The organism is Pararhizobium qamdonense (assembly GCF_029277445.1).
GTDB classification, from domain to species: Bacteria; Pseudomonadota; Alphaproteobacteria; order Rhizobiales; family Rhizobiaceae; genus Pararhizobium; species Pararhizobium qamdonense.
In genome coordinates this window covers 3,356,767-3,413,461 of the sequence record NZ_CP119566.1, presented here as the reverse complement: position 1 = coordinate 3,413,461, position 56,695 = coordinate 3,356,767, and the positions used below count along the sequence as shown (strand labels likewise).

General features: G+C 60.4%; 51 protein-coding genes and 1 tRNA gene (2 of these 52 running past the window's edge). 29 read left to right on the top strand and 23 right to left on the bottom strand.

Going from position 1 to position 56,695, the window contains the following annotated elements:
* From PYR65_RS16655 to PYR65_RS16605, 11 genes are all read left to right on the top strand, one after another.
* A protein-coding gene (locus tag PYR65_RS16655) for a response regulator transcription factor (RefSeq protein WP_113246111.1) crosses the window boundary here: on the top strand, window positions 1–597 show its 3' portion. Its footprint begins 90 nt before the window's first position; only the last 597 of its 687 coding nucleotides appear in the window; its start codon lies off the left edge, out of view; it ends in the stop codon at window positions 595–597.
* Window positions 598–697: 100 nt separating this feature from the next.
* Window positions 698–2,086: an ATP-binding protein gene (locus tag PYR65_RS16650; protein WP_060640033.1), complete on the top strand. Its 1,389-nt coding sequence runs from the start codon at window positions 698–700 to the stop codon at window positions 2,084–2,086.
* A 192-nt stretch (window positions 2,087–2,278) separates the two neighbouring features.
* Window positions 2,279–2,728, top strand: a complete 450-nt coding sequence (locus PYR65_RS16645; RefSeq protein WP_276121084.1) for a hypothetical protein — start codon at window positions 2,279–2,281, stop codon at window positions 2,726–2,728.
* Between the two features lie 96 nt (window positions 2,729–2,824).
* Window positions 2,825–3,979, top strand: a complete 1,155-nt coding sequence (gene ccmI, locus PYR65_RS16640) for a c-type cytochrome biogenesis protein CcmI (RefSeq protein WP_276118767.1) — start codon at window positions 2,825–2,827, stop codon at window positions 3,977–3,979.
* On the top strand, window positions 3,976–4,428 hold the full coding sequence (ccmE, locus tag PYR65_RS16635) for a cytochrome c maturation protein CcmE (protein ID WP_276118766.1): 453 nt from the start codon (window positions 3,976–3,978) through the stop codon (window positions 4,426–4,428). The genes ccmI and ccmE overlap by 4 nt, the downstream gene beginning before the upstream one ends.
* Complete coding sequence (locus tag PYR65_RS16630) at window positions 4,425–6,413, top strand: heme lyase CcmF/NrfE family subunit (protein ID WP_276118765.1); 1,989 nt, start codon at window positions 4,425–4,427, stop codon at window positions 6,411–6,413. Before ccmE ends, PYR65_RS16630 begins: the two co-directional genes overlap by 4 nt.
* The gene (locus tag PYR65_RS16625) at window positions 6,410–6,865 is read left to right on the top strand and encodes a cytochrome c-type biogenesis protein (protein WP_060640011.1); all 456 of its coding nucleotides are present in this window, start codon (window positions 6,410–6,412) and stop codon (window positions 6,863–6,865) included. Before PYR65_RS16630 ends, PYR65_RS16625 begins: the two co-directional genes overlap by 4 nt.
* 209 nt (window positions 6,866–7,074) lie before the next feature.
* Window positions 7,075–8,634 carry a Do family serine endopeptidase gene (locus PYR65_RS16620; protein ID WP_060640010.1) on the top strand — a complete coding sequence of 520 codons (1,560 nt, stop codon included), beginning with the start codon at window positions 7,075–7,077 and terminating at the stop codon, window positions 8,632–8,634.
* 154 nt (window positions 8,635–8,788) lie between these two features.
* Window positions 8,789–9,490 (top strand): response regulator transcription factor, encoded by a 702-nt coding sequence (locus PYR65_RS16615; RefSeq protein ID WP_060640009.1) that lies wholly within the window; start codon window positions 8,789–8,791, stop codon window positions 9,488–9,490.
* Complete coding sequence (locus tag PYR65_RS16610; RefSeq protein WP_276118764.1) at window positions 9,487–10,896, top strand: sensor histidine kinase; 1,410 nt, start codon at window positions 9,487–9,489, stop codon at window positions 10,894–10,896. Before PYR65_RS16615 ends, PYR65_RS16610 begins: the two co-directional genes overlap by 4 nt.
* Before the next feature lie 45 nt (window positions 10,897–10,941).
* Entirely contained in the window at window positions 10,942–13,896 is a 2,955-nt protein-coding gene (locus tag PYR65_RS16605; protein ID WP_276118763.1) for a bifunctional [glutamine synthetase] adenylyltransferase/[glutamine synthetase]-adenylyl-L-tyrosine phosphorylase, read from the top strand.
* A 37-nt stretch (window positions 13,897–13,933) separates the two neighbouring features.
* Here the strand turns inward: PYR65_RS16605 and PYR65_RS16600 are convergent, their stop codons facing one another.
* The gene (locus PYR65_RS16600) at window positions 13,934–16,273 is read right to left on the bottom strand and encodes a PAS domain-containing sensor histidine kinase (protein ID WP_276118762.1); all 2,340 of its coding nucleotides are present in this window, start codon (window positions 16,271–16,273) and stop codon (window positions 13,934–13,936) included.
* Window positions 16,274–16,480: 207 nt separating this feature from the next.
* Window positions 16,481–19,129 carry an aminopeptidase N gene (pepN, locus tag PYR65_RS16595; RefSeq protein WP_276118761.1) on the bottom strand — a complete coding sequence of 883 codons (2,649 nt, stop codon included), beginning with the start codon at window positions 19,127–19,129 and terminating at the stop codon, window positions 16,481–16,483.
* 516 nt (window positions 19,130–19,645) lie between these two features.
* Between pepN and PYR65_RS16590 the strand changes: the two genes are divergently transcribed.
* Window positions 19,646–20,584: a DMT family transporter gene (locus PYR65_RS16590; RefSeq protein ID WP_276118760.1), complete on the top strand. Its 939-nt coding sequence runs from the start codon at window positions 19,646–19,648 to the stop codon at window positions 20,582–20,584.
* An 11-nt stretch (window positions 20,585–20,595) separates the two neighbouring features.
* Here PYR65_RS16590 and PYR65_RS16585 read toward each other — a convergent pair whose 3' ends face one another.
* Window positions 20,596–21,876 (bottom strand): MFS transporter, encoded by a 1,281-nt coding sequence (locus tag PYR65_RS16585; protein WP_276118759.1) that lies wholly within the window; start codon window positions 21,874–21,876, stop codon window positions 20,596–20,598.
* Here PYR65_RS16585 and PYR65_RS16580 point away from each other — a divergent pair.
* Window positions 21,875–22,141, top strand: a complete 267-nt coding sequence (locus tag PYR65_RS16580) for a hypothetical protein (RefSeq protein ID WP_276118758.1) — start codon at window positions 21,875–21,877, stop codon at window positions 22,139–22,141. The genes PYR65_RS16585 and PYR65_RS16580 overlap by 2 nt on opposite strands.
* On the opposite strand, the gene PYR65_RS16575 is transcribed toward PYR65_RS16580, so the two are convergent.
* The 4 genes from PYR65_RS16575 to PYR65_RS16560 all read right to left on the bottom strand — a co-directional run bounded on the left by PYR65_RS16575 (window position 22,119) and on the right by PYR65_RS16560 (window position 25,070).
* Window positions 22,119–22,265: a hypothetical protein gene (locus tag PYR65_RS16575; protein WP_276118757.1), complete on the bottom strand. Its 147-nt coding sequence runs from the start codon at window positions 22,263–22,265 to the stop codon at window positions 22,119–22,121. The two genes, PYR65_RS16580 and PYR65_RS16575, sit on opposite strands and share 23 nt — an antisense overlap.
* Window positions 22,266–22,330: 65 nt before the next feature.
* Window positions 22,331–22,507: a hypothetical protein gene (locus PYR65_RS16570; RefSeq protein WP_156383280.1), complete on the bottom strand. Its 177-nt coding sequence runs from the start codon at window positions 22,505–22,507 to the stop codon at window positions 22,331–22,333.
* 151 nt (window positions 22,508–22,658) lie between these two features.
* Complete coding sequence (locus PYR65_RS16565; RefSeq protein ID WP_276118756.1) at window positions 22,659–23,546, bottom strand: uracil-DNA glycosylase; 888 nt, start codon at window positions 23,544–23,546, stop codon at window positions 22,659–22,661.
* Between the two features lie 225 nt (window positions 23,547–23,771).
* Window positions 23,772–25,070, bottom strand: coding sequence for an Hsp70 family protein (locus PYR65_RS16560; protein ID WP_276118755.1), 1,299 nt, complete (start codon window positions 25,068–25,070; stop codon window positions 23,772–23,774).
* A gap of 374 nt (window positions 25,071–25,444) precedes the next feature.
* On the opposite strand from PYR65_RS16560, the gene PYR65_RS16555 reads away from it, so the two are divergent.
* Window positions 25,445–27,109: an electron transfer flavoprotein-ubiquinone oxidoreductase gene (locus PYR65_RS16555; protein ID WP_276118754.1), complete on the top strand. Its 1,665-nt coding sequence runs from the start codon at window positions 25,445–25,447 to the stop codon at window positions 27,107–27,109.
* A gap of 138 nt (window positions 27,110–27,247) precedes the next feature.
* A complete protein-coding gene (locus PYR65_RS16550) occupies window positions 27,248–27,865 on the top strand; it encodes a L,D-transpeptidase (protein ID WP_276118753.1) in 618 nt (205 codons plus the stop codon).
* Between the two features lie 90 nt (window positions 27,866–27,955).
* On the opposite strand, the gene PYR65_RS16545 is transcribed toward PYR65_RS16550, so the two are convergent.
* The gene (locus tag PYR65_RS16545; RefSeq protein ID WP_276118752.1) at window positions 27,956–28,399 is read right to left on the bottom strand and encodes a DoxX family protein; all 444 of its coding nucleotides are present in this window, start codon (window positions 28,397–28,399) and stop codon (window positions 27,956–27,958) included.
* Window positions 28,400–28,586: 187 nt separating this feature from the next.
* Window positions 28,587–29,600: a zinc-binding alcohol dehydrogenase family protein gene (locus PYR65_RS16540; protein WP_276118751.1), complete on the bottom strand. Its 1,014-nt coding sequence runs from the start codon at window positions 29,598–29,600 to the stop codon at window positions 28,587–28,589.
* Between the two features lie 102 nt (window positions 29,601–29,702).
* Between PYR65_RS16540 and PYR65_RS16535 the strand changes: the two genes are divergently transcribed.
* Together PYR65_RS16535 and PYR65_RS16530 are read left to right on the top strand one after the other, a co-directional pair.
* Complete coding sequence (locus tag PYR65_RS16535; RefSeq protein ID WP_276118750.1) at window positions 29,703–30,050, top strand: winged helix-turn-helix transcriptional regulator; 348 nt, start codon at window positions 29,703–29,705, stop codon at window positions 30,048–30,050.
* 120 nt (window positions 30,051–30,170) lie between these two features.
* Window positions 30,171–31,076 carry a diacylglycerol/lipid kinase family protein gene (locus tag PYR65_RS16530; RefSeq protein WP_276118749.1) on the top strand — a complete coding sequence of 302 codons (906 nt, stop codon included), beginning with the start codon at window positions 30,171–30,173 and terminating at the stop codon, window positions 31,074–31,076.
* A 58-nt stretch (window positions 31,077–31,134) separates the two neighbouring features.
* Here PYR65_RS16530 and PYR65_RS16525 read toward each other — a convergent pair whose 3' ends face one another.
* A complete protein-coding gene (locus PYR65_RS16525) occupies window positions 31,135–32,145 on the bottom strand; it encodes a glycosyltransferase family 2 protein (protein ID WP_276118748.1) in 1,011 nt (336 codons plus the stop codon).
* A gap of 105 nt (window positions 32,146–32,250) precedes the next feature.
* Here PYR65_RS16525 and PYR65_RS16520 point away from each other — a divergent pair, with 105 nt between their 5' ends.
* Window positions 32,251–33,207, top strand: a complete 957-nt coding sequence (locus tag PYR65_RS16520) for a lysylphosphatidylglycerol synthase domain-containing protein (protein ID WP_276118747.1) — start codon at window positions 32,251–32,253, stop codon at window positions 33,205–33,207.
* Between the two features lie 2 nt (window positions 33,208–33,209).
* On the opposite strand, the gene PYR65_RS16515 is transcribed toward PYR65_RS16520, so the two are convergent.
* The 5 genes from PYR65_RS16515 to PYR65_RS16495 form a co-directional block, all read right to left on the bottom strand.
* The gene (locus PYR65_RS16515) at window positions 33,210–34,712 is read right to left on the bottom strand and encodes an AMP nucleosidase (RefSeq protein WP_060641417.1); all 1,503 of its coding nucleotides are present in this window, start codon (window positions 34,710–34,712) and stop codon (window positions 33,210–33,212) included.
* Between the two features lie 76 nt (window positions 34,713–34,788).
* The gene (locus PYR65_RS16510) at window positions 34,789–35,109 is read right to left on the bottom strand and encodes a YnfA family protein (RefSeq protein ID WP_276121083.1); all 321 of its coding nucleotides are present in this window, start codon (window positions 35,107–35,109) and stop codon (window positions 34,789–34,791) included.
* Between the two features lie 86 nt (window positions 35,110–35,195).
* Entirely contained in the window at window positions 35,196–35,369 is a 174-nt protein-coding gene (locus PYR65_RS16505) for a hypothetical protein (RefSeq protein WP_276118746.1), read from the bottom strand.
* A 12-nt stretch (window positions 35,370–35,381) separates the two neighbouring features.
* Window positions 35,382–35,555 (bottom strand): hypothetical protein, encoded by a 174-nt coding sequence (locus tag PYR65_RS16500; protein ID WP_037107006.1) that lies wholly within the window; start codon window positions 35,553–35,555, stop codon window positions 35,382–35,384.
* A gap of 355 nt (window positions 35,556–35,910) precedes the next feature.
* Window positions 35,911–36,252, bottom strand: coding sequence for a DUF2147 domain-containing protein (locus PYR65_RS16495; protein WP_276118745.1), 342 nt, complete (start codon window positions 36,250–36,252; stop codon window positions 35,911–35,913).
* Window positions 36,253–36,788: 536 nt separating this feature from the next.
* On the opposite strand from PYR65_RS16495, the gene PYR65_RS16490 reads away from it, so the two are divergent.
* Window positions 36,789–37,055: an SEL1-like repeat protein gene (locus PYR65_RS16490; protein WP_060641414.1), complete on the top strand. Its 267-nt coding sequence runs from the start codon at window positions 36,789–36,791 to the stop codon at window positions 37,053–37,055.
* 59 nt (window positions 37,056–37,114) lie between these two features.
* Here PYR65_RS16490 and PYR65_RS16485 read toward each other — a convergent pair whose 3' ends face one another.
* The 4 genes from PYR65_RS16485 to PYR65_RS16470 form a co-directional block, all read right to left on the bottom strand.
* Window positions 37,115–38,236: a pyridoxal phosphate-dependent aminotransferase gene (locus PYR65_RS16485; protein ID WP_276118744.1), complete on the bottom strand. Its 1,122-nt coding sequence runs from the start codon at window positions 38,234–38,236 to the stop codon at window positions 37,115–37,117.
* 128 nt (window positions 38,237–38,364) lie between these two features.
* Window positions 38,365–38,799 (bottom strand): PilZ domain-containing protein, encoded by a 435-nt coding sequence (locus PYR65_RS16480; RefSeq protein ID WP_244490302.1) that lies wholly within the window; start codon window positions 38,797–38,799, stop codon window positions 38,365–38,367.
* A gap of 148 nt (window positions 38,800–38,947) precedes the next feature.
* Complete coding sequence (locus PYR65_RS16475; protein WP_060641412.1) at window positions 38,948–39,361, bottom strand: DUF2177 family protein; 414 nt, start codon at window positions 39,359–39,361, stop codon at window positions 38,948–38,950.
* A gap of 100 nt (window positions 39,362–39,461) precedes the next feature.
* The gene (locus PYR65_RS16470) at window positions 39,462–39,818 is read right to left on the bottom strand and encodes a PilZ domain-containing protein (protein ID WP_276118743.1); all 357 of its coding nucleotides are present in this window, start codon (window positions 39,816–39,818) and stop codon (window positions 39,462–39,464) included.
* Between the two features lie 331 nt (window positions 39,819–40,149).
* Here PYR65_RS16470 and PYR65_RS16465 point away from each other — a divergent pair, with 331 nt between their 5' ends.
* Window positions 40,150–42,372, top strand: coding sequence for a caspase family protein (locus PYR65_RS16465; protein WP_276118742.1), 2,223 nt, complete (start codon window positions 40,150–40,152; stop codon window positions 42,370–42,372).
* An 85-nt stretch (window positions 42,373–42,457) separates the two neighbouring features.
* Here the strand turns inward: PYR65_RS16465 and PYR65_RS16460 are convergent, their stop codons facing one another.
* Window positions 42,458–42,637: a hypothetical protein gene (locus PYR65_RS16460; RefSeq protein WP_276118741.1), complete on the bottom strand. Its 180-nt coding sequence runs from the start codon at window positions 42,635–42,637 to the stop codon at window positions 42,458–42,460.
* A 338-nt stretch (window positions 42,638–42,975) separates the two neighbouring features.
* Here PYR65_RS16460 and PYR65_RS16455 point away from each other — a divergent pair.
* The 4 genes from PYR65_RS16455 (at window position 42,976) to PYR65_RS16440 (ending at window position 47,187) form a co-directional block, all read left to right on the top strand.
* Window positions 42,976–43,065 (top strand) — tRNA-Ser (locus PYR65_RS16455).
* 875 nt (window positions 43,066–43,940) lie between these two features.
* On the top strand, window positions 43,941–44,960 hold the full coding sequence (locus PYR65_RS16450; RefSeq protein ID WP_276118740.1) for a porin: 1,020 nt from the start codon (window positions 43,941–43,943) through the stop codon (window positions 44,958–44,960).
* A gap of 229 nt (window positions 44,961–45,189) precedes the next feature.
* Window positions 45,190–46,065 carry a tyrosine-type recombinase/integrase gene (locus PYR65_RS16445; RefSeq protein ID WP_276121082.1) on the top strand — a complete coding sequence of 292 codons (876 nt, stop codon included), beginning with the start codon at window positions 45,190–45,192 and terminating at the stop codon, window positions 46,063–46,065.
* A gap of 102 nt (window positions 46,066–46,167) precedes the next feature.
* Window positions 46,168–47,187: a porin gene (locus PYR65_RS16440; protein ID WP_276118739.1), complete on the top strand. Its 1,020-nt coding sequence runs from the start codon at window positions 46,168–46,170 to the stop codon at window positions 47,185–47,187.
* A gap of 104 nt (window positions 47,188–47,291) precedes the next feature.
* Here PYR65_RS16440 and PYR65_RS16435 read toward each other — a convergent pair whose 3' ends face one another.
* Window positions 47,292–48,215, bottom strand: coding sequence for an alpha/beta fold hydrolase (locus PYR65_RS16435; RefSeq protein ID WP_276118738.1), 924 nt, complete (start codon window positions 48,213–48,215; stop codon window positions 47,292–47,294).
* 342 nt (window positions 48,216–48,557) lie between these two features.
* Window positions 48,558–50,660 carry a lytic transglycosylase domain-containing protein gene (locus tag PYR65_RS16430; protein ID WP_276118737.1) on the bottom strand — a complete coding sequence of 701 codons (2,103 nt, stop codon included), beginning with the start codon at window positions 50,658–50,660 and terminating at the stop codon, window positions 48,558–48,560.
* 299 nt (window positions 50,661–50,959) lie between these two features.
* Between PYR65_RS16430 and dapA the strand changes: the two genes are divergently transcribed.
* Both dapA and smpB read left to right on the top strand, forming a co-directional pair.
* On the top strand, window positions 50,960–51,844 hold the full coding sequence (dapA, locus tag PYR65_RS16425; protein WP_276118736.1) for a 4-hydroxy-tetrahydrodipicolinate synthase: 885 nt from the start codon (window positions 50,960–50,962) through the stop codon (window positions 51,842–51,844).
* On the top strand, window positions 51,844–52,320 hold the full coding sequence (gene smpB, locus PYR65_RS16420) for an SsrA-binding protein SmpB (RefSeq protein WP_060641404.1): 477 nt from the start codon (window positions 51,844–51,846) through the stop codon (window positions 52,318–52,320). Before dapA ends, smpB begins: the two co-directional genes overlap by 1 nt.
* Before the next feature lie 66 nt (window positions 52,321–52,386).
* On the opposite strand, the gene PYR65_RS16415 is transcribed toward smpB, so the two are convergent.
* On the bottom strand, window positions 52,387–52,965 hold the full coding sequence (locus PYR65_RS16415) for a LabA-like NYN domain-containing protein (protein WP_060641403.1): 579 nt from the start codon (window positions 52,963–52,965) through the stop codon (window positions 52,387–52,389).
* 585 nt (window positions 52,966–53,550) lie between these two features.
* Here PYR65_RS16415 and rpoZ point away from each other — a divergent pair.
* From rpoZ to PYR65_RS16400, 3 genes are all read left to right on the top strand, one after another.
* On the top strand, window positions 53,551–53,958 hold the full coding sequence (rpoZ, locus tag PYR65_RS16410) for a DNA-directed RNA polymerase subunit omega (protein ID WP_060641402.1): 408 nt from the start codon (window positions 53,551–53,553) through the stop codon (window positions 53,956–53,958).
* 176 nt (window positions 53,959–54,134) lie between these two features.
* The gene (locus PYR65_RS16405; protein WP_060641460.1) at window positions 54,135–56,357 is read left to right on the top strand and encodes a RelA/SpoT family protein; all 2,223 of its coding nucleotides are present in this window, start codon (window positions 54,135–54,137) and stop codon (window positions 56,355–56,357) included.
* Between the two features lie 239 nt (window positions 56,358–56,596).
* Window positions 56,597–56,695, top strand: partial view of a DUF3563 domain-containing protein gene (locus PYR65_RS16400; protein ID WP_082546971.1) — the 5' portion only. 54 nt of this gene lie beyond the right edge of the window; the window shows 99 of its 153 coding nt (coding positions 1–99); the start codon lies at window positions 56,597–56,599; its stop codon lies beyond the right edge, outside the window.

Sequence of the window (56,695 nt, the reverse complement as noted above, 5' to 3'; positions counted from 1 at the left end):
TTCGACGGCGAAGAGGGCCATTATCTCGGCGAGGGGGAACCCTATGACGCTGTTATCCTCGACATCGGCCTTCCCGAAATGGACGGCATCACCGTGCTGGAAAAATGGCGCGGTGCCGGAAAGGTCATGCCGGTCCTGATTTTGACCGCCCGCGACCGCTGGAGCGACAAGGTCGCAGGAATCGATGCCGGTGCCGACGACTACGTCACCAAGCCATTCCATGTGGAAGAAGTTCTGGCCCGCATCCGGGCGCTGATCCGGCGTGCGGCCGGGCACGCAAGCTCCGAAATCGTCTGCGGGCCGGTGCGGCTGGATACCAAGGGCTCGAAGGCGCTGGTCAACGGCGTGGCGCTGAAGCTGACCTCGCACGAGTTCCGGCTTCTGTCCTATCTGATGCACCATATGGGGCAGGTGGTGTCGCGCACCGAACTGGTCGAGCACATGTACGACCAGGATTTTGATCGCGATTCCAACACGATCGAGGTTTTCGTCGGCCGGCTTCGCAAGAAGATCGGCAACGACCTGATCGAAACCGTGCGCGGCCTTGGCTACCGCATGCAGGCGCCGGGCATGGCCAGCAAGGAAGTGAAATCCTGAGCGGGATCACTCTCATCAACCGTGACAACGGGCCGTCCATGCGCCATCAACGCGGGCTTGTGGTATTGTCCTTTCACGCCATCCGGCGGCATCCGTGATGCTGCGCCCGCAATCGCTGACCGCACGCGTTCTTCTGGTGTCCACCATCTGGGCTGTGGCGGCGCTGGTGGTAATCGGCGTGGTGATCTCGACGCTCTACCGGCAGGGGTCCGAGCGCGGCTTTCAGGATCTGCTGCGCGCCCAGCTTTACAATGTCATCAACTCGATCGTCGTCAACGACAAGTCGGTCCTGGCGGGCAGTCCGCAGCTTGGCGACCTGCGCTTTTCGCAGCCGCAGACGGGCTGGTACTGGATCGTCGAGCCGATCGGCGAATTCAACACGCCGCCTTTGATTTCCACATCGCTTGGGTCCGGCAAGCTGCCGATCGCAAGCGTAGACGAGGTTCCCTTCGACATCCGCTACGAGCGCTTCTACACCACCGTCGATTCCTTCAACAACGAAGTTGAAGTGGCGGAAACGGAAGTCGTTCTGGACATTCAGGGGCATACGGCCCGGTTTCGGGTTGCGGGCAATCGCGACGTGCTGGAAGCCGATATCGACGATTTCAACCGCAATCTCTATCTGGCGCTATCGATCTTCGGTTTCGGTGGCCTCGGCATGAACGCGCTGGCCATTCTCTTCGGGCTCAGACCGCTCGACCAGGCGCGCCGGTCGCTGGAAAAGATTCGTGGCGGCGAAAGCGAGCGGCTGGACGGCGAATTTCCGCGCGAAATCCAGCCTTTGGCAAGCGAAGTCAACGCGTTGATCGACAGCAACCGGCGCATTATCGAGCGCGCCCGCATGCAGGTCGGCAATCTCGCCCATTCGCTGAAGACGCCGCTGGCCGTCCTGATCAACGAAGCTAGAGTGCTTGAGGCGCCGCATGGCGATCTCGTCAAGGCGCAGGCGGATGCGATGCAGATGCAGGTGCAATCCTATCTGAACCGCGCCCGCATCGCTGCCCAGCGGGAATCGGTTCTGGCGCGCACCGAGGTGGAGCCCGTGCTTGAGCGGCTTGTACGTGTCATGCGCCGGCTGCACCCGGAAAAGACCTTTTTGCTGACGGTGTCGCCGCCCGGCCTCATTCTCGCGATGGAGCAGCAGGATGTCGAGGAAACGGTCGGCAACCTGCTCGACAATGCTGCGCGCTATGCGACCGAACAGGTTCACATCCTCGCCCAGATCGCGCCCGAGGGCGTGCAGGGCAAAGATCCGGGGCGGCGCAACTGGATTGCCATCGAGGTGGATGACGACGGTCCGGGCCTGGAGCCGGAGCAGATCGGCATTGCCATCAAGCGCGGCAAAAGGCTGGATGAAAGCAAGCCGGGGACCGGCCTCGGATTGTCGATCGTCAGCGAGATTGCCGGGGAGTATCAAGGCACTCTGGGACTATCGCGCGGCGAGCGCGGCGGGCTGAAGGCGCAGATCGTGCTACCCGCTGTGTCATAAGGGGATGTACTATCCGCTGTGACGTGACTTTTTTGACAGGATTGCGGGTAAAATTCCGCAATGAGACGCCTTTGACCGCTGCGATGTTGCCTGCGTATGCGGGGAATGTAAAAAGATAATGAGCCATGAATCGGCGCGACGCCGAGCCATGGTCTGCCGATGCACCGGAAACCGCGAGAGCTATCCGATACGATGAAGAACCAGGCCCGTTTCCCGACCATCCTTTCCGCGACACCGGCTGCGTGCCTGATTGCCTCGGCGCTGCTGATTGCTGGCTGCGGCACGGCGTCGCGTGACGCCGGTCAATTGGCGGGCGGGATCACGTCGAACACGTCGGCATCCTATATCGCAGCCCTTGGCGGCGGCGTGATCGGGCGGCAAGCGGGGCTTTCCATCAGCAAGGCCGACCGCCAGCGGGCGCTGGAGGCGGAATACCGGGCTTTGGAAGGATCGCGCGGTGGGCAGCCTGTTGTCTGGCAGGGATCCGGCATCAGCGGCTCCGTCATTGCCGCCGCACCCTATCAGGTCGGCTCGCAGAACTGCCGCCAGTACAGCCACACGGTGACGGTCAAGGGGCAGGATAGCGTCGCCCGCGGGGTCGCTTGCCGCAATGCCGACGGGACGTGGACGCCGCTGGGCTGATCACCGCATTTGCCAGTTGCGGCGAAACGCCTCAAATTTCCGTCATTTCCGGTTTTCCGATTGGAATGGCAGGCTTCGCATAGTAATTGAGCGCACATGCTGTTCTGGATTCTCGTTGCCACCCTGACGGCGGCCGTTGCCGCTGTTCTGCTGCTTCCGTTGCTGCGCGCCGCCGCAGGTGCGGACGCTCCCCAATCCCATGATGCCGAGGTCTATCGCGATCAGCTGGAAGAGCTGAAGCGTGACGAGAAGAACGGTCTGATTTCCGGCGACGAGGCGAGTTTTGCCCGTGCCGAGGTCGCCCGCCGCCTGCTAACTGCGACCGACGCGATGAAGGCTGCGGCGCCCGCGTTGCCGGCCAAGCGCAGCAACCGGCTGGCGCAGCTCGCCGTCATCCTCATCCTGCCTGCCGTCGGCCTCTGTCTTTACTTGCGCACCGGCAATCCGGATGTTCCGGATGCGCCGCTGGCCGCGCGTCTGGCCAATCCCGGCGAAGACATGAACATCCTGATCGCACGCGCCGAACAGCAGCTGGTTGTCAATCCGGAGGATGGCGCCGGATGGGATGTGCTGGCACCGATCTATTATCGAACCGGACGGATCGAGGAAGCCGCAGTGGCATTTCGCAACGCGCTGCGGATACGCGGGGCAACGCCCGTGCGTCTCGGCGGCTATGCCGAAAGCCTGATTGCGCTGTCCGGGGGGCTGGTGACCAACGAGGCGCGTGATGCGTTGCAGAAGCTCCTCGCTATAGAGCCCGGTGATCCGCGCGCGCAATTCTATCTGGCGCTGGCCCTGAAGCAGGAAGGCAAGATGCCGGAGGCGCTGGAAGCTTTCGAGCAGATCGTCAAAACATCGCCGGCCGGCGCACCCTGGCTGCCGCTGGTCAACGAGCATATTGCCGGGCTCAAGGGCAGCGATGCGGCAGGCGCGGCGCAGCAGGCCGGCACGCCGCCGGGCAACCCCACAAGCGAGGATATCGCGGCGGCCAGAGACATGAGCATCGGCGATCGATCGGCCATGATCGAGGGCATGGTCGAGAGCCTTGCGGAGAAGCTGAAGACGGAGCCGAAGAATTTTGAAGGATGGATGCGGATCATCCGGTCCTATTCCGTGCTCGGAGACAAGGACAAGGCAGCCGATGCCCTGAAACAGGGGCTCGCGGTCTTCCCGGCGGAGGGCAGCGAAGGCAAGCAATTGCTGGCCTTGGCAGGCGAGCTTGGGCTGAACGCCGATGGAGGCGTGGAATGACCCGCAAACAGAAGCGCCTCGTGATCATCGGCAGCGGCGTGACGTTCATTGCTGGGGCCGTGCTTCTGGTCATGGTCGCGTTCAGCCAGGCCATCGCCTATTTCTATGTGCCCGGCGATCTCATGAAGGCGGATGTCGCCCCCGGCACGCGCATCCGGCTGGGCGGCCTGGTGGAGACGGGCTCGCTCAAGCGCGGTGAGGGCATGACTATCACCTTCAGCGTCACCGATACGCTGGACAAGGTGCCGGTGACCTATACGGGCATTCTGCCGGACCTGTTCCGCGAGGGGCAGGGTGTCGTGGCCGAGGGGAGTTTCAAGGAGGGAAGCCCGGTTTTCGTTGCCGATACCGTGCTTGCCAAGCATGATGAAACCTACATGCCCAAGGACGTGGCGGACCGGTTGAAGGCGCAGGGCGTCAATCTCGGCGGCAAGGAAAATATCCAATGATCATCGAGCTTGGCCACTATGCTCTGGTTCTGGCACTTGCCACGTCGCTGTTGCAGGCCGTGCTGCCGGTCATCGGGGCGCTGCGCAACGACCGGGCGCTGATGGAGATCGGCACGGTGGCGGCCAAGGCCACGTTCCTCTTGATGGCGCTGTCGTTCGGCATTTTGACCTATGCCCATGTGACCTCGGATTTCTCCGTTCAGAACGTCTGGGAGAATTCGCATTCGCAAATTCCGCTGATCTACAAGTTTTCCGGCGTCTGGGGCAATCACGAAGGCTCGATGCTGCTCTGGGTGCTGATCCTCACGTTTTTCTCGGCGCTGGTCGCGGTGTTCGGCAACAATCTGCCCGAGACGCTGAAAGCCAATGTCCTAGCCGTCCAGGCCTGGATCGCCGTATCGTTCTCGCTGTTCATCCTGTTGACTTCCAATCCCTTCAACCGGCTGCTGGATGCGCCGGGCGAGGGGCGTGATCTCAACCCGGTGCTGCAGGATATCGGGCTCGCCATCCATCCGCCGTTGCTTTACCTCGGTTATGTCGGCTTTTCCGTCTGCTTCTCCTTTGCCATTGCAGCACTGATCGAAGGCCGTATCGATGCGGCCTGGGCGCGCTGGGTGCGGCCGTGGACGCTGGCGGCTTGGACCTGTCTGACGGCTGGTATCTCGATGGGGTCCTACTGGGCCTATTATGAACTCGGCTGGGGCGGCTGGTGGTTCTGGGATCCGGTTGAGAATGCGTCCTTCATCCCCTGGCTTGCCGGCACGGCGCTGCTGCATTCGGCGCTGGTGATGGAAAAGCGCGAGGCCTTGAAGATCTGGACCGTGCTTCTGGCGATCATGACATTTTCGATGTCGCTGCTCGGCACTTTCCTCGTCCGCTCCGGCGTTTTGACTTCGGTCCACGCCTTTGCCACCGACCCGACGCGGGGCGTCTTCATCCTGATGATCCTCATCCTCTTCATTGGCGGGGCTCTATCGCTGTTTGCCTTCCGCGCCGCGCATCTGAAGGCGGGCGGATTGTTTGCGCCGATTTCGCGCGAAGGGGCGCTGGTTCTCAACAATCTCATCCTGACGACGGCGGCCGCGACGGTTCTGATCGGCACGCTCTATCCGCTGGCGCTGGAAGCGGTGACGGGGGCTAAAATCTCCGTCGGGCCGCCGTTCTTCAACATGACCTTCGGCCTGCTGATGCTGCCGCTGATGCTGGCGGTGCCGTTCGGGCCGCTTCTGGCCTGGAAGCGCGGCGATCTGCTGGGCGCCGGTCAGCGCCTGTTTGCAGCTGTGGCATTCGGCCTGGTTGCCGGAAGCGTCATCTACTACGCGCAAAATGGCGGACCGGTGATGGCGCTGTTCGGGATCGCGCTCGGGGCCTATATGATCGCCGGGTCGCTGACGGAGCTTTTCTTGCGCTCCGGGCTTGGCAAGGTGACAGCTGCCGTGGCGTGGCGCCGGGTATCCGGCCTGCCACGATCGGTTTTCGGCACGGCTCTGGCGCATGCCGGCCTTGGGGTGACGCTGATCGGGATTGTTGCGGTCACGGCGTTTGAGACCGAGCATATCGTCGAGATGAAGCCGGGCATGACGACGGAGGCTGGCGGTTACACGCTGCGTTTCGACGGTTTGCGCAACGGCAACGGCCCGAACTATAGCGAGGAATCCGGGCACTTCACCATCAGCCAGGGCGGTGTCGAGATCGCCGATGTCTGGTCGTCGAAGCGGTTTTATACGGCGCGGCAGATGCCGACCACGGAGGCCGGTATCCGCACGCTCGGTTTGAGCCAGCTCTATGTTTCGCTCGGAGATGACATCAAGGACGGCGGTATTGTCATCCGGGTCTGGTGGAAGCCGATGATCCTCTGCATCTGGCTCGGGACGGTGTTCATGATGGCCGGGGGCGCGGTCTCGCTGAGCGACCGGCGCCTGAGGGTCGGCGCACCCTCGCGCGCAAAGAAGCCGAGGAAACAGGTGCTGGAGCCGGCGCCATGATCCGCCGGCTGCTCGTCCTGGTCTTCCTGCTTTTGTCGATATCGCCGGTCTTTGCCGTCAACCCCGACGAGGTTCTGGCCGACCCGGCGTTGGAAACGCGGGCGCGGGAACTGTCGGCGCAATTGCGCTGCATGGTCTGCCAGAACCAGTCCATCGACGATTCCAATGCCGAACTGGCCAAGGACCTGCGGCTTCTGGTGCGCGAGCGGATCACCAATGGCGACAGCGACGACGATGTTATCGCCTATGTGGTTTCGCGTTACGGCGAATTCGTGCTGCTCAATCCCCGCTTCGAGATGAAGACGCTGCTTTTATGGGGTGCGCCGGTGCTGCTGCTTCTGGCTGGTGCTGCGGCCATGCTGGCGGCTGCAAGGCGCCGGACCGGCAAAGTGACGGGAACGGCACTGTCTGCGGATGAGCAGGCGCGGCTGGATGCGATCTTGAAGGATTGATTTCCTTTCCTTTGTTGGAGGGGCAAGAGAGGTTTCTGGCTGCAGCGGCTTTCTCTGGCATCCGGTGGCAGTGAGGCCATTGGTTTATTCCCAACATTACCAAAAGTTCATTCTACGGACACAAGTCAGTAAGGTGCGCTCGACTATTCCTTGTTCATCGGCTGTTCCTCCAGTCAGCCAAATGTCAAAGAAGAGAAAAGGCACTCCGGATGTTTCAAACAAACGCACTGCGTCCCTCCCTCAAAACTGTCTTGAAGACCTCGACCGTTGCTGGTCTGGCGGCCGTCATGCTGTCGAGCGGCATCCCCGCTGCCATCACCCCGTCCTTTGCCGCCGCCGTCAAGATCGAGGCGCCGCAGGTTCCCAGTTTTGCCAATGTGGTCGATGCGGTGTCTCCGGCGGTGGTGTCCGTGCGCGTCCAGTCGCGCGCCAATCCTGTTTCCGATGACGCCGGCAACGGCTTCAGCTTCGATTTTGGCGGCCGCGGGCTGGATGAACTCCCTGACGATCATCCGCTGAAGCGCTTCTTCAAGGAATTCGGTGGTCCGAACGGCGACAAGCGCGCCGAACGCGACCGTGGACCGCGCGACGGCAAGCCGGGCCGCCTGCGCCCGACATCGCAGGGTTCGGGCTTCTTCATCTCCGAAGACGGCTATCTCGTCACCAACAATCACGTCGTCTCCGACGGCTCCGCCTTTACCGTCATTCTCAACGATGGCACGGAGCTGGATGCCAAGCTGATCGGTAAGGACAGCCGCACCGATCTCGCGGTTTTGAAGGTCGATGCCAAACGCACGTTCGCCTATGTCAGCTTTGCCGATGACAGCAAGGTCCGGGTTGGCGACTGGGTCGTGGCCGTCGGAAATCCCTTCGGTCTGGGCGGTACCGTGACCGCCGGCATTATCTCGGCGCGTGGACGCGATATCGGTTCCGGCCCCTATGACGACTATCTGCAGGTCGATGCGGCGGTGAACCGGGGCAATTCCGGTGGTCCGACCTTCAACCTCAACGGCGAAGTCGTCGGTATCAACACCGCCATCTTCTCGCCGTCGGGCGGCAATGTCGGCATCGCGTTTGCCATTCCGGCCTCTGTTGCCAAGGACGTCGTCACCGATCTGATGAAGGATGGCGAAGTCTCGCGTGGCTGGCTCGGCGTGCAGATCCAGCCGGTCGACAAGGATGTTGCGGAATCGCTCGGTCTTGCCGAGGCAAGCGGTGCGCTTGTCATCGAGCCGCAGCCGGGGTCTCCCGGTGAAAAGGCCGGTATCAAGAAGGGCGACGTCATCACTGCCGTGAATGGCGAGGTGATCAAGGGACCGCGCGAGCTAGCCCGCAAGATCGCCCTGATGCGTCCGGGCACCAGCGTCGATGTGGCCCTTTGGCGCGACGGCAAGGCCGAGAGCGTCAAGCTCGAAGTCGGAACCTTGCCTGCCGATACCAAGGACGCTGCGGCTGGTGCCGATCAACAGCAGGAAGAACCGCAGCCTTCGAGCGAAAAGGCTCTGGCGGACCTCGGTGTCACCGTGGCGCCGTCCGAGGACGGCAAGGGTGTGACGATCTCTTCGGTCGATCCGGACTCCGATGCCAGCGATCGCGGCCTGAAGGAAGGCCAAAAGATCGTTTCGGTCAACAACCAGGAGGTCAAGTCGGCTGACGACATCCTCAAGGTGATCGAGGCCGCCAAGAAAGACGGGCGCACCAAAGCGCTGTTCCAGATCGAGGCCGACAATGCGAGCCGCTTCGTGGCGCTGCCTATCAGCCAGGGCTGACAAGGGCTGACGCAGCTCCAGCTGCCGGGCGCCGCGGACCTTCCCCAGGTTTCGCGGCGTCTGGCGTTTCAGGGCATGGCTTATCTGCGCAACCGGGCAGGCAGGTGTGATTTCCCAAGGGCAAACCGGTTGTGGAAGAGACAGGTCAGGGACTATGGTCACGCGTATGAAGATTCTGATTATTGAAGATGACCTCGAAGCCGCCGCCTATCTGGCCAAGGCTTTTCGCGAGGCGGGTATCGTCTCCGACCATGCGAGCGACGGCGAGAGCGGCTTGTTCATGGCGAGCGAGAACAGCTATGACGTGCTGGTGATCGACCGGATGCTGCCGCGCCGCGATGGGCTGTCGGTAATCTCGGAGCTGCGCCGCAAGGGTATCCACACCCCGGTGCTTATCCTCTCCGCGCTCGGCCAGGTCGATGACCGGGTCACGGGATTGCGCGCCGGTGGCGACGATTATCTGCCAAAGCCCTATGCCTTCAACGAGCTTCTGGCCCGTGTCGAGGTGCTTGGCCGCCGCAAGGGCGCGCCAGAGCAGGACATGGTCTACCGCGTCGGCGACCTGGAGCTCGACCGGCTGTCGCATACGGTGCGCCGCCAAGGCCGCGAGCTTTTGCTGCAGCCGCGCGAATTCCGGCTGCTGGAATATCTGATGAAGAATGCCGGGCAGGTGGTGACACGCACCATGCTTTTGGAAAACGTCTGGGATTATCATTTCGATCCGCAGACCAATGTCATCGATGTGCATGTGTCGCGGCTGCGCGCCAAGATCGAAAAGGATTTCGACCAACCTCTGCTGCGCACCGTGCGTGGCGCCGGTTACATGATCAAGGAAGACGGACGCACCGACGCATGAGCAGGTTGAGTGTCCTCTTCCGCACCACGGCCGTTCGCCTGTCGGCGCTTTACCTCCTGCTGTTTTCGCTCTGTGCTGCCTTTCTGGTGTTCTATGTCACGGCCATGTCGCAGCGGCTGCTGGAACAGCAGACGAAGGATTCTGTGGCGGCGGAAGTTTCGCAGATCGAGCAGATCTACGGCCGTGGCGGCGTCAACGGATTGCTGCGAACGCTGGAGCGGCGGGCACGTCAGCCCGGCGCCAATCTCTACGTCATCGCGGGACCAACCGGGGAAATCCTGGCCGGCAATGTCGCCTCGCTGCAGCCCGGACTTCTGGACAAGGAGGGCTGGACGGGCGAGGCCTTCCGCTATCAGCGCTATACCGACGAAACCCGCAAGGAAAGCCATGTGGCGCTTGCGCATGTGCTGGTGCTCGACAACGGCCTGCGCATTCTGGTCGGCCGCGACCTGCAGGAACCGGAGAAGTTCCGGGTTCTGGTGCGCCAGGCTTTGGTGGTGGCGCTTGGCATTATGGGCATTGGTGCCCTGATCATCTGGTTTGCCATCGGCCGCAATGCGCTGAAACGGATCGACCGCATGTCGGATGCGAGCACGCGGATCATGGCGGGCGACCTTTCCCAGCGCTTGCCGATGAGCGGCTCTGGCGATGAATTCGACCGGTTGTCGGAATCGCTGAATGCGATGCTCGGGCGGATCGAGAAGCTGAACGAGGGCCTGCGGCAGGTTTCCGACAATATCGCCCATGATTTGAAAACGCCGCTGACGCGTCTGCGCAACAAGGCCGAAGCGGCCCTTGCCCATAAGGCGACCAATTCCGGTTATCGCGCCTCGCTGGAAGAGATCATCGGCGAATCCGACCAGTTGATCCGCACCTTCAATGCGCTCCTGATGATCTCGCGCGTCGAAGCCGGTGCTGCGGCCGCAGAGATGAGCGATGTCAATCTGTCGCAAAGCGTGGCCGATTGCGTGGAACTCTATGAGCCGGTGGCGGATGAGCAGGCGTTGAAGCTGGAAGCCGATGTGCCTGCCGACATTCACATTTCCGGCAATCGGGAACTGATCGGGCAGGCGCTTGGCAACCTGATCGACAATGCCATCAAATATTCCGACGGCGGCGAAAATCCGCTGATCAAGGTCAGCCTCTCAAAACGCGATGGCGCGATCGTCCTGTCTGTCGCGGATCATGGCCCAGGCGTGCCCGCCGGGAAGCGCGAGACCGTGGTGGAGCGTTTCGTGCGGCTGGATGAAAGCCGCAGCAAGCCGGGAACGGGGCTCGGTCTCTCGCTTGTCGAAGCGGTGATGGAAATGCATCATGGCTCGCTCGAACTCAGCGATACCGTTCCGGACGCTGAAAACAATCGTGGTTTGACCGCCAGCATGGTTTTCCCGTTGCGCTCGGCCTGATAGGCATAAGGCAGCCGAAATCGGGAGCGGCTGGGAGAGACCACGATGCAAACGGATACGCGGCGGTTATCGGATATCGCCACATGCGCGCTGCGGCCGATGAGCCAGACGGACGCCAAGTCCGTGCTCTCCAGCCTCAAGGATATCGCCAAGAGCCATCCCGACATTGCCGCTCTTCTGGCCAGCGACACGCCGCTCAAGGACTTTGTCGTTGCGGCGTTATCGCTCTCGCCTTATCTGCGCGACACGGCTGTTTCCCATCCGCAGGTCCTGGTCCAGGCTCTTGGCCGTCCTCTGATCCCCCATCTGCAAGCCTGCATTCATCAGGCCCGCGACGCCTGGAAGGGTGCCGATACCGGCAAGGCGCTCACCGATGCCGAGATCATGACGCGGTTGCGGCAGGCCAAGCGCGATATCGCTTTTGCAATCGCGCTTGCCGATCTGGCGCGTGTTTTCGATGCACGCGAGACGACGCGGTGGTTGAGCGAATTTGCCGGGGCTGCCGTGTCTGCCGCCATCGACCATCTGCTGTTGAGCGCGCATGATGCCGGTAAGCTCCATGTCGCCGATGCCGCGCATCCGAGCGACCAGTCGGGCGTCGTCGTGCTCGGCATGGGCAAGCTCGGTGCGTTCGAGCTGAATTATTCCTCGGATATCGATCTGGTGGTGTTTTACGAGCCGCAGGCGCGCCTGATCACCAGCCCTGACGACGCGCCGGAAACCTTTGCGCGGCTGCTGCGCCGGCTGATCCGCATCCTGCAGGAGCGCAGCGGTGACGGCTATGTCTTTCGCACGGACCTGCGCTTGCGCCCCGATCCCGGTGCCACGCCGCTCGCCATCCCGGTTGAGGCGGCCATGCTGTATTATGAAAGCCGCGGCCAGAACTGGGAGAGGGCGGCGTTCATCAAGGCGCGTCCGGTGGCGGGGGACATCGAGGCGGGCGAGGCGTTCCTGCGGGAACTCACCCCGTTCATGTTCCGCAAATATCTCGACTATGCCGCGATTGCCGACATTCATTCGATCAAGCGCCAGATCCATGCTCATAAGGGGCACGGCGAGATCGCGGTCAAAGGCCATAATATCAAGCTGGGCCGGGGTGGCATCCGGGAAATCGAATTCTTTGTCCAGACCCAGCAGCTGATTGCCGGCGGGCGGATGCAGGAACTGCGGCTGCGCGCTACCGAGCCGATGCTGCAGGGCCTGGCGCGGGCGAACTGGATCGATACCACAACCGCCGAGGAACTGATTGCCGCCTACTGGTACCTGCGCGATGTCGAGCACAGGGTCCAGATGGTGCGCGACGAGCAGACGCATGTTCTGCCCACGACAGACGCGGAATTGAAACGTATCGCCTATATGATGGGCTGTGCGGATGTTGCTGCGTTTTCAACCGAATTGTCGCGCGTGCTGAAGACTGTTGAGCGGCGTTACGCGCAGCTGTTCGAGCAGGAGGCAAAGCTTTCGACCGAAACCGGAAACTTGGTCTTTACGGGGCAGAGGGACGATCCCGATACGCTGGAAACCTTGAAGAAGCTCGGGTTCGAGCGGCCGCAGGATGTGTCCCGCACCATCCGGACCTGGCACTACGGCCGCTACCGGGCGACACAATCGGTGGAAGCGCGCGAGCGGCTGACGGAGCTGACGCCGGAACTCCTGCGCGTCTTCGGGCAAAACAAGCGCGCCGACGAAGCCCTGTTGCGCTTCGACCACTTCATTGCGGGCCTGCCCGCCGGCATCCAGCTGTTTTCCCTGCTCGGCAACAATCCCGGACTGTTGTCTCTCATCGTCAACATCATGTCGTCCGCGCCACGGCTGGCCGATATCATTGCCAGCAAGCCGCATGTGTTCGACGGCATGCTCGATCCAAGGCTCCTTGCCGAATTGCCGACGCGGGACTATCTGGCCGAACGGATCAAAGGGTTTCTCGCGACCGCCCGGCACTATGAGGAGATCCTCGACCGGTTGCGGATCATCGCATCCGAGCAGCGCTTCCTGATCGGGATCAGGCTGCTCACCGGAGTGATCACCGGCGCGCAGGCGGGGCATGCGTTTACCGATCTGGCCGACCTGATCATCACCGCCGCCCTCGATGCTGTCCTGCACGAGGTTGAGACCGCGCATGGCAAGTTTCCGGGCGGCCGGGTGGCAGTTATCGGCATGGGAAAGCTTGGCAGTCACGAACTGACAGCCGGCTCGGATGTCGATATCATCCTGCTCTACGATTACGATGACGAGAAGGGCGATTCAGACGGCGCCAAGCCGCTCGATTCCATCCGCTATTTCACCCGCGTCACCCAAAGGCTGATCGCAGCACTGTCTGCGCCCACAGCCGAAGGCGTGCTGTACGAGGTCGATATGCGGCTGCGCCCCTCCGGCAACAAGGGACCTGTCGCCACCCGGATCAACGCGTTTGCCAAGTATCAGCGCGAGGAAGCCTGGACCTGGGAGCATATGGCGCTGACGCGCGCACGCGCGCTGTGCGGCGAGGAAAGCCTGATCGCGGAGGTCGGCACGATTTTCAGTGAAGTGCTGGGCGAGCGCCGCGAGGTTGCAAAGGTCACCGCCGATGTCGCGGAGATGCGCGGGCTGATCGACAAGGAAAAGCCGCCAAACGACGTCTGGGATTTCAAGTTGATCCCCGGCGGGCTGGTCGATATCGAATTCATTGCGCAATATCTGGCCCTGATCGCCCCGGCGCGTGGGTTTGCCGCTCCACGCAGCGGCACATCCACGGCGGATGTCCTTTCGCTGCTTGGCCCTGATTTGATGGCTCCGGCTGATCTCGATGCCGTGCAGGAGGCGCTGGCGCTGTTCACCGATCTCTCGCAGATCGTGCGATTGTGCATCGAAGGGGATCTGGAGCTGAAGGACGCCCCGGCCGGGCTGGTCGAGCTTTTATGCCGGGCGGGGGATGCACCCGACATCAAGGTGCTGGAGGCCGATATCCGGCTGAAGTCCAAGGCCGTGCGCCGGATCTTTCAGGCGACCGTCAAGCCGTGATGTAAACGCGTGGCCGGGGCCGGATGGCCCTGGTCTGTTAGAGCGCGCGTGGCGACGTATCGGGTATGCGCAGCGAAATGATCGTGCCGACATTTTCCTGGGAATGGATCTTCATCGCGCCGCCATGCAGGTTGGTCAGCGACCTCGATATGGCAAGACCAAGGCCCGAGCCGCCCTTGCTCTTGGCATACTGGCTTTGGACCTGTTCAAACGGCTGGCCGATCTTTTCCAGGGCAAGACGCGGGATGCCGATGCCGGTATCGGCGATGGTCAGCGTCACCGCGCCGGCGACCTTGCGGGCCCGCAGCGATATCTTGCCGCCCTCATTGGTAAACTTGACCGCGTTCGACAACAGGTTCAACAGCACCTGCTTCATGGCGCGGCGGTCGGCTGTGATCGTCAGGCCGGAGGAAATCTGCTGATCGACGCAGATGTTCTTCTGCTGTGCCGGGATGGTGGTAAAGCGCAGGGTTTCTTCGATCAGGGGAGCAAGATCGATGGTTTCCCGGTTGATCTTCATCTGCCCGGCCTCGATCTTCGACATGTCGAGGATATCGTTGATGACATTGAGCAGATGTTTGCCGCTGTCGTGGATATCGTGGGAATATTCGTCGTATTTTTCCGAGCCGAGCGGCCCGAACATCTGGTTCTGCAGGATTTCCGAGAAGCCGAGAATGGCATTCAGCGGTGTGCGCAATTCGTGCGACATATTGGCGAGGAATTCGGACTTTGCCCGGTTGGCCGCTTCCGCACGTTCCTTTTCAGCCTGGTAGTTGGCATTGGCGACGGAGAGTTCGGCTTTCTGGCGTTCCAGCGTGATGCGGGACGTCGAGAGGTCACCGATGGTCGCCATCAGGCGCCGTTCGGATTCGCGCAAGCGCACCTGGTGCCGTTTCAAAAGCGTGATGTCCGTGCCGACCGACACGAGACCGCCATCGCGGGTTCGCCGGTCGTTGATTTGCAGCCAGCGCTGGTCGGAAAGCTGAACCTCAGATGTCTGCGATTGATTGGATCGGTCGGGGTCGGCAATGCGCCGTTCGATGATCGGACGGGCGGCGGCCGAATTGACCACGGAGCGTTCCGTGCCGGCAACCAGCACCCGGTCGGGCAGCTTGTAGGCCTGCTGATAGTGGGTGTTGCACATGACCAGCCGGTCGTTCTTGTCCCAGAGCACGAAGGCCTCGGACGTGCATTCGATGGCGTCGGCCAGCCGCTGGTCGGCCTCCGCATAGCGCTGCGCCAGGCGGTGCTGCTCGGTGACATCCATGGCGATGCCGATCAGGTGCACGCGGCCGGATGCGGTGCGGATGACCTGCGCACGCGCGCGCATCCAGACATAATGGCCGTCGGCATGACGCATGCGGAAGATCTGGTCGATCTGGCGGGCGTCGCCCTTGGCGATGGTGCGGGCGACCTTGTAAATGCTGCCGTCATCCGGGTGCATCAGCCGTGCAGCGTCGCCAAAGGATAGAACGTTGCTCTGCGGCGGCATGCCGAGCATCTCGTACATCGACCGCGACCAGAAAAGCCGGCGGTTCGGCATGTCGAAATCCCAAAGGCCGCAGCGCCCGCGCGACAGCGCCGTCTCGACGCGCAGATTGGATTCGGCAAAGATCTGGTCGGCGTCACGGGCGCGTTTGGCCTGGATGTAATAGGCATAGAGAACGATCAGCAGGATCGCGGAGATCCCGGCAAACAGAGTGACGTTGAGAGAAACCTCGTCACGCCACATTTTCTGGATGCCTGCGAGCGGCGTCGCCACGAGCAAGGTACCCGCACCACCCGGAACCTGCATCAGCGCGACGATATGTTCCGTGCCGCCGATGAAGGTCTTGAGCACAGCCGAGTGTTCACCGAAATACTGAAAGGCAGCGACTTCCGGCGCCACGGCGTTGAGCGTGCGGCCGGTATAGACAGCGCCATCAGGCGAACTGGCGAAAATCCGCCCATCGTTGCGCACCGTCAGCACAAAGGCGCCGGATTCGAGCATGTCGGACGGAAGAAATGTGTTCAGCCGCTGCTCTACATCCCATTTCTGAGCCTTGTCGAACAGAGCGACCCCGTTTTCCTGCAGGGCAGCGCTGGCGGTGGCGGCAGCGAGCACGGTGACCTGCCGCGCGCTTGTCTCCATGCGCGCATATTCGACCATGATGCCGCTGATGCGGGAAATGGCAACGACGAGAAGAAATGCGGTGATCAGGATCGGGATCGAGCGCTTCAGCAAGGGTTCGGCACCGGCAAGACGGCGCACTGCCGGCTCGGTAAAAATCCGTGCGTGCTGGATAACGTCCCGTTCCAGCCTCGAAAAGCCTGGAAATCTGGGACGCAACCGCTCACCGGCTGCGCGTCCCCGCTGCGCTTCCGCCATCTTCGTCAAATCTGTAAACCCTCATGTGATTCGGTGCGCCGCTCGCCCGAACCTGACCCAATGAATCAATTGTGATTCGCCTTGTCCAGAGGGAAAAGTAAAACTTCGTTAACCATTTATCGTCATGGGAAAATTGTACTATTGGCGTTGCCGCCTTACGCGGAAACGAAAAACTCCGCGGGTCGCGGGGTTTCAAAGCAATACCGGGTGTCTTTTCTATCCCTTGAGCATACGCTCGACGATGTCGCTGACATCGGCGGAGAGTTTTGGTGCGCCCGAGATTTCGCGCAAGGCGTTGCGGGCCTTTTCGGCACGGCCGCTTTCGAGCGAGCGCCAGGACCGCATCGAGGTGAGGATACGCGCAGCCAGTTGCGGATTGCGCGGATCGATGCCGAGAATCTGGCGGGCGAGGAACCGGTAGCCTTCGCCATCGGCGCGGTTGAAGCCGGTCGGGTTGGAAAAGGCGAACGTGCCGACAAGGGCGCGTACCCGGTTCGGGTTGGACCCGTTGAAAAGCGGATCCGCCATCAGGGCTTGAACGCGGGCAAGGGCCGCAGCGCCCGGAATGGTCGCCTGGATGGTGAACCACTTGTCGATCACCAGCGCATTGCCGGCAAAGCGCGTCTTGAAGGACGCAAGCGCATCCGCCGTTTCGGCTGCGTCCGGAAAGCGGTGTGCCAGAATTGTCAGCGCCTGGCTCAGATCCGTCATGTTGTTGGCGGACTTGAACGCATCGACGGCACGGGCCGGGTCGTTTTCCGCATAGACGAGATAGGAGAGGGCGGTGTTGCGCAGCGCCCGGCGTCCGGCGCTGGCGGCATCCGGGCTGAACGCCCCGGTAACCACCATCTCGTCTGCCAGCTTTTCGAAAATGGCCTGCCCCGCCTTGGCGATCGCCACCATGATCTGCTGGCGCCCCGCATGGATAGCGTCAGGGTCGTTATTGCCGCCGATTTCGCGGGCAATGTCGGCTTCGCTTGGCAAGGCCAGGGCCTGTGCCCTGAAGGCGGGTTCGAGATCACCGTCAGCGGCTGCCGCAAGCAGGGCGTCGATCAGCGACGCATCGCATTGCACGGCCTCGCCTGCCTTGGCGCTGGCCGCGGCAGCGACCAGATTGGGCAAGGCAAGGTCGTTCAGGGCCTGCCAGCGGGCAAAGAGGTCGCTCTCGTACCTGGCAATATGGGCGCGATCGGCGTCCGTCTGCTCGAAATGCAGGTTGATCGGTGCCGAAAAGCCACGGTTCAACGAAAGAACCGGGCGCGAGACGATGCCGCTGAGAACGACGGTCTGCGTGCGGCCGACCAGATGCAGCACGTCGCCGGTCATTTCGGCACCGCTCACGGCGGCGACCTTCGCCTCTGATCCATCCTCCAGCAGAAGCCCGATGCGCAGCGGAATATACATCGGCTCCTTGGCATTCTGGCCCGGTGTCGGCGGCACCATCTGCTCGAGCGAGAGCGTCAATGTCTGCCTTGCGGCGTCATAGGCCGTCGAAACGCTGACCAGCGGCGTACCGGCCTGGTGGTACCAGAGCGAAAACTGGGTGAGGTCGCGCTTGCTCACCTCGGCAAAACAGGCAACGAAATCCTCGATCGTCACGGCCTGCCCGTCATGGCGGTCGAAATAGAGATCCATGCCCTGCTTGAAGAGATCGGCGCCCAGCAGCGTGGCGATCATCCGGGTGACTTCGGAGCCCTTTTCGTAGACGGTCGTGGTGTAGAAATTGTTGATCTCGCGGAATTTCGTCGGGCGGACCGGGTGCGCTAGCGGACCTGCATCCTCCGGAAATTGTTCGGCTTTCAGATGCCGGACTTCGGCGATGCGCTTGACGGTGCGCGAGCGCTGATCGGCCGAGAATTCGTGATCACGGTAAACCGTCAGGCCTTCCTTCAGGCACAGCTGGAACCAGTCGCGGCAGGTGATGCGGTTTCCGGTCCAGTTGTGGAAATATTCATGCGCGATAATCGCCTCGATATTGGCATAATCGGCATCGGTCGCGGTTTCCGGATCGGCCAGAACGTACTTGTCGTTGAAGACGTTCAGTCCTTTGTTCTCCATGGCCCCCATGTTGAAATCGGAGACGGCGACGATCATGAAGATATCCAGATCGTATTCGCGGCCGAACCGCTCCTCGTCCCAGGTCATCGAGCGCTTCAGCGCATCCATGGCATAGGCGGCGCGCGGCTCCTTGCCGTGCTCGACATAGATTTTCAGCGCAACGTCGCGGCCGGATACGGTGGTGAACGTGTCTTCGACGACGCCGAGATCGCCGGCCACGAGTGCAAACAGGTAGCTGGGCTTGGGATGAGGATCGTACCAGGCGGCAAAATGCCGTCCGTCGCCCATGCCGGCGCCGCCAAGATAATTGCCGTTGGAAAGAAGCAGCGGTGCGGTTGCCTTGTCGGCAATGATGTTGACGGTATAGACGGCAAGCACGTCCGGACGATCCGGAAAATAGGTAATACGGCGGAAGCCTTCGGCCTCGCACTGCGTGCAGTAGACATTGCTGGTCCGGTAAAGGCCCATCAACGTCGTGTTAGTCTCCGGATTGATCTCGGTGGTGATCGTCACCTCGAAGGGGGCTGATTCCGGCAGGTTGCGGATCGTCAGCGTGTGTTCCGCCGCATCGTAATGTCCGGCCGGAATCTCTTCCTGGTCAAGCAGAAGGCCGGTCATCTTCAGTTCATCGCCGTCCAGAACCAGCGACGCATCCGCGCTCACGCCCTCGCGGCGATGGAAGATCAGGCGGGCTTCGACCTTGGTTTCGGTCGGGTCGAGTTCAAAGGTGAGATCCACCCTTTCGAGGACGAAATCCGTCGGCCGGTAGTCTTCCAGATGAATGATCTCGCCCGTATCTGTCCGCATTGTTTGTCCCGCTTGCTTCGCCCGCAGCGTCCAGACGCTGGCGGTGAGGCTTTGTCTCTATGAAGAGGCTGCGCTTGAGATGCGAAGCTTCCGGTGTGATCGCAAGGCGGTCGCTGACATCTGCCGTTTAAGGCGGGCCTGCTGATCCATCCCATATTTTTGCTTGTTCAGACACTTACGAAGTTTGCCCTAACAATATTTAAACCAAGCGTGTATTTTTGGCACAGTTTCGGATTTTTACAGCGTGCTATCAGTCTATTTGAAGCGGCAACCCTCTTTCGGCGAGAGGATTGCTTGGTCAATGCTCTTTTTGATCACCTCAGCCGAGATTAAGGCATCGCGCCGGGTGCATCAAATATTTCCGCCACCCATCACGAAAATTGATCTCTCTTTCGGACAACGCGCGCTAAGGTGAGACGGTCACGGCGACGGATTCTCCGGCCGCCGACTTTCCCGCAGCCTGTCGTTACCGATGATGTCCGGCCCGCTGCCCTCAGTCTTATGAGTGCGACCCGCATGGATTCCGACTTCCCCCACCCGATGAAGGGCATCACCCTCAAGGTCATGTCCGTGCTGGTCTTCGTCTGCATGTCGACGCTGATCAAGGCGGCGGGAACGGAGATCGCCACCGGCCAGATCACCTTCTACCGCTCGGCCTTCGCCGTGGTGCCGATCCTCGGCTACCTCGCCTTCAAGGGGCATCTGCGCACGGCCTTCCACACAAGGGATATTACCGGCCATCTGGCGCGCGGGTTCATCGGCATTCTGGCGATGAGTTTCGGGTTTTACGGCCTGGTGCATCTGCCGCTGCCGGAGGCGATTGCGATCGGCTATGCCATGCCGTTGCTCGCCGTCGTCTTTGCGGCCGTGTTTCTGAAAGAAACAGTGCGCGTCTATCGCTGGTCGGCGGTGCTGATCGGGCTGATCGGCGTGATGATCATCACCTGGCCACGGGTGACGCTGTTGCGGGACGGCGGGTTCGGGTCGCAGGAGGCGCTCGGCGCGCTGGCCGTTCTCCTGTCGGCGGCGCTCGGCGCAATCGCCATGGTGCTGGTGCGCAAGCTGATCGCCAAGGAAAAGACGCATACGATCGTGCTCTATTTTTCGCTATCGGCCGCATGCTTTTCGCTGCTGACGCTGCCGTTCGGCTGGGAGCCGCTGCCGATGAATTCGTTCCTGCTGTTGATGGGGGCCGGATTTTGCGGCGGCGTCGCCCAGATCCTTCTCACGCAGAGCTATCGCTACGCCGACATGTCGACGATCGCGCCGTTCGAATATACATCCATCCTGCTCGGCCTGCTGATCGGCTATTTCCTGTTCGACGAGGTGCCGACGGGTATCATGCTGCTGGGGACCGCGATCGTCGTTGGCGCCGGCATCTTCATCATCTTCCGCGAGCATCAGCTGGGTCTTGAGCGCCGGGGCGCACGCAAGCATATCACCCCGCAGGGCTGAACGGCCGCGGCTTATAAAGAAGGCGGTGGGGCGGTATCGTCTTCGATGAGATCGGACGGCCGCACTGCCTGGTTCATGGCATTGACCGCCTCGGTTCCCGGTGTCGGCACGGTATTTGCCTGGAAATCCGTCTTGGAGACGAGCCCATCCTTATGGCCGCGCTGGGCGATGCGCCAGGCGGCATAGGCGGCGTAGAGCGCAAAATAGACGGCCAGAACCACAAATAGCGAGGGCGGGCCGAAACGGTCCATCACGGGGCCAACCATCAGCGGTCCGGAAATCGTGCCGATGCCATAGGTGATCATCATGCCCGAGGACACCTCGACATATTCGTTGGGCCGGGCAAGATCATTGGCATGGGCGACATTCAGCGCGTAGATCGGAAACAGCACCGAGCCAACGAAGGCCGCGATGACATAAAGCACCAGCGGGCTGGAGCCGACAAAGGCGACCATGGCCAGGCAGGAGACGATGCCGACAATGCCGCAGCCGACCATGACGATGCGCCGGTCGATCCGGTCGGATGTGCGTCCGATCGGGATCTGCGAAATGGCGCTGCCGGCGAGAAGTGCCGCAAGCAGCGTCGCCCCTTCCGCCGTGGAAAGGCCGATCTTCTGGGTAAAGACACCGCCCAGATTGAGCCAGGCACCGGACATGGCACCGGCGAGAAATGCGCCGACGACAGCAACAGGCGAGCGCCTATAAAGCCCCGGCACATCGAATTTTGCCTGGGCCGGTGGCGCGGGCATCGCGGATGACGACAGTGCCGTCGGCAATAGTGCCAGTGAAAACAGCACGCCGCACAGGATGAACAGCGACGAATTGGTCGGATCGCCGAGAGGCACGAGATATTGCCCGCCGATCGTGCCGACCATGGTGGTGATCAGATAGAGCGAAAACAGCATGCCGCGGTTTTCGTTGGTGACCCGTTCGTTCAGCCAGCTTTCGATGACCAGATAGCTGCCGGAAATCGCAAAGCCGGAAATGGCGCGAAAGAAGATCCAGGCCCGCCAATCGACCACCAGCCCGCACATCAGGATGGCGATGCTGAGCAGGGTGATGAGGGCGGCAAACACCCGCACATGGCCGACGCGCAGCACGAATTTCGGGGTGATGATGCAGGAGACGGTGAAGCCCAACGTATAGCCGGTGGCGATCAGCGAGATGGTGAGCGTCGACCAGCCCTCGGCGACCGAGCGCACCGGCAGCACATAGCTCGCCAGCCCGAACCCGACCATCATCAGCAGCGTCGAGAGCATCAGGCTGATCACGGATCTGAAGCTTGTCAGCATGATGGCTCCGGATGCGGATCTGCCGGTTGCCACTGCGCAAACCTCAGGAGAAACGCTAAAAATGTTGGAGCGGATTGCGCGCTTGAAAACCGGTGCCCGACACGCCGCTGTTGGAATCAAAGAACGAGTGTCGCTCTATCCAATTTTGCTGACGCTGTCGATTGCGACAAGGCTTGGCGCAGAAGAGGGAAATGGCCGCGCTGCGGCCGGAAAGCCAGTGATTGACTTCGGCAGCCAGTCATTTACTTCGGCAGAAAGGCGCTGATCGCATGGCGATCGGCACTGGCAGCCGGAGCTTCCTTGCTCAGACGGCTATATTCGCCGGAGGCGCGCACGGCGGTGCCGATATCGGCAAGCAGGACCCGGAGCGAGCGGATAGGTGCTGTCATGATCGGATACCTTTATTGGGGGCTCATCGTCGAAGACGGCGCGCGCAACGGCGCGGGCCTCGATATCAACGCTGAACGAATTCCGCAAAAATCTGGGCGGGGCGTGTCTTGTGGCCGTAACCTGCGGCGGTCATCTGCTCGTTGGCAGCCGAACCGAAGCTGTTGAACGGCGTGCGCAGCGCCGAGCCGGCGTGGCGGAGCGTCTCGAAGCTCGAATGCAGAGGGTGATAACGGGTCGTCATAGTTCAATTCCTTATCAGTCCCCCCGTCCTCTTATATTGCACTGCACCATCGATTCCGCAACGAACGCGTTCGCGTTGCTGGTATGCGCAATGCGCATGGCTTTTTTCATCCTTTGTTCACAAATCAGGCAGGTGCCGGGTTCAGACGCTCTTAACCACGAATGCGGGCGCGGAAAGCGAGGAGATCCTGCCAGGCCAGCCGCTTGCTGGCCGGGGCCGAAACGAGGTCCTGCGGATGCAGGGTGGCGAGCGCCGGCACGGTGGTGCTGCCAACCGTTACATCGCGCCATTCGCCGCGCATGTGATGGATCATCTCGTTGCCGCCGAAGAAGAATCGGGCGGCGAAATTGCCAAGAATCAACAGGTGGCGCGGTTCGCTCAAGGCGATCTGGCGTTCGATGAACGGACGGCAGATATCGGTTTCGCGCGGCGAGGGCGGGCGGTTTCCGGGCGGCCGCCAGGGAATGACATTGGTCAAAAGCACCGACGCCCTGTCGAGCCCGATGGCCCCCAGCATGCGGTCCAGCATCTGCCCCTGCTTGCCCGAAAAGGGAACGCCTTCGCGATCGTCGTCGCCGTTCGGCACCGGGCCGATCACCAGGATGCCGGACGCGGCATTGCCGTCGGCAAACACCATGTTGCGGGCGCTGTTGCGCAGGTTGCAGCCGGAAAAGGCCTCCATGGCACTCTTGAGTTCGTCAAGGGAGCGGGCGGAGTCGGCGGCAAAACGGGCCTCGGCAATGGCCTGCTCGTCGGGAATGGCCATTTGTGGGACAACTGCCGGTGCTGATTGCCCCTTGCCGCCGGTCCGATTGCCATTTTCACGCGAAACAGGAACGCTCGGCGCATCGTTGCGCTCCGAGCCTTGCGTCCTCTGCATGGCTTGTGGCGCGCCATTGCCGCGTGCCGCCTTGGCCTGGGTAAACTCCGCAAACCGGTCGACGGGCGCGTCTTCCAGCAGCCATTCAACCCCGGCTTCCGCATGAAAATGCAAAAGGGCGGCAAGCTCGGCCGGGCTCATGGTGTCGCAGGAGATCATGATTTGCTTGTACAGAAGCTTGAGGAGGCAGGGAAGGCCATCGCGGATGCAATATGGATTTGTGCCAATGAAAGAGCGGCGTTCTCCCTCTTCTCCCCAGCGGGGAGAAGTGTCGAGCAAAGCGAGACGATGAGGGGGCGGTACGGCTGGTTTCTGTGTGTTTGGCTCCCCCTCATCCGCCCTTCGGGCACCTTCTCCCCGCTGGGGAGAAGAGGAACACAGCACTCACGCGGCCATCGCTGTCCAGCGGTCGATGTCGTCGCGCTCGCCGATCAGCGCCAGGCCATGGGCGATGGAGAGAAGCTCGCCGCCGCTTTCGATGCGGTCGCCGGCAAAACGCTCTTCGAAGATGCGGCGGATGGCCGGTACGAAGGAGGTGCCGCCGGTAAGGAACACCTTGTCGATGCCATCCACCGGCGTGTTGGTGGTGACCAGCACCTCGTCCAGCGCTTCCTCGATACGGGCGAGATCCGGGGCGATCCAGCTTTCGAAGTCGCTGCGGCGCACCGTCTGCCGGCTCTTTTCGCCCAGCGGCTGGAAGTAGAATTCGGTCTCTTCGGCATGCGACAGACGCATCTTGGTGGCCGAAACCGCCTGGTAGAGCGGATAGCCTTCGTCGTGATCGACCAGATCCACGAACGCTTCGAGCTTTTCCGGCTCCACCGCCGAACGCACCAGCTGTTTCAGGTCGGTAAAGTCCTTCAGCGTCTTGAAGATCGACAGCTGGTTCCAGCGGCCGAAATTGGCGTAGTAGCTGGAGGGCACGTCGAGCAGCTTGTCGAAACTCTTGAACTGGCTGCCCTTGCCGATCAGCGGCGAAACCACGGTGTCGATGATGCGGAAGTCGAAATGATCGCCGGCGACGCCCACGCCGGAGTGACCGACGGGCACGGCGGTCAGCTTGCCGGCATGGCTTTCGAAGCGGATGATCGAATAGTCGGTGGTGCCGCCGCCGAAATCGGCTACCAGCACGGTCGCGTCCTTCTTCAGGTTTTGGGCAAAGTAAAAGGCCGCCGCCACCGGCTCGTAGACATAATGGACTTCGGGGAAATCGAAGGTGGAAAGTGCCCGGCCGTAACGCTCCAGTGCCAAGGCCTCATCCGGGCTGGCGCCGGCAAACCGGACGGGACGGCCGACGACGATGCGCTTGTAGTCCTGGTGCCAGCCATCGCCGGCATAATCGGCAATGCGGGTCAAAAAAGCGCGCATCAGGTCTTCAAAGCTGTTGCGCCGGGCAAAGATCAGCGTGCCCTGAAACAGCGGGCTTGCGGCAAAGGTTTTGATCGACTGCAGGAAGCGCGCCTCGCCGGGATTGTCGATGAACTGCTGGATCGCCGCCTGGCCTGCCTCGATCGACACGGCGGCAGCGCCGAGCTGCGCATGTTTCATGAAGGAGAGGGCCGTCCGCATCGAATCGGTGGTGCCGGCGCGGCTGGAAAAGCTCAGCGACTGCGTCGTCTCGCCCTTGGAGGCGGCAAGCACCGAATTGGTCGTGCCGAAATCGAAGCCGAGTGCCTTGGCCATGAAAGTCTCCGTCTGAGGTCCGCCAGCAACCGGGCAGAGTTCGCCTCGCCGGCGCACGCATAGCCTCGCAATGCCTTGCGGGCTGCCGGATGCGTTTGATGGCGGAGGGCTTGGTTATTTGGAGGGCGCCTCTTCGCATGGGTGAAAGGCCAAAGCAAGGCAGGAGGGACGGGATGACGGCAAACACCGTCATTCGAATTTTGACGTTTACGTTCACGTCATATATTGTATTCCCATCGCATGACCTCATGCGCAAATGCGCTTGGCTGCCGTCGCAGACTGGCTCGACAAGTCCGGCGGTATTTGCCATGACGGAGGTCAAGAATTGGGAACAAAACCGTGCAAAATAGCCGGGCGAGACTGGAGATGCTGAGATGACCGAGACGATGGAGCTGCCCGAGCGCGAAAGCATGGAATTCGACGTGGTGATCGTCGGCGCCGGCCCGGCCGGTCTGGCTGCGGCGATCCGGCTAAAACAGGTCAATCCGGACCTCTCCGTCGTCGTCCTGGAAAAGGGTGCCGAGGTCGGTGCGCATATCCTGTCGGGTGCGGTGGTCGATCCGATTGGCATCGACCGGCTCTTGCCGGGCTGGCGCGCGGAGGAGGGGCATCCCTTCAAAACCGAGGTCAAGGACGACCAGTTCCTGCTGCTCGGCCCTGCAGGCTCGATCCGCCTGCCGAATTTCGCCATGCCGCCTTTGATGAACAATCACGGCAATTACATCGTCTCGCTCGGCCTCGTCTGTCGGTGGCTGGCCGAAAAGGCCGAGGCGCTGGGCGTCGAGATCTATCCGGGCTTTGCCGCAACCGAAGTGCTTTACAACGAGCAAGGCGCCGTCATCGGTGTCGCCACCGGCGATATGGGCGTCGAGAAGAACGGCGAACCGGGTCCGAACTTTGCCCGCGGCATGGAGCTTCTTGGAAAATACACGCTGATCGGCGAGGGCGTGCGCGGCTCGCTCGCCAAGCAGCTGATTTCGAAATTCGACCTGTCGAAAGACCGCGAGCCGCAAAAATTCGGCCTTGGCATCAAGGAACTCTGGCAGGTCAAGCCTGAGAACCACAAACAGGGCCTGGTACAGCATTCGTTCGGCTGGCCGCTTGGCATGAAGACCGGCGGCGGTTCGTTCCTCTATCATCTGGAAGACAATCTGGTTGCCGTCGGCTTCGTCGTGCATCTGAACTACAAGAACCCTTATCTCTACCCGTTCGAGGAATTCCAGCGCTTCAAGACGCATCCGGCGATCCGTGGAACCTTCGAGGGCGGCAAGCGGCTGACCTATGGCGCCCGCGCCATCACTGAGGGGGGCTACCAGTCCGTGCCGAAACTGACCTTCCCGGGCGGCGCGCTGATCGGCTGTTCGGCCGGCTTCGTCAACGTGCCGCGCATCAAGGGTAGCCACAACGCGGTGCTCTCTGGCATGCTCGCCGCCGAAAAGCTCGCCGATGCGATGGCCGCAGGCCGCGCCCATGACGAGGTGATCGAGATCGAGAACGGCTGGCGCGACAGCGCCATCGGCCAGGACCTGAAGCGGGTGCGCAATGTGAAGCCCCTTTGGTCGAAGCTCGGGACAGTGGCCGGCGTCGCGCTCGGGGGTCTCGACATGTGGACCAACCAGCTGTTCGGCTTCTCCTTCTTCGGCACGCTGAAACACGGCAAGACCGACGCGCAGGCGCTGGAGCCAGCGTCGATGCACAAGCCGATTGCCTATCCGCGTCCGGATGGCATGCTCACCTTCGACCGTCTTTCCTCGGTGTTTTTGTCGAACACCAATCACGAGGAAAACGAGCCGGTGCATCTGAAGGTCAAGGACATGGCCCTGCAGAAATCCTCCGAACTCGACGTCTATGCCGGTCCATCGACCCGCTACTGTCCGGCTGGAGTCTACGAATGGGTGGAAAAGGACGGCGAGGATGTCTTCGTCATCAACGCCCAGAACTGCGTCCACTGCAAGACCTGCGACATCAAGGACCCCAACCAGAACATCAACTGGGTGCCGCCGCAGGGCGGCGAGGGGCCGGTCTATCCGAATATGTGATGGGGCGAATGCATGAAGGGCGGCGGACGCGCGTTCGCCGCCCTTTTATATTGCGCACAATTTCATCGGACTTAACCGGGCATTAACCATGTTTTCCCTATTTTCGGTTGCCTCAACCGGATGTTAAGGAAACACACGATGTCGATCTCCCGCCGTGGCCTGCTGCTCGGCTTTTCTGCTCTACTTGCCGGGTGCGCCACCAACGGACCGAACCACGTCGCCAACTATGCCGCCATTCCGGATGAAAAGTTTCCGGTGCCGGCCATGCCGCTGGACAAGATCAAGCCGGAACTGCGCCGCCAGCAGGTGGCCTATGCCACGAAACATGATGCTGGCACGATCGTCGTCGATACCCCGGCGCGGCGGCTCTATTACATTCTTGGCGACGGCCAGGCGCTGCGCTACGGCATCGGCGTCGGCCGCAACGGCTATGCGCTGGCGGGCTCGGCCTATATCGGCCGCAAAGCGGAATGGCCGACCTGGACGCCGACCGACAACATGATCCGCCGCGATCCGGCCAAGAACCGGAAATATGCCGGCGGCGTTCCCGGCGGCCCGAACAACCCGCTCGGTGCCCGCGCCATCTACCTCTATCAGGGCGGCAACGACACGATGTTCCGCATCCACGGCACGACGCAGCCCTGGTCGATCGGCCAGGCGATGTCGAGCGGCTGCGTGCGCATGCTCAACCACGATGTCGTCGATCTCTACGAGCGCGCCACCGTCGGCGGCCGGGTAGTGGTCCTGCAAGCCTGATAGGCCGGCCGAGTGAGAAAACAATATCTTTGAGCAGCCTGACCCGCCGGAACCATGCCCGGCGGGTTTTTGCTTTGGCCGCTTCGGGCGCTACGAGCTGATCCCGGCAAGGCCTGTGCGGGTGCCGGCGGGTTCGCGCGCCGGGGCGGATTTCCAGGCGGCAACCATCAGGGCTCCGATGACGGTGATATGTTCCATCACCACATAGAATTCGAGCGTCTTCATCGGCTCCTGCATGGTCCAGAATGTATGAGCAATGGGAATGGTGAGCGCGGTAAAGACGGCCAGCGCGCCGGCGCCAAGCCAGGTCCAACGGTTGGCGATGACGAGCGCCGATCCCCCAAGCTGGGTGACGATGACAGCCATGGTGACAAGCGGTGCCGGTTCGAGCCCGAAGAAGGCCATTTCGGCGACGCCGGCCTTGAAGTCGATGAGCTTGGCAAGGCCGCTGGCCCAGAACATGAAGGTGAGGGCGGTCCGCGCCAGATAGCCGAACCAGCGGGAGGCGATGAGGGGTTCAATAAGCGTAGGCATATTTCTCTCCAAAGACAGGGATGAGGCAAGCCCCGCACCCGGCCCCTTTGGGAGAGGTGGGTGTCAGGGCAGCGCGGCATCACCTGTTTGGGAGATGGCCACCGCGCTGCCTTTTGTTTATGGCGAGCGCGGTGCGTGCGGCGTTCCCGAAGGAACTGCAGCAAAACCGGGTTTTGAGGATAGGCCGTTAGAAACCCGCAAGCACGAGCTTGCCCTTGGTGCGGCCGGTTTCGATCAGCGCATGCGCCTTTTTCAAGTTTGCGGCGTTGATCACCCCCAGCGTTTCCGTCAGCGTCGAGCGGATCTTTCCGGTATCGACCAGGCGCGCGATTTCGGTCAAAATCCGGTTCTGCTCTTCCATGTCCTTGGTCTTGAACAGCGAGCGGGTAAACATCAGCTCCCAGTGGATGGACACGGCCTTGCGCTTGAACGGCATCACATCCAGCACTTTCGGATCGTCGATCAGCCCGAATCGCCCCTGCGGCGCGATCAACTGGATGATGTCTTCCAGATGATCCGTGGTGTTGGTGGTTGAAAAGACGAAGGCTGGAGCACCGAGCGCCAGCTGGTCGATCTGATGCGCGAGCGGCTTGGAATGATCCAGCACATGGTGGGCGCCGAGATCATAGGCCCATTTCTGCGTTTCCGGGCGCGACGCGGTGGCGATCACCGTGAGATTGGTCAGCGTCCGGGCGAGCTGGATGGCGATCGAGCCGACGCCGCCGGCGCCGCCAATGATCAGGATCGCATTGGCGGCACCCGGAACGGGATCGTTGACCTTCAGCCGGTCAAACAGTGCCTCCCAGGCGGTGAGCGAGGTCAGGGGAAGGGCGGCGGCTGCCGGAAAGTCCAGCGTTTCCGGCTTCTTGCCAACGATGCGCTCATCGACCAGGTGAAATTCCGAGTTTGCGCCCGGCCGGTCGATGGCGCCTGCATAGAATACAGCATCGCCCGGCTGGAGCAGCTTGACGCCCGGGCCGACAGCCTTGACGATCCCCGCTGCGTCCCATCCCAGCACTTTCAACTGATCCGGTTCCGGCTTGGCATTGGCGCGAATTTTGACGTCAACAGGGTTGACCGAGATCGCCTTGACCTCGACCAGGATGTCGCGGCCTTCCGGCGCAGGTTCGGGCAGGTCCACATCGATCAGCGAGGTCTCTGCGGAAATGGGCTGGGGGATCTTGTAGGCAATGGCGCGCATGGTGGGCTCCTTCATGTTTGAACAGAAGCTAAATGCGCATTATGGTTCATAAGCGCAAGAATGCACAACAAGTGTATATAGTACCCAAAAGGATACCGTGAAATGCCGCGTGTTCGCCACAAGCTCCTGACCTGTTCTCCCGGCTGTCCGGTCGAGGGCGTGCTGCATCTGATCGACGGAAAATGGAAGGGCGTCATCCTCTATCACCTGCTGGATGGCACGATGCGCTTCAACGAAATCCGCCGCCGCCTGGCGAGCGTCACCCAGCGCATGCTAACCAAGCAGCTGCGCGAGCTGGAGGCCGACGGGCTGGTCGAGCGCACGGTGTTTGCCGTCGTGCCGCCAAGGGTCGATTATTGCCTGACCCCGCGCGGCCGCAGCCTGGAGCCGGTGATCATGGCAATGAAGCTGTGGGGCGACGAACATATCCTGCCGCCGCTGGCAGTATAACGCTGGCGCATCATGCCCCTTGTGCGCTGCAAATAATAAACATGCAGGATTAAGCCGACACCGGCTGAAAAACGCCTCATGCCGCGCCATATGTAGCGCAACGAGCTGCAAGGAGCACGCATGAAGATCAAGGCCATATTCAATCGCGATGGCGGGACATTCCGGACAACCGATATGGACGCCTATAGCCAAAAGGCCGAGGAGGTCTTTCGCTCAGCCGGGCATGAGATCGAAATCACCGTTGCGTCCGGCGATGGAATGGCCGAGATTCTCGAAAAAACCGCCCGCCGCGATGATCTGGATGCAATGCTGGCCGGTGGTGGCGATGGCACGATTTCAGCGGCAGCGGCCGTTGCCTGGAAGAACGGCATGCCGCTCGGCGTCGTTCCAGCGGGAACGATGAATCTTTTTGCCCGCGCGCTGAAACTGCCGCTGGATATCTGGAAGGTGCTGGATGTCCTGGCCGACGGCAAGATCGTCGATGCGGATATCGGCAGTGCCGATGGCCGGGCCTTCGTGCATCAATTTTCCATGGGGCTGCACGCCCGCATGGTGCGCTACCGCGAATCCTACAGCTTTGCCTCGAGACTGGGAAAAATCCGCGCCAGCACCCGCGCTGCAGTCGGCGTGATGTTCAATCCGCCGCAGTTCGAGATCGAGTTCGACGTCGATGGTGTGCGCGAGCGGCGCGAAGTTTCGGCAATTTCAGTGTCCAACAATCATTTCGGTCCAAACGCGCTGATGCATGCCGATGACGTCACCGGCGGCCATCTGGGCTTCTACACCACGCCTCCGCTGAAACCGTCGGGTGTGGCGAAGTTGACCTTCGACATCCTGCGGGGAAAATTCCGCGAGAGCACCCTGATCACCGAAATGAGCGCCACCGCCGTCAACCTGCATTTCCCCAAGGCGCGCCACGGCACCAAATGCGTCATCGACGGCGAGTTGCTGCCGATCGGCCGCGATGTCGCTTTGCGGGTCCATCCGGGCGAGCTGAAATTGCTGGTCGGTGCCGAACCGGGATAGTCCTGAAGGTCAGGGCTTTTCCGGTTCAGGCAAGAGAGATCGGTCTGCGCGCCGGCTATCAGCTTGCCGTATCCGTTCTGTCGCGTTCAAAAACCTTGCGCACGATATAGGGTGGACTGTCGTTTTCACCGGAATAGAGGCGTGCCATCATTTCGGCGAGGATGCCGGTGGTGATCAGCTGCACGGAGGATAAAAACAGCATGACGCCGACGATCAGCATCGGTCTCGTGCCGATATCGTTGCCGAGCAGAAACTTGTCGATGAACAGGTAGAACAGGATGAGGGCGCTCAGACCACCGGCGAAAAGTCCGATCGAACCGAAGAAGTGCCCCGGCCGCGCCTTGTAGCGCATGAAGAACAGCACTGACAGCAGGTCGAGAATGACCCGGAACGTGCGGGAAATCCCGTATTTCGACGTTCCGTGCTGGCGTGCATGGTGGGTGACCGGCATTTCGCCGATGCGGCTGCTCGGCACCACGCCCGCGACCCAGGCCGGAATGAAACGGTGCATCTCGCCCATCAGCTTGACCTGCTTGATGATCGAGGCCTGGTAGATCTTCAGGCTGCAGCCATAATCGTGCAGTTTCACCCCGGTGATCTTGCCGATCAGGGCATTGGCACACCAGGAGGGGATTTTGCGCAGCAGCAGGCCGTCCTGGCGGTTCTTGCGCCAGCCGACGAGCAGGTCGAGTTCACGCTCCTCGATCGCCTTGACCATCGCCGGAATGTCGCGCGGATCGTTCTGCAAATCGCCGTCGAGCGTGGCGATCAACCGGCCGGATGCAAGGTCGATACCGGCCTGCATGGCGGCGGTCTGGCCGAAATTGCGCTGGAGTTCGACGATCTTCAGCCGCAGGCCGCTTGTCAATTCCTTGCGGGCGCTGACCAGCGTGCCGTCGGTGCTGCCGTCATTGACGAGAATGAGCTCCCAGGGCTTGTCGAAATTTGCCATGGCTTCCCGGATGCGGGCCACCAGCGGTCCGACACTTTCTTCCTCATTGTAGATCGGCACGACGACGGACAGCTCGACCGGCGGCGCGCTATCGGTCACGGCCCTATTCGCTTCCAAGATGGGATCCAAAATCAAAGCCTTTTAAAATGCTGCAGGTTCTCTCGCCTGGGTTATCGTGATAACCAGCCGTGCCATGGCAGCGGACAGGAAAGTACCAAATATATGAATGCAGGAGAGGATGCCAGCCGGGGCTCATGGCTTGTCCGCAACCGCATGACCGTCCTCTCGCTTGTGGCCGTCATCGCCTATGCGGCTTTTATCCAGTGGTTCTGGGGCTGGCCCGTTCTGTTGCGGCAATGGGCCGGGATCGGCCTTCTCCCCGTCATCTCTGCGCTTGTGCTTCTGGTCGGCACCTATTTTATCCGCTGCTACCGGATCTACGATTATTTTCCCAATGAGACCCGCGGCCGTTTCCTGGCGCTGCTGCGCGTCACGCAGGTGCACAATCTTCTCAACATCATGCTGCCTTTCCGGGCCGGCGAAACCAGCTTTCCGATCCTGATGCGCTCGGAATTTGCAGTTCCGCTGACGCGCAGCACCTCCGCACTCCTCCTTATGCGGCTGCTCGATCTGCACGCGCTGTTTGCGGCTGCAGGTATCGGCCTCATCATCGGCCGCGACGATCAGGCGCTGGGCTGGTCGCTCTGGGGGCTTTTCCTGGTGTCGCCACTGGCGCTGTTTCTGCTGAAAGGCCATGCGCTCGCTGTTCTGCAAAAGCACTTGCCGCAAAAACTCGGCCGGTTGCTGGTCGAGGTCGAGGCTGGACTACCGGCCAATGCGCTGGTTTTCGTCAGGGCGTGGCTGATGACGGTTCTCAACTGGTCGACAAAGGTTGCAGTGCTCGCCTGGGTGCTGGCCACCATGGGCGTGCTTCCGCTTGCCGCCAGCTTCGGCGGTGCGCTCGGCGGCGAACTGTCATCGGTCTTGCCGGTGCATGCCCCCGCCGGTGTCGGCACCTATCCGGCGGGTATTACTGCAGGGGCCATCTCGTTCGGCGCGCCAGCCAAGGGCGCGGCCTTCGATCTGCTGGCGAGCGCCAGCGTCAATGCGCATTTGCTGATCGTCGTGTCGGCGGTTGCCGGCACGCTTCTCTCGATCCTTCTGTCGCCGCGCCGCTGAGCTTACTGGAACGCGGTCTCGAAGAAACTGCGCAGCTTGCGCGAATGCAGCTTTTCCGGCGGCATGGCGGCCAGTTTCTGCAGCGCCAGGATGCCGATCTGCAAATGCTGGCTGACCTGCGTCTTGTAGAACGCCGTCGCCATGCCCGGCAGTTTCAGCTCCCCATGCAGCGGCTTGTCGGAGACGCAGAGCAGCGTCCCGTACGGCACGCGGAACCGGAAGCCGTTGGCTGCAATGGTTGCCGATTCCATGTCGAGTGCAATGGCCCGCGACTGCGACAGCCGCTTGACCGGGCCGCGCTGGTCGCGCAGTTCCCAGTTACGGTTGTCGATGGTGGCGACGGTGCCGGTGCGCATGATCCGCTTTAGGTCGTAACCCTCATAGCCGGTCACCTCTGCCACGGCGTCCTGCATCGCCACCTGAACCTCGGCAAGTGCCGGGATCGGGATCCAGACCGGCAGGTCGTCGTCAAGCACATGGTCTTCGCGCACATAGGCATGGGCAAGCACGTAATCACCGAGCGTCTGACTGTTGCGCAACCCGGCGCAATGGCCAAGCATCAGCCAGGCATGCGGGCGCAGGACGGCGATATGGTCGGTGATTGTCTTGGCGTTGGACGGCCCGACACCGATATTGACGACGGTAATGCCACCATGACCCTTCTTCTTCAGATGATAGGCCGGCATTTGCGGCAGGCGTGCCAGCGTCAGGTCCGAATCGGGCTTGTCGGATCCGGGCTGCGTGACGATGTTGCCGGGCTCGACAAACTCGGTATAGCCATTGCCGCCATCGGCCATCTGCTGGCGCGCCCACAGGCAGAACTCGTCGATATAGAACTGGTAATTGGTAAACAGCACGAAATTCTGAAAATGCGTCGCGCTGGTCGCCGTGTAATGGCTGAGCCGGGCGAGCGAATAGTCGATGCGCTGGGCGGTGAACGGCGCAAGCGGCGAGGGGTCGCCGGGGCCGGGTTCATAGGAGCCATTGGCGATCTCGTCATCGGTGGTGGTCAGGTCCGGCGTGTCGAACAGGTCGCGCAGCGGAATATCGATATTCTCGGCCATCGCCGCCTCGACATAGGCGCCTTCGCCGAAAGCAAAGTGCAGCGGGATCGGCGTCGTCGATTCCGACACCGTCACGCCGACGCCATGGCTGCGAATCAAAAGGCCGAGCTGTTCCTTCAGATAATGCCGGAACAGCTTTGGCCGGGTGACGGTGGTCGTGTAGACCCCGGGCGCGCTGACATAACCATAGGAGAGGCGCGAATCGACATGGCTGAAACTGCTGGTCTCGATGCTGACCTGCGGATAGCAGGCGCGGTAGCGCGAGACTGGCGTTCCGGTCCGGCCAAGCTCGGTAAAGGCATCGACCAGAAATTTGGTGTTGCGGTCGTAAAGCGCCGAAAGCGCATCCACAGCGGCCAGCGGATCGTCAAACGTCTGCGGCTCGAAAACGTCGGGCGTTGCGATGGACAGGGCGGAGAGGGAAGAGATTCGATTGTTCATGCGGCATTATAGGATGCCGTTTTTTACAAGCAAACGACAAGATTGTTTTGGATGGAACAGTCCCGGAAAGGTGCAGTCAGCGCGGCCCGCCGAGAATGATGGCGGTGCCTGCAAGGGCAAGCACAACGCCGGCCGCGTCCCACCGGTCAGGCCGCACGCCCTCGACGAGCCACAGCCATCCAAGCGAGGCGGCGATATAGATGCCGCCATAGGCGGCATAGGCTCGTCCGGCCGCCGCCGTTTCGATGAGGGTAAGAAGCCAGGCAAAGAGCGCAAGGCTCGCCAGGCCGGGGATGAGCCACCAGATCGGCTTGTCGAGCTTCATCCACGCCCAGAATGAAAAACACCCGGCGATCTCCGCAAGGGCGGCAAGGGCGTAGACGGCGAAAGCGGATATCGGCATGCGGTTCCTTCCTATGACGGATATAGGAAGGCAGCGTCAGGAAATGTGCAAGCGTTGAAGAAGGTGCAGGCGCAGCCGCCTCAGCTCATTGACTGGCGCTGCAGCGTGACGAACAGGACAAGACCGGCTCCCTGCTTGCCGATGCCAAGGCCGGAGGCCTTGCTGTAGGCAATTGCGCCCATCTGAGCCATCAGAAGGGCTGCGAGCGTCAGCATGCGCAGTGCGATGGTTGCGGAATGGGCGAGGGAGACCATTGTTTTCGACCTTTACAGCTTGGCTTGTTCGCAGAATTTCGTGGTGTGCACGGTGCAGTCGGCAATCGAGCCGGCATAGTTGTGGCGGCGGCGCTGGCTGTCGGCACTGACGGCTGCGGCCAGGGTCAGGGCGAAGACGACCATGAGCATGCTGATGATGGTGAGGCGGCGGGCGAGAATGTCCATGGCTTTTGTCCGTTTGGTCTGGGGTGTCGATCGGGGTTCAACTCGATGATCACCTTTTCGCATAGGCAAACTGAACTCTTCCTGAGACCCTGGTTCATCTCCCGTTCATCTTCGTAAACCCTGAAGAGCTGGTCTCGACATGGCAACGTCAGCCGTAACCCTGGACGCGGTTAAACGCAGGGTGCGGCTACGGTTTTCAGCAAGGATTTTACGAAGGGGCAAAATTAGGCTACACAGAAAACTGCGCAGACAGACCAGGTCAAAGGCCACGCCGGGTCAGGCATAAACCGGCAGATCATTGCTGCATGTCAAAAAATGGCTCCGGCGGGCAGGCCCGCCGGATTTGAAAGGCAGCTTACATGCGTGTCCAGGTCTGCGATTTGCAGAGAACCTTGAGAACGCAGCCTTGCATTTTCAGCGAGGCGCCGCTGATCGACGCATTGCCGCTATAGGTCTTGTCATTGGCCGGATCGGTGATCTCGCCGGAATAGCTGTTGCCATTGCCGCTCATGCTGCCAATGCGCTTGCCGGCATGTTTTCCCGTCTTCAGCGTGATGCAATAGCTGCCGCCGCAGGACGCGATGGCAGCGGTCTCGCCGCTTGCCGTCTTCCAGTTGCCGACGATCGGTTCGGCGGCAAAGCCTGTGGCTGCCGTCGCCATCGTCATGGCTGCCGTCACTATCAAAGTCCGTATCATCCTGTGCCTCCCTTGGAAATCGCCTGATGCAGCTGGTTGCGGGCGAAAGATTGCCAGAGCGGTCTCCTCACCGCTCCACAGCCGGAAAATAGCTTACGCGGACGTAAACGTAAATATGTGGATGGCGGCTTTTGCGATGAAAATTCCCGGCAAGATAGGGCCTGTCACACTGCGTTTTTGCCGGGGCCGAAACGAGCGACCGTTTTGCGTGGTTAGCAATTGGTTGAAATGGCGGTCTGAATTTTCCGTAAAGATTGAGGCAAAAGCCAGCGTTTCCCGACGGTGCGATGTTTAACAAAAACCCAAGTTTACCAATCGTTTGAACTTTGTTCGTCTCACATTAATCATGCATTTTAAGCGGGTATTGAAACCCCTGCTGCATATTGAAACCCATAAGACGAGCAGGGAAAAACACCCCGCCGACATCCTTAAAGGGGCAAAGCCGCACAAGACGGCGGCCCCTTCAGGGAGCCTCAAAAAGGCAGCAAAAACAGGGACTATCGACGTAACCAACACGGTCAACAGGGACAGAGACAATGGCACGTTTTGACATTCAAAATGCTTCGGATGCCACGATGGGTGGCGAAAACCGCGCGGACGTCTTTTGCGAAATGGGTTTGATGTATGCAACCGGACGTGGCTGCGATGTCGATCTCATCGCCGCGCACAAGTGGCTGAACATCGCCGCCATCAAGGGCTCGGATCGGGCAGCAGCGCTGCGCGCCGACCTGACGATGACCATGAGCAAGACCGATCTCGCCACGGCCCTGCGCGCCGCCCGCGAATGGATGACAATGCATTGAGACATCACCGCATCAACGACAGGCGGTAGGGCCAAGACCTCCGAAGATGAGGCGTTGCTCTACTGCCTGCCGAGCTTTTCCAGCACGTGCGGCAGGGCTTCTTCCAGAAGCGCCATCTCCGCCTCCGGTCCGGTGCTGATCCGGATACAACGGTTCAAGGGCGCAACACCCGGCATGCGGATGAAAATGCCGTGGTCGGCCATCAACCCGTCAACGATCGCGCGGGCAAAGACGGCATCCTTGCCGCAATCGATGGTCACGAAATTCGTGGCTGAAGGCAGGGGCTTGAGCCCATTGCGAGCAGCGATTTCAGCGATCCTGCTGCGCGAGGCGGCAATCCTTTCCAGAACCCCAGCCAGATAATCCGTATCCGCCAGCGCTGCGACCGCTGCAGCGGTGCCGATCCTGTTCATGCCGAAATGGTTGCGGATCTTGTCGAAGGCCTGGGCCGTTCCCGCCGTGCTGATGACATAGCCGACCCGCGCACCCGCCAGACCATAGGCTTTCGAAAAAGTCCGGGTGCGGATCACGTTCGGCATCTCGATCAGTGACGCGATCGAGGGAATGGTGCCCGCAGGGGCGGTCTCGCCATAGGCCTCGTCAAGGATGAGAAGGCAGGTGTCCGGCAGGGCCCGCGCAAAGGCGATGACGCTGTCTGCATCCCACCAGCTTCCCATCGGATTGTCCGGATTGGCGAAATAGACGAGCGGCGCATTTTCGCGTTTGACCGCAGCCAGCAACCCGTCAAGATCTTCGCGGTCGTCCACATAGGGAACCGTCACCAGCCGCCCGCCATGCCCCGCCACATGAAAATTGAAGGTCGGATAGCCGCCAAGCGAAGTGACGACCGGCATGCCGGGTTCGATCACCATGCGAACGATCTGCCCGAGCAGCCCGTCAATGCCTTCGCCAATGGCGATATTCTCAGCCGCGATGCCGAGATGGCCGGCCAGCGCCGCCTTCAGCCCGAAATTTTCCGGATCATTATATTGCCAGACCCCGGAAGCGGCGGCCGTCATTGCCTTCAAAACTGAAGGAGCCGGCCCAAAACCGCTCTCATTGGCGCCGATGCGCGCCGCAATCGGCCGGTTGCGCTGGCGCTCGATGGCCTCAGGGCCGACGAAGGGAATGGTGGAGGGGAGAGAGGCAATCAGCGGGGTAAATCTGGAAAAAGCGGACATGCGGCGCCTGTCAATGAATGAAATCGCCGCAAAGACTAGCGATCTTTCCGCGCCATGCAAACAGCATCCACTGGCGATACCTGTGCGAAAGGAACCTTCTCATCGTTTCCCTGTCACAAGGGCAGGGCTCAGTGTTTTTTCGGTTCGCCACCGGTGAAGAATTCGTGCCGGACGATCTGATGCAGGAAGGCCTCGTCGATCGGCTTGATGAAATGCACCTGGATCCGGTTGTCGCGGCGGTAAACCTCGGCGCAACCGATTCGCTTCTTAGAGCCGACAATGGTCAGGTAATAATGCTGCGGCAGGCCGATCGTCGTGTTGACTACGAAACTGGCGCCGCCGCGCGAAATCTCGGTCATCCTGCAGGTCCGGGTCGAGACACCGCCGAGGCCCGGTTTGACCGACATCAATGTGCCGGCCTGCCCGATCACAAACCGTTCGAAGCGCTGCTCGTACAGTTTGGAACTGACCACGGAATACATTGTCGAATTCTGCATCATCACTCCCTCGAGTGCGATCTGGCCGTGCGGTTCAATCCACAGCCGCCGCATCGTTACAGTCACCGCGCTTGCCCTCCTCAGTATGGCGCAGTGCGATAGATGCAGGATCGTTCAGGAATATTGCAATCCTTTGAAAACATTCCTTAAAAATTTAATAAGACGCCAATTCACGCATTCTGCCGGGAGCGTGCCGCATATCAGGATGCCGCACTCAGGATGCAGCACCGGCAAAATAGCGGCAGGCGAGCAGGCCACAGCTGGCGGCAAATGCGGTGACGAAGGTGCCCCAGGCCATATCGACCACGCTGACGATCGGTGGCCATCCCTTCAGCGTCGCCAGATTGGTGATGTCATAGGTACCATAGGCAGCAAGCCCCAGAACCGCGCCATATCCGAGCGCGGTCAAAAGAGAGCCCGCTTTGACACCCGGCATGACAGCCAGGAGAACGATGGCCATCGCGAAAAACACATAGAAGATGGCGGCAATGGCGAAATTCGGCGATGGCAGCATCATCTCGCCGAGCTGGTCGCGGTAAAACGTCCTGGCCACCAGCCCGAGCCAGATGGCATCGGCAGTGAGCAACGAGACAAGCGTTCCGGCATAGGCGATCAGGATAGTTTTCATGATGTTTGGCCCTCTTTCAGTCTTGCTACGGCAATAAACCCTGTCTGGATTGCCGGATGGCGAAATTAGAAGAGGACTTGGCGCGGCAGGCTGCCGGTTTTCAGATCAGCCCGCTGGTAAAATTCATCCGGATGAGGCGGCTGAGAAACTCCGGCGCCAGCTGCATGTTGAAGCGCACGCCGAGCTCGCTGTGGTGCCGGTGGACCTGCGAGCAGCCGATCTCTTCCTGGAAACCGTCGATCTGCAGGAAGAAATGCGCCGGCAGCAGGATATGCGCGTTGAAATCCACCATCGCACCGCCAATCGAAATATGCCGCAGCAGGCACTGATATTTCGTCTTCGTCTTCAGATGCTGCCCGACCACGAGGATCCGGCAGGGCCGCTCGATATAATAGTGTTTGTAGCTGGTGGTCAGCTGGCCCGGCTTTGCCTCAGCGAGATGCATCACCATCGACATCGAAAAACTCCGGAAATTCTGCAGCAGTGCGCTGTTTCTGCTTGAGAATGCAACTCTTGAGGCGGCGCGCGCCCGTGTTGGTGGCCGCGCGTGCAGCCATGGTAGCAGTTTCAAGCCTCATCCTTGCACTGAGCTTGCGGCTTCTGCGGCCCTGTCTTCACTTTTGCTTAAAAAAGCCTGAAGCCGCACATTGAAACCCACCCGCCCATACGTAATACTTTCATGCAAAGCGCGCCGGCAGCAAAATGCCGGGCGAAACAGGGATCGTGCGTGCGCAGGCTGCATGGGTGCATGACACCCGGCAGGCGGCGCAAGCGCGGAGGGGAAAAACATGTTCAAGCGTCATCTCCATGGCTGGCTGCCGGTCTTCGTTCTGGCACTCAGCGTCATCGCGTTTCACGCCGGCTCCGCGCAGGCGGCAAAGCGCGTCGCCCTGTTGATCGGCAACGAGAAATACGAGGCCACATCGCAGCTGAACAATCCGGCCAATGATGTCGAGCTGATGAAGACCTCGTTCGAGGATGCCGGTTTCGATACGGTTACGGCCGTCCACGATCTCGACCGGGCCTCGATGGTCCGGGCGCTGCGCGATTTCGAAGACACCGCTGCCGGTGCCGACGTCGCCATCATCTATTATTCCGGCCATGGCATGGAGATGAATGGCGAGAATTTCCTCCTGCCCGTCGATGTCAGCCTGAAGACTGACAAGGATGTAGAAGACGAGGCAATCCCGCTCGACCGCGTACAGCGCTCGCTGGAAGGGGCAACGCGGCTGAAGCTGGTCATCCTCGATGCCTGCCGCAACAATCCGTTCGAGCAATCGATGAGCCGCTCGATCTCCACCCGCGCCGTCAGCCGCGGGCTCGCCCGCGTCGAGCCCGAATCGGCCGACCTTCTGGTCGCCTTCGCCTCGAAGGCCGGTACGGTTGCGATGGACGGCGAGGGCAAAAACAGCCCGTTTGCCACGGCGCTGTCGAAATATCTGACGGAACCGGGCGTCGATGTGCGCATCGCGCTCGGCAAGGTCCGCGATGACGTGGTGACAGCCACCAATCGCGAGCAGGAGCCCTTTGTCTACGGTTCGCTCGGCGGCGCGCAGATCTTCCTCAATATCAAAGAGGTCAACATCAATATCACCAACAACGGCAACACGCAGGAAGTCTCGCCGAACGGCCAGTCTGCTGCGGCTGCCGACTGGCAGAACATCCGCGATCTCGCCGACAAGGACCTGATCCAGGTGTTTCTCGCCAAGCACGGCGCCGATCCGGTCTATAAGATGCTGGCCGAAAAGAAGCTGAAGCTGCTCGAAGAGGCCGCCCAGACCACCGTGACGCCGGATGAGATCGCCTGGGAAGCGCTGAAGCAATCGACCGACGGCGCGGCGCTGACCCGTTTCGTCGAGCGTTACCCCGGCAGCAAACACAGGGCTGACGCGGAAACCCAGATTGCAGCGCTGGAGCCGAAGAAGGGCTTGAACATCTCCCAGACCGGCAAGGACACCCAGGCCTCGCGGGACTGCTACCTGCTCGCCGGCGAACCGCAATCGATGCCGGGCTTCCTTGGCGTCAATTTCCTCAAGATCGATTCGGCGCGTGCCCTCACGGCCTGCGCCCAGGCCGTCAACGAAAACCCCGACGACATGATGCTGGTCAATATGCTCGGACGTGCGCAGGACGCTGGCCGCAACTATGTCGATGCCCGCAGCAATTATCAAAAGGCGGCCGACGGCGGCAATATGTATGGGCTGACAAACCTCGCCTGGTTCTCGATCTACGGCACCGACGGCCCCGTCGATGTCGAGAAGGGCAAGGACATGTTCGAGCACGCCGCCAACAATGGCAATTCCTATGCGCAGGCATCGCTCGGCTGGCTCTACCGGGATGGTTATGGCAGCATCCCGCAGGATTACGCGGAATCCTTGAAATGGTACCAGCTTTCGGCCAACCAGGGCTACGCCAATGCCATGGCGACGCTCGGCTGGTTCTACCGCGAGGGCAACGGCGTCGCCAAGGACCTCGACCAGTCGCTCTCCTGGTACCAAAAAGCTGCCGAAGGCGGCGACGCCAATGCGATGTCCTCGCTCGGCTGGGCCTATCAGAACGGCCTCGGCACGCCGCAGGATTATACGCAGGCAAAGCTCTGGTATGAAAAGGCCGCCAATGTCGGGGACGCCTATTCCATGGCGCTGCTCGGCTGGTTCTATGATGACGGCAAGGCCGTGCCGCAGGATTATGCGCAGGCGCGCAACTGGTATGAAATGGCCTCCAATGCCGGCAGCGCCTATGCGATGGGCAATCTGAGCCGTCTCTATGACTGGGGGCTGGGCACCAGGGCCGATCCGAAAGAGGCCGTGCGCTGGGCTGCGGCCAGCGTCGAGGGCGGTGATCCGTCCAAGCTTGAAGAGCTGAAAACATCCCCGGACAATTTCACGCCCGCCTTCCGCAAGGAAATCCAGGCCCTGCTCAAGGATCGCGGCCTTTATAGCGGCCCGCTGGACGGCGATTTCGGCGCTGCCACCCAGAATGCGATCGACCGTCTGGCGAAAAAGAGCTGACGCCCGATTACGTGAGAAACAAAACAAAAAGGCCGGACTGGCAAAACTGGTCCGGCCTTTTCTATATCCAGCGTATCGATCCCGCCTATCGCTTCTTCTCAAGCGACTTGAGCACCGCCTGCCCGGCAGCAACGGCCTCCATCTGGCTGGCGAACTGTCCCTGGGCGGGATAGACAACGGGACCGCGCTTGAGAACGAACCCCCAGCGCCCATTGCGAAGTTTCTCGATCGTCACCTGTGTTGCCGGTTTGCTCTCGTTGCTCATGATGCGTGTCCAGACCCTGTTGATGCCGGCCGCTGCGCAAAGCGCGGCGAACCCTCTTTAAGGACATGCATTAGCTTAAACGCCCCTTGAAGGGCAATCGGCACAGTTCATCGGGACGTCGTCATAGAAAATAAGCCTGGCCACCCTTAGTGGGCGCAGGTGACGCCGCCCTTGCCTGAAACGAGGAGAAGGACGTCCAGACACATCCAGATCGCCACAAAGCTGGCCCGATTGCGTGGCACCGCACAGCGGCAAGGACCGTGGAAAATCAACTTTGTCGCGGGAAACCGCAAAAACCCCTTGCAATGAAAGGCTCCTGACTCTAGTCAGGCGCTAACGGAGAGGTGGCCGAGTGGTCGAAGGCGCTCCCCTGCTAAGGGAGTATACCCGGAAGGGTATCGTGGGTTCGAATCCCATCTTCTCCGCCATCAGACCTTACCATCGAGATTCTCCATCGCACCCGCTGCTCTGTCGATTGCCGCGCCGAGCATCAGCCTCAAGCCGCATATTGTCGCTTTTGTAGTCACTAGACACCTCGCTGCTTTTCCTCCCGTTTGATTCCCGCGCATGATCACGTTGCGTGAGACGAGAGATGCTGCTCCGGTTTGCATGATGTCCAATTGCGTTGTGACGGTGCACCGGTCTCGCCGCCACCAGTCCCGTTATCAAAATCAGCCGAGACCCTCAGAGCTCTATTGTATCCCTTTCTAGATATTCGTCCGAAATGGCGATCGAGCGCGCTGGCGCGAAAGATGGAGTGCGCAATCCAGTGAGGCACTCACAGTTTTGGCCGTTCACCCGAGCCTTGCACGAATCGCAACCGGGGCAATTCGCTCCCGTGATTCTCAGAATCGCGCCGCCCTTGCGGCAAATCGGATCGTGATTTTGTGTCTTGCCTCCTGCGGATTGCCGTTCACGTCCTCTCGACGCTTGCTTCGCGGTGATGCGAATCCGTTAGCGCAGCGCGGTTTCGCCCCATTTTTGCCCCGTTATGAAACGCGTTGCAGCGTCAGGAGTGCGGCTAACCCCCGATGAACAAAGGGTTTTCTTAAGGTCTTGTTAATAACTTCCCCCCGCTTGAGGCCATTTTGTGTCGTTTCAGCAACAGCGCAGGGGGAAGGGCGTACCAAACAGAGCGAACTGACAAGTTGGTGATTGCGCCAGCGGCCCCGTCTTGTATTTTCAACTCCGGAAGCAAGGGCGGTTGATCGTCCGACTTCTTAAATGTTGGGGATGGGGCAGGGAATACTGTCCTTCAGTATAATACCCAGACCTGTTTGAAACTTTTGACTGGAGGTCAGAAATGAACATCAAGAGCCTTCTTCTCGGCTCCGCTGCAGCTCTCGCAGCAGTATCCGGCGCCCAGGCAGCTGACGCAATCGTAGCTGCTGAGCCGGAACCTTTGGAATACGTTCGCGTTTGCGACGCATTCGGCACAGGCTACTTCTACATCCCGGGCACGGAAACCTGCCTGAAGATTAGCGGTTATGTCCGTACGCAGTTGAACTACGGTGAAAATGATTTCGGCGATGACGGTACCGACCTGAACGCCTTCACCCGCGGTCAGCTGGTATTCGAAGCGAAGAACGACACTGAATTCGGTGCACTTTCCTCGGCTATCGTTATCAACGCTGAGCAGGACAACGGCGTTTACCTCGACGCAGGCTGGATCAGCATCGCTGGCTTCGACGTTGGTAACTACTACACATGGTGGGATACCGATCTCTCGGGCGAAACTGACTCGCTGTCCTCGAACGACACGTCGCTTAACGGTATTCGTTACACCTACGATGGTGGCACGTTCCAGATTGGTGCTGCTGTTGAAGAGCTCGAAGACGCAAGCATCCTCTTCCCGACAGACGGCAGCGGCAATGATGACGTCGGCGCTGGCGGTCTCATCGGCTTCAGCCTCGGTGGCGTTAAGGCTACGATCATCGGCAGCTACGACTTCAACGTCGAAGAAGCTGCATTCCGTGCGCTCTTGACTGCTGACATCGGCCCGGGCACGCTCGGCATCGCTGGTATCTACGCAACAGACGCCAACTACTACTGGGATGTTTCCGAGTGGACCGTTGCTGTTGAATACAAGATCCAGGCCACTGAAAAGCTCTTCATCACCCCGGCTGCTCAGTACTTCGGCGATGTCGATTTCCGCAGTGTTGATGCATGGCGTGTTGGCGTAACTGCCGGCTACCAGATCACTGAAGGTCTTCGCACACTGGCGACTGTTAACTACACAGACGCTGATGACGCGAACACCAGCCTGACCAACGGCAAAGACAGCAAGTGGACCGGCTTCGTCCGTCTGCAGCGCGACTTCTAATCTGATCATCTGATCGGATTGCAAATTGCCCGCAACCTCTTTCAGGGGTTGCGGGCTGTTGCTTTTAGGTAACTGTTGTTGACGGTGCAGCGTTTGACGATCCGTTCGATGCAGGTTGTGAATTGAATACAGATCGCGGCAGTCTTTGAATTGTCTCCTCCTTGGAGGATGTTCATTGAGCCGAGATCGAGACAAAGCAGGCGGCAACGCCGACTTTGGAAGCGCAGGTATCGGAGCCTACAGTCTCCATTACCAATTCGCTGTCGGCCGCCTCGCCAAACCGGTAGAAAGCGTATCTCTCAAGCTGCTCTTCGAGCGGTACGGAGATCTGCTCTGGGAGCCAGGTTCTCACAAATATAATGTGACGGCCTTTATATATGAACTCCACACTCTGCTGGTTACGCCTGAGTTCTCGGTATTCACTGACGAAATGCTCGATAGCCTGATCGCCTCACTTCGCAAACGCGGCAACAGTAATGCCACCATCAATCGGAAGATGGCTGCACTGAGCAAGCTGTTGCGGAAGGCGTTTAAAATGGGAGAGATCCACAGTTTACCCGAGTTTAGGCGGCAAAAAGAGAAATCTGGCCGTATCCGCTTTCTCGAATATGACGAGGAGGATCGGCTTTTTGCCGCGATCGAGCGCCATTCTGAACACTATCATCGCTTTTGTGTCTTCCTGGTTGACACGGGCGCGCGCCTGGGTGAGGCGATCAGCTTGCGGTGGAACGATATTAATGATGATCGCGTGACATTCTGGGTCACTAAGTCCGGTAGAAGCCGGTCAGTTCCTTTGACGTCGCGCGCCGCCTTGTCAGTCGCTCGGCGCCCCCAACAGATCGGTCCCTTCGTCACGATCGATCAGCAGCAATTCCGTGCTGTATGGAACCAAGCAAAGATGGAAGTGGGCTTGGCGACCGATAACGACGTTGTTCCTCACGTGCTTCGCCACACCTGCGCTTCGAGACTGGTACGAGGCGGCATTGACATCCGCCGTGTCCAGATGTGGCTCGGTCACCAAACTCTTCAGATGACCATGAGATATGCACACCTTGCCTCTCACGATCTGGATGTCTGCGTCCCGATATTAGAGCGGCATAAATAAGCGCGCAAAGTCGGCGAGCGTTTGGCCTTCCCGGAACTGGTCGGGGTTGTGGAGGGAAGGCCAAACGCGCTGGGACGAGGCATTTCTGACTGGAGGTCAGAAATGAACATCAAGAGCCTTCTTCTCGGCTCCGCTGCAGCTCTCGCAGCAGTATCCGGCGCCCAGGCAGCTGACGCAATCGTAGCTGCTGAGCCGGAGCCTTTGGAATACGTTCGCGTTTGCGACGCATTCGGCACAGGCTACTTCTACATCCCGGGCACGGAAACCTGCCTGAAGATCAGCGGTTATGTCCGTACACAGTTGGAATACAAGGAAAACGGCTTCAGCGATGACAGCACGGACCTGAATGCCTTCACCCGCGGTCAGCTGGTATTCGAAGCCAAGAACGACACTGAATATGGTGCGCTTTCTTCGGCTATCGTTATCAATGCCGAGCAGGATGATGGCGTTTACCTCGACGCAGCCTGGATCAGCATTGCTGGCTTCGACGTTGGTAACTACTACACATGGTGGGACGCCGATCTGAACGGCGAAGCTGACGTTCTGTCCTCGAACGACACATCGCTCAACGGTATTCGTTACACCTACGATGGTGGCACGTTCCAGGTTGGTGTTGCTGTTGAAGAACTCGAAGGCGCAACTGCCCTCTTTGGTACAGGCGACAACGGCAACGACGATATCGGCGCTGGCGGTCTCATCGGCTTCAGCCTCGGTGGCGTTAAGGCTACGATCATCGGCAGCTACGACTTCAACGCTGAAGAAGCTGCATTCCGTGCGATCGTCACTGCTGACATCGGCCCGGGCACGCTCGGCATCGCTGGTATCTACGCAACAGACGCCAACTACTACTGGGACGTTTCCGAGTGGTCGGCTTATGCTGAATACAAGATCCAGGCTACTGACAAGCTCTTCATCACCCCGTCGGCTCAGTACTTCGGCGATGTTGACTTCGTAAACGTTGATGCATGGCGCGTTGGCCTGACGGCTGGCTACCAGATCACTGAAGGCCTCCGTTCGCTCGCAACTGTTAGCTACACAGACGCTGACGAAGCTGGCAATGGCCTGACCGGTGCTTCGGACAGCCAGTGGAGAGGTTTCGTTCGTCTGCAGCGCGACTTCTAATCTCTGATTTTTATATCAGTGATGGAAAGCCCGGTCGAAAGACCGGGCTTTTTTGCGTTTTGCCATTGAGTCTAGAGTTTGAAGCAGTCTATAGGGCGGTGCTCTTAGGCAATCCCGTCGATGAATGCGGTCATGTTCGTCAGCAGATCCGGCCGGTGTAGCAGCGGTGCATGTCCTTGGCCCGCAGCGGTGACCACTTTCAGGCCCGGATGCCGTTTTCCCATCTCTAAGACGGTGGCTTCTGACAGGATGTTCGAATTTTCACCCCTGATCACCATCAGCGGCATTGTCTGAAAGCCTTGGTAAAGCGTCCAGAGATCGGGCACTTGAGTGTCTGCGTCGATGCCCTTCAACGGCTCGATGAGGGCCGGATCGAAATCGGCGGTGATGACACCGTCTTTCTCCCGGAAAATCGCCTGCGCCATATCTGCCCAGTCGTCATCATCAAGGGCAGGGAAGGCCGCACCATGCGTCCTTTTCAGGCTTTCGATCGCCTGTTCAAAGGATTGCAACGGCTGCTGCGCCTGCAGATAGTGCCGGATCTGCAGCAATCCGGCGATTTCGATGACGGGTCCGATGTCGTTGAGCACGATGCCTGTAAGCAGGGCGGGCCGCATGGCGGCAAGAAAATGCAGGATCAGGCCGCCGCGGGACGTGCCGATGAAGATTGCCTTTGCAATACCAAGATTTTCGCAGGCGCTGAGGACATCTTGCGCCTCCACGGGAAGCTGGTACCGGCTTTTGTCCGTGTCCCAGTCCGAAAACCCGCGCCCGCGATAATCCAGCGCGATGACGCGGCGTGGGCGCTGCGGATGGGTTGAAAGCTGCATTGCCAGACGATGAAAATCACGGCTGTTACGGCTGAGGCCCGGCAGGCAAACGACGGGCAGCGATGCCGCCGTTTGCGGATCGGCACGGCCATAATCGCGCGCATAAAGCTGCAATCCGTCGCTGGATGAAAACCGGTGTTCCTGAAAGCTGATCCCGTTCGTCACGATGTCTCCCTTCGCACATATGGGGAGAAGCATAGCGGCTAACGCCGGACCTGAAAGAGGGACGGCGGACTTTGTGCTTTATGCTGTTCAGGGCTGTCCCAGCTTGAGTGCTCTAACAGGATGCTGACAAAGCATATTCCCGGAATTTTGCAGTCCATTTGGGAAATTGCGCGAGCTGCAAAATCCCCTCATCCCCCCTCGGGTTTAACCCGAGGGCTTGTGGTGGGGATTCAGCCAGCTCAAGTCCTTGAGCTGAAAGAGTCTTTTGACCCGACGGACGTCGGGTCGCTGGATCCCCGCCACAAGGGCGAGGATGACGGAGAGTGGGGTATCGCTCTCGTCAAACAAGCGTCAACAGGGTTTGTCAGCAGCCTGCTAACGCCCTACGCGCAGATCCTGGACGATATCGGCAGTTTGTCCGAGCCTTGATTTGTAGACCTGATAATTCTCCATGACCCGCTGCACATAGTTGCGGGTTTCGGCAAAGGGAATGCGCTCGATCCAATCGACGACGTCGTCGATCGATTTGCCGCGCGGGTCGCCATAGCGGTTGATCCAGTCCGGCACGCGGCGGGGACCGGCATTATAGGCGATGAAGGTCAGAATGTAGGAGCCGCCGAAATCGTCGATCTGTTCTCCGAGATAATGCGCGCCGAGCGTGGCATTATAGGCGGTGTCGGTCGTCAGGCGTTCCTGGGAATAGGCAAGGCCGTGCCGCCCGGCAACACCCTTGGCCGTTCCCGGCAGGATCTGCAATAGTCCGCGCGCATTGGCCGGCGAGATCGCCGCCGGATTGAACGCGCTTTCCTGGCGGGCGATGGCATAGGCGAGTGCCTTGCCCGCACCGCTGATATTGGCATTGGCCGGAATGACGCCGATCGGGAAGGCAAGGGCCGCAACGTCGATGCCGCGGCCGAAGGCAATCTTGCCGATCTGCAGCGACAGTTGATGGCCACCGGCTTTTTCCGCGCGCGCCGAAAGAATGGCGAGTTCTCCCGGGCTCGTCAGCTCGTCGGCCAGCGCCCGGTAGAGATTGTCAGCCCGCCAGCCATGCCCCGCCGCCTCTAGCCGTGCGATCGCCTGCACCGCCTCGCGGCCCTCGAACCGGGCGCGATCGTCGCTTGACGGCGATGGATAGGTGACATTCAGCCCCTTGCGCCCGAGCTTCGCTGCGGCAAGCTGCCCGTAAAAGGTGCCGGGAAGCGTTGCTGCCTTGGCAAAATAATCCTGTGCATCGCCGGGAGCGCCGGCTTCGGCAGCGCGCCCCAGCCAATACCAGGCGCGCGAAACCGAAATCGGCCGGTTGGAGGCCTGCAGGATGCGTTGGAAGTGCTGCGCGGCGGTTGGCGCGTCCTTCAGACCCCGCAGAGCATACCAGCCGGCATGGAATTCGGCATCGACAATATCGGCCGGATTGACGGCGGAATGGTTTGCCGCGATCGCATAGGCGGCCTTGAATTTGCCCTGGTCGAGCAGCCCCCGGCTGATGATCCGCTGTTCCACCCACCATTCGCCCGGATTGACCAGCGCATCCTTGTCTTTCGAAAGCCCAGCCAGAAGCTTGGCCGCTTCCTCGTATTTCTGCTGCTTGCGCAGATATTCGACCCGGATGAACAGATAGGCCGGCTCATTGGCCCATGAACGGTCGACAGCCGCAATCAAAGCCTCCGCATTTGCAGCCTTCTTGGCAACGGCGATCCAGGCGCGGTACAAAGATTGCGCCTTGCCGAGATCGCTGAAACGGCTGGCCTGGTCGAGGCGGCCGCGATAGAGCAGCATTTCCATGCGCTGCTTGTGGTCGCCTGCCGTCAGAAGGCTTGGAAATTCCGCCAGGACCTTGGTCTCGGTATCGGTGTCGAGCGCATCTTTCAGCCAGAGGCCGCGCAACAATTTTGCTGCCGCATTGCGCTCGCCGGTCTCCTGCAGAGCCCGCGCCAGAATAATCGTGCCATCCGGCGTTTCCGGCCGCGTCGTGCCGAACGCGGAGAGAATATCGGCGGGCGCCGGATTTTCGCGGTACATGGCGCGTTCGGAATTGGCACGCAATGCGCTCAGCCCCGGCCAGCCCTTCAATTCCTGCTGCGCGGCGGCGATCTCATAGGACGGAACGCCCTTTTGACCGGACGTGGCAATCGCCCAGGTCAGGATATGCCGGTCGAGCGTGCCCTTGGCCATGGCGTCGCGCGCAAGAATGGCTTTTGCCGCATCCCGGTTGGAGAGCGCGTCAAGGCCGGTTTTCAGGTTCGAATTGACCGGGATCGCGGCGGTGGCAGAGATGATGGAGCCGGTAACCTCGGAACTTGCAACACCGGAGGAGGGTGCCCGTCCGGTCTTCACCAGCGTTTGCCCTACCAGTGCCTGCGGCTTCGACCGGGGCAAGGGTACCTGAAGGCCCTGCGCTGAAGCGGAAATGGCCGAGAACAGCACGGCCGACGCGCTGAGCGTCGCAATCATGCGGCGTAACATTTGCCCACGCATCCAGAACCCCACGCTTGCCCCTGACAGTCTCTCATTTGGCGATGCAATTGCTAACGAAAGGTTACCGGTTTTCATTCAATCCCATAAATATCGGCGCGTCCATTCTGGCCCATGGACCGGCCCTGAAAAGCGCGAAACTGCCGCTCAAACCGGCGCAATAGACGGGAACCGGCAACGAATGGCGCGATAGAGAGCTTGCCGCAGGCATTGCACATGATTAAGGTGCGCCAGTTTTCTAACCATGAAATGCGGCTAAAGCGTGGGTTGGTTTCAAGCTCCCGGGCCGTCAGGAGTCGTGCATGTTCAAGGGATCCATTCCCGCACTCGTCACCCCGTTCACCGCCTCCGGCGCTGTGGATACGGATAGCTTTGCCGCGCATGTCGAATGGCAGATCAGCGAAGGCAGTCACGGTCTGGTGCCGGTCGGCACGACCGGTGAATCGCCGACTTTGTCCCATGCCGAGCATAAACGTGTGGTGGAACTGTGCATCGAGACGGCGGCCAAGCGCGTGCCGGTGATCGCCGGCGCCGGCTCCAACAACACGACAGAGGCTGTCGAATTGGCGCAGCATGCCGAAAAAGCCGGCGCAGACGCCGTTCTGGTGGTGACGCCCTATTATAACAAGCCGACCCAGAAGGGGCTGTTCGCCCATTTTGCCGCTGTCGCCGAAAGCATCAAGCTGCCTGTTGTCATCTATAATATCCCCGGCCGGTCGGTTGTGGATATGAGCGTCGAGACGATGGCCGCCCTGCACAAGGCGTATCCGTCGATTATCGGCGTCAAGGATGCGACCGGCAAGATCGAGCGCGTCTCCGAGCAGCGCCTGTCCTGCGGCGCAGGCTTCGTACAACTGTCCGGCGAGGACGCGACCGCGCTCGGTTTCAACGCCCATGGCGGCGTCGGCTGCATCTCGGTCACCGCCAATGTGGCGCCGCGCCTGTGTGCGCAGTTCCAGGAAGCCACGCTTGCCGGTGATTATGCAACTGCGCTTGACTACCAGGACAAGCTGATGCCGTTGCACAAGGCGATCTTCATGGAGCCTGGCCTGTGCGGCGCCAAATACGCGCTCAACCGCCTGCGCCAGATGAGCCGCACCGTCCGTTCGCCGCTTTTGTCCACCTTGGAGCCGGCAACCGAGGCTGCCATCGATGCGGCCCTTATTCATGCGGGGCTGATCAACTGATGGCACCGAAGGGCAGCCAGCGTGTGGTCAAGAAAATTGTCGCGGAGAACCGGAAGGCCCGCTTCAATTACGAGATCATGGATACCTACGAGGCCGGTCTGGTTTTGACCGGCACCGAGGTCAAGTCGCTGCGCGAAGGCAAAGCCAATATCGCCGAATCCTACGCCACCGACGAGGGTGGCGAGATGTGGCTGATCAATTCCTATCTGCCGGAATATCTGCAGGCCAACCGTTTCAACCACGAGCCGCGCCGCCGCCGCAAGCTTCTCCTGTCCAAACGGGAAGCCCACCGGCTGCAAAGCGCGATCAACCGCGACGGCATGACGCTCATCCCGCTCAAGATCTATTTCAACGATCAGGGCAGGGCGAAACTGGAACTGGCATTGGGCAAGGGCAAGAAGCTGCACGACAAGCGCGAGACCGAAAAGGAACGCGACTGGAACCGGCAGAAGAGCCGGTTGCTGAAGGATCGCTAAGCGGCAAGCCGCATTCGCATATTAAAAAAAAGGACCGGCTGGATGATCAGCCGGTCCTTTTTGATGTCAATCGTGGAATTCGTCGTGGACCGGCTCCGTCACCCGCACGGGGCGTTCCGAAGGGTCGCGGCCGACTTCGGCTTTCAGGCTCACAAGCTCAATGAAATGGTCGGCCTGGCGGCGCAGATCGTCGGCGATCATGGGGGGTTGCGTCGACATGGTGGAGACGACGGAAACCTTGCGGCCCTTGCGCTGCAGCGCTTCCACCAGCGTGGTGAAATCGCCGTCGCCGGAAAAGATCACCAGGTGATCCACGGTTTCGGACTGTTCCATCGCATCGATGGCCAATTCGATGTCCATGTTGCCTTTGATCTTGCGGCGGCCGAGAGAATCAGTGAATTCCTTGGCCGGCTTTGTCACAACCTTGTAACCGTTATAGTCTAGCCAGTCGATCAATGGCCGGATTGATGAATATTCCTGGTCTTCGATCAGCGCCGTGTAATAATACGCCCGAAGCAGGTAACCCCGCTTCTGGAAGGCTTTGAGAAGCTTGCGATAATCAATGTCGAAACCAAGGCTTTTCGAAGCGGCGTACAAGTTGGCCCCATCGATAAAGAGCGCGATTTTTTCGCGTGGGTCGAACATCGTAATTCCTTTTTGTTGTCTCAATGTTTTTTGTTTTCAACCCAGGCGAGTATAAACGTCCTTGCGGCAGAACAGTCCGAATACATTAAGATTTCATCATATTCCAGCTTTCTAAAGCCAGCATTCGCTTTAGTCTAAGAAAATTGCGCTTGGAATAGCTATTTCTCGCAGTTTTTTGCCAGAAATAAGAGAGATCCGGCTTTGTTTAGATTTTTTTTCTGATGGGCGGGGCCGGGCGGCATCGGCGCGAATGTCAATTTCTCCATGGCCCATCAGGGGTTAGCGATATTCAATCATCATTTCGGCAGATGTCAAAGCCAATCGATGCGCCGTGGTTACCGGATTTTAATTTTATCGCAGCCGCGCGTTCCGCACGGATTTCCGGATATCTTTTTCCCCATTGCAGGAAAAACTTGAATTTATGTGGGTTTGATTGTATCGGGCAGGTTAATTCCTGAAATCGGAGCCGTGCATACCGTCAAGCCGACGGCTGGGCGGGTTCCGGTGTTGTTAATCGGCGCAGCAACGGGTTGTCGAACGGCATCCGTGATTTGAGTTGCGCTCTTGAGATCCAAAGGACAGGCAATGGCCCGCGTCACCGTTGAAGATTGCATCGACAAAGTCGATAACCGTTTCGAGCTTGTGCTTCTGGCAAGCCACCGTGCCCGCCTGATCTCGCAGGGCGCTGCCATCACCATCGATCGCGACAACGACAAGAACCCCGTCGTGGCGCTGCGCGAAATCGCCGATGAGACGCTGTCGCCGGGCGATCTGAAGGAAGACTTGATCCACTCGCTGCAGAAGCATGTCGAAGTCGATGAGCCCGAGCCCGATCCGGCTTCGATGATCAGCGGCGATGCTGCATCCGTTTTTGCCGATCAGTCGGGCGAAGACGATCAGCCGGAAGTCGTCACCTTCGACCGTATGTCGGAAGAAGAGCTGCTGGCCGGCATCGAAGGCCTGGTTCCGCCGGAAAAAAGCGACGATTATTGAGCCAATGCGGTGTCTGGCCTTGCGGCCGGACGCGCTGCTCTGATGCAATGCCGCGTTTTCGTTTGGAATTCGCGCGGCGCCGGTATTTGCAAAGCAGTGCGCCACTCCTATGATTGGCGCACTTTTTGTTTTCCGGACCTCTCTTTTTTCCGGACCCCTCCTGGAGCCCCTCGCGGATGATGCGCCAATACGAGCTCGTTGAGCGCGTTCAAAAATACAAGCCCGATGTGAACGAGGCGCTTCTCAACAAGGCCTATGTTTACGCCATGCAGAAACATGGCCAGCAGAAGCGGGCGAGCGGCGATCCCTATATCTCCCACCCTCTCGAAGTCGCAGCCATTCTCACCGAGATGCATCTCGATGAATCGACCATCGCGGTCGCTCTTTTGCACGACACGATCGAGGACACGACGGCGACCCGCGCCGAAATCGACGATCTTTTTGGCGAGGATATCGGCGCGCTGGTCGAGGGACTGACCAAGATCAAGAAGCTCGATCTCGTCACCAAGAAGGCCAAGCAGGCGGAAAACCTGCGCAAGCTGCTCCTGGCGATTTCCGACGATGTGCGCGTCCTGCTCGTCAAGCTCGCCGACCGGCTGCACAATATGCGCACGCTCGATCATATGTCGGCGGAAAAGCGCGCGCGGATTTCTGAAGAGACGATGGATATCTATGCGCCGCTCGCTGGCCGCATGGGCATGCAGGACATGCGCGAGGAGCTGGAAAACCTCTCCTTCCGCCATATCAATCCCGAAGCCTTCGAGACGGTCACCCGCCGCCTTGAAGAGCTGTCGACCCGCAATGAAGGGCTGATCAAGAAGATCGAGGACGAGCTTGGCGAACTGCTGCAGGCGAGGGGCCTGACGGGCACTCTGGTCAAGGGGCGCCAGAAGAAGCCCTATTCCGTCTTCAAGAAGATGCAGTCGAAGTCGCTCTCCTTCGAACAGCTGTCCGATGTCTGGGGCTTCCGCATCATCGTTGCCGATATTCCCGATTGCTACCGGGCGCTCGGCATCGTCCACACCCGCTGGCGCGTCGTTCCCGGCCGGTTCAAGGATTATATCTCTACGCCGAAGCAGAACGACTACCAGTCCATCCACACCACCATCGTCGGTCCGTCGCGCCAGCGTATCGAGCTGCAGATCCGCACGCGGCTGATGCACGAGATCGCCGAATACGGCATTGCCGCGCACACGCTCTACAAGGATAGCGTCGAGCCGGTCGGCGAGGTGAAGCTGTCGCCGAAGTCGAACGCCTATTCCTGGCTGCGCCGGACGATCGAATCGCTGGCCGAAGGGGATAATCCCGAAGAATTCCTCGAGCACACCAAGCTCGAACTGTTCCAGGACCAGGTCTTCTGCTTCACGCCGAAGGGCCAGCTGATCGCTTTGCCGCGTGGCGCGACGCCGATCGATTTTGCCTATGCGGTGCATACCAATATCGGCGATACCTGCGTCGGCGCCAAGATCAATGGCCGCATCATGCCGCTGGTCACCCGTCTCAACAATGGCGACGAGGTGGAGATCGTGCGTTCCGGCATCCAGGTGCCGCCGCCGGCCTGGGAAGAGATCGTCGTGACCGGCAAGGCCCGTGCCGCCATCCGGCGCGCAACCCGTGCAGCCGTGCGCAAGCAATATTCCGGCCTCGGCTACCGTATTCTCGAGCGCACGTTCGAGCGCGCCGGCAAGTCGTTCACCCGCGAGGGCATGAAGCCGGTCCTGCACCGGCTCGGCCACAAGGAGATCGAGGATGCCATCGCTGCCGTTGGCCGTGGTGAACTGTCTTCGCTCGATGTGCTGCGCGCCGTCTATCCCGATCACCAGGACGAGCGTGTCACCATCAAGCCCAGCGACGATGGCTGGTTCAACATGCGCAGCGCCGCCGGCATGGTCTTCAAACTCCCCGGCCGTCCCAAGGACATGTTCGACGTCCTGGACGGAGAGGGGCCGGAAGCCCTGCCGATCCGCGGCCTGTCCGGCAATGCCGAGGTGCATTTCAGCGCGTCCGGCGCAGTGCCCGGCGACCGCATCGTCGGGATCATGGAGAAGGACAAGGGGATCACCATCTACCCGATCCAGTCGCCGAGCCTGCAGAAGTTCGACGAGGAATCCGAGCGCTGGATCGATGTGCGCTGGGATCTGGATGAGGCCAACAACACCCGCTTCATGGCGCGCATCCAGATCAACGCGCTCAACGAACCCGGCACATTGGCCGAAATCGCCCAGGCCGTCGCCACCAGCGATATCAATATCCGTACCCTGTCGATGGGGCAGGTGGCGGCCGATTTTAGCGAGTTCCAGCTGGATATCGAAGTCTGGGACCTGCGCCAGCTCAACCACCTGATCACCCAAATTCGCGACCTGCCAAGCGTGTCCACGGTCAAGCGGGTGTTCGAGTAAGGCCGCAGGCACTTGCCTATCGTTTGAGGGCGGCACTGTCCGGCGGCGCCTCTGTTTCGCCGGAATTGACAGCTCTTGCGCATAGCTTGGCGGCAATTGCCGTTTGATTGTGCATTCTTTGCGGCGAAAATAGGCTGGCCATGCGCGGAGTGCATGGCTGCCGCCTTTTAGTAGCTCTGGTGCATACACGCCGCGTCCACTATCTTCAGCGTCGGGAGGTAAACGAAAGAAGGTTTACCATGTTTAAGCAACTGAAGAAGATCACCAACGCCCTGCGCGTCCCGTCTGTCGAAGACCGCGAACTGAACTATCTGAATGGTTCGCTCGACCGGATCGAC

Bases quoted from the DNA above. Each gene is read 5' to 3' on its own strand.
- PYR65_RS16610 (WP_276118764.1), top strand. From the start codon at position 9,487: ATGAGCAGGTTGAGTGTCCTCTTCCGCACCACGGCCGTTCGCCTGTCG.
- PYR65_RS16565 (WP_276118756.1), bottom strand. From the start codon at position 23,546: ATGATCTCCTGCGACACCATGAGCCCGGCCGAGCTTGCCGCCCTTTTG.
- PYR65_RS16520 (WP_276118747.1), top strand. From the start codon at position 32,251: ATGAATGCAGGAGAGGATGCCAGCCGGGGCTCATGGCTTGTCCGCAAC.
- ccmE (WP_276118766.1), top strand. From the start codon at position 3,976: ATGACCCGCAAACAGAAGCGCCTCGTGATCATCGGCAGCGGCGTGACG.
- PYR65_RS16515 (WP_060641417.1), bottom strand. From the start codon at position 34,712: ATGAACAATCGAATCTCTTCCCTCTCCGCCCTGTCCATCGCAACGCCC.
- PYR65_RS16615 (WP_060640009.1), top strand. From the start codon at position 8,789: ATGGTCACGCGTATGAAGATTCTGATTATTGAAGATGACCTCGAAGCC.
- PYR65_RS16645 (WP_276121084.1), top strand. From the start codon at position 2,279: ATGAAGAACCAGGCCCGTTTCCCGACCATCCTTTCCGCGACACCGGCT.
- PYR65_RS16570 (WP_156383280.1), bottom strand. From the start codon at position 22,507: ATGACGACCCGTTATCACCCTCTGCATTCGAGCTTCGAGACGCTCCGC.
- PYR65_RS16605 (WP_276118763.1), top strand. From the start codon at position 10,942: ATGCAAACGGATACGCGGCGGTTATCGGATATCGCCACATGCGCGCTG.
- PYR65_RS16580 (WP_276118758.1), top strand. From the start codon at position 21,875: ATGATGGCTCCGGATGCGGATCTGCCGGTTGCCACTGCGCAAACCTCA.
- PYR65_RS16625 (WP_060640011.1), top strand. From the start codon at position 6,410: ATGATCCGCCGGCTGCTCGTCCTGGTCTTCCTGCTTTTGTCGATATCG.
- PYR65_RS16435 (WP_276118738.1), bottom strand. From the start codon at position 48,215: ATGCTTCTCCCCATATGTGCGAAGGGAGACATCGTGACGAACGGGATC.
- PYR65_RS16535 (WP_276118750.1), top strand. From the start codon at position 29,703: ATGCCGCGTGTTCGCCACAAGCTCCTGACCTGTTCTCCCGGCTGTCCG.
- PYR65_RS16550 (WP_276118753.1), top strand. From the start codon at position 27,248: ATGTCGATCTCCCGCCGTGGCCTGCTGCTCGGCTTTTCTGCTCTACTT.
- smpB (WP_060641404.1), top strand. From the start codon at position 51,844: ATGGCACCGAAGGGCAGCCAGCGTGTGGTCAAGAAAATTGTCGCGGAG.
- PYR65_RS16630 (WP_276118765.1), top strand. From the start codon at position 4,425: ATGATCATCGAGCTTGGCCACTATGCTCTGGTTCTGGCACTTGCCACG.
- PYR65_RS16585 (WP_276118759.1), bottom strand. From the start codon at position 21,876: ATGCTGACAAGCTTCAGATCCGTGATCAGCCTGATGCTCTCGACGCTG.
- PYR65_RS16470 (WP_276118743.1), bottom strand. From the start codon at position 39,818: ATGTCGATGGTGATGCATCTCGCTGAGGCAAAGCCGGGCCAGCTGACC.
- PYR65_RS16450 (WP_276118740.1), top strand. From the start codon at position 43,941: ATGAACATCAAGAGCCTTCTTCTCGGCTCCGCTGCAGCTCTCGCAGCA.
- PYR65_RS16495 (WP_276118745.1), bottom strand. From the start codon at position 36,252: ATGATACGGACTTTGATAGTGACGGCAGCCATGACGATGGCGACGGCA.
- PYR65_RS16560 (WP_276118755.1), bottom strand. From the start codon at position 25,070: ATGGCCAAGGCACTCGGCTTCGATTTCGGCACGACCAATTCGGTGCTT.
- dapA (WP_276118736.1), top strand. From the start codon at position 50,960: ATGTTCAAGGGATCCATTCCCGCACTCGTCACCCCGTTCACCGCCTCC.
- pepN (WP_276118761.1), bottom strand. From the start codon at position 19,129: ATGCGGACAGATACGGGCGAGATCATTCATCTGGAAGACTACCGGCCG.
- PYR65_RS16490 (WP_060641414.1), top strand. From the start codon at position 36,789: ATGGCACGTTTTGACATTCAAAATGCTTCGGATGCCACGATGGGTGGC.
- rpoZ (WP_060641402.1), top strand. From the start codon at position 53,551: ATGGCCCGCGTCACCGTTGAAGATTGCATCGACAAAGTCGATAACCGT.
- PYR65_RS16620 (WP_060640010.1), top strand. From the start codon at position 7,075: ATGTTTCAAACAAACGCACTGCGTCCCTCCCTCAAAACTGTCTTGAAG.
- PYR65_RS16485 (WP_276118744.1), bottom strand. From the start codon at position 38,236: ATGTCCGCTTTTTCCAGATTTACCCCGCTGATTGCCTCTCTCCCCTCC.
- PYR65_RS16505 (WP_276118746.1), bottom strand. From the start codon at position 35,369: ATGGTCTCCCTCGCCCATTCCGCAACCATCGCACTGCGCATGCTGACG.
- PYR65_RS16530 (WP_276118749.1), top strand. From the start codon at position 30,171: ATGAAGATCAAGGCCATATTCAATCGCGATGGCGGGACATTCCGGACA.
- PYR65_RS16405 (WP_060641460.1), top strand. From the start codon at position 54,135: ATGATGCGCCAATACGAGCTCGTTGAGCGCGTTCAAAAATACAAGCCC.
- PYR65_RS16555 (WP_276118754.1), top strand. From the start codon at position 25,445: ATGACCGAGACGATGGAGCTGCCCGAGCGCGAAAGCATGGAATTCGAC.
- PYR65_RS16415 (WP_060641403.1), bottom strand. From the start codon at position 52,965: ATGTTCGACCCACGCGAAAAAATCGCGCTCTTTATCGATGGGGCCAAC.
- PYR65_RS16545 (WP_276118752.1), bottom strand. From the start codon at position 28,399: ATGCCTACGCTTATTGAACCCCTCATCGCCTCCCGCTGGTTCGGCTAT.
- PYR65_RS16475 (WP_060641412.1), bottom strand. From the start codon at position 39,361: ATGAAAACTATCCTGATCGCCTATGCCGGAACGCTTGTCTCGTTGCTC.
- PYR65_RS16500 (WP_037107006.1), bottom strand. From the start codon at position 35,555: ATGGACATTCTCGCCCGCCGCCTCACCATCATCAGCATGCTCATGGTC.
- PYR65_RS16575 (WP_276118757.1), bottom strand. From the start codon at position 22,265: ATGACAGCACCTATCCGCTCGCTCCGGGTCCTGCTTGCCGATATCGGC.
- PYR65_RS16540 (WP_276118751.1), bottom strand. From the start codon at position 29,600: ATGCGCGCCATTGCCTACAAGATCCCCCAGCCCATTTCCGCAGAGACC.
- ccmI (WP_276118767.1), top strand. From the start codon at position 2,825: ATGCTGTTCTGGATTCTCGTTGCCACCCTGACGGCGGCCGTTGCCGCT.
- PYR65_RS16430 (WP_276118737.1), bottom strand. From the start codon at position 50,660: ATGCGTGGGCAAATGTTACGCCGCATGATTGCGACGCTCAGCGCGTCG.
- PYR65_RS16460 (WP_276118741.1), bottom strand. From the start codon at position 42,637: ATGAGCAACGAGAGCAAACCGGCAACACAGGTGACGATCGAGAAACTT.
- PYR65_RS16465 (WP_276118742.1), top strand. From the start codon at position 40,150: ATGTTCAAGCGTCATCTCCATGGCTGGCTGCCGGTCTTCGTTCTGGCA.
- PYR65_RS16440 (WP_276118739.1), top strand. From the start codon at position 46,168: ATGAACATCAAGAGCCTTCTTCTCGGCTCCGCTGCAGCTCTCGCAGCA.
- PYR65_RS16590 (WP_276118760.1), top strand. From the start codon at position 19,646: ATGGATTCCGACTTCCCCCACCCGATGAAGGGCATCACCCTCAAGGTC.